General features: G+C 39.7%; 54 protein-coding genes (1 of these 54 only partly in view). 4 read left to right on the forward strand and 50 right to left on the reverse strand.

Annotation, left to right across the window (positions count from 1 at the left end; genetic code table 11):
• Positions 1-499: 499 nt before the first annotated feature.
• The 19 genes from tyrS to LMC10_RS09925 form a co-directional block, all read right to left on the reverse strand.
• Positions 500-1,750: a tyrosine--tRNA ligase gene (gene tyrS, locus LMC10_RS09835; protein ID WP_229269709.1), complete on the reverse strand. Its 1,251-nt coding sequence runs from the start codon at positions 1,748-1,750 to the stop codon at positions 500-502.
• 353 nt (positions 1,751-2,103) lie between these two features.
• Positions 2,104-3,165 carry an MFS transporter gene (locus LMC10_RS09840; RefSeq protein ID WP_229269710.1) on the reverse strand — a complete coding sequence of 354 codons (1,062 nt, stop codon included), beginning with the start codon at positions 3,163-3,165 and terminating at the stop codon, positions 2,104-2,106.
• Between the two features lie 166 nt (positions 3,166-3,331).
• Entirely contained in the window at positions 3,332-4,018 is a 687-nt protein-coding gene (locus tag LMC10_RS09845) for a 2,3-diphosphoglycerate-dependent phosphoglycerate mutase (RefSeq protein WP_122480831.1), read from the reverse strand.
• Between the two features lie 95 nt (positions 4,019-4,113).
• Positions 4,114-5,373, reverse strand: coding sequence for a phosphoribosylamine--glycine ligase (purD, locus tag LMC10_RS09850; protein ID WP_229269711.1), 1,260 nt, complete (start codon positions 5,371-5,373; stop codon positions 4,114-4,116).
• 15 nt (positions 5,374-5,388) lie between these two features.
• A complete protein-coding gene (gene purH, locus LMC10_RS09855; RefSeq protein ID WP_229269712.1) occupies positions 5,389-6,927 on the reverse strand; it encodes a bifunctional phosphoribosylaminoimidazolecarboxamide formyltransferase/IMP cyclohydrolase in 1,539 nt (512 codons plus the stop codon).
• Between the two features lie 3 nt (positions 6,928-6,930).
• Entirely contained in the window at positions 6,931-7,503 is a 573-nt protein-coding gene (gene purN, locus LMC10_RS09860; RefSeq protein ID WP_229269713.1) for a phosphoribosylglycinamide formyltransferase, read from the reverse strand.
• 9 nt (positions 7,504-7,512) lie between these two features.
• A complete protein-coding gene (purM, locus tag LMC10_RS09865) occupies positions 7,513-8,550 on the reverse strand; it encodes a phosphoribosylformylglycinamidine cyclo-ligase (RefSeq protein WP_229269714.1) in 1,038 nt (345 codons plus the stop codon).
• Between the two features lie 4 nt (positions 8,551-8,554).
• Complete coding sequence (purF, locus tag LMC10_RS09870; RefSeq protein WP_229269715.1) at positions 8,555-10,009, reverse strand: amidophosphoribosyltransferase; 1,455 nt, start codon at positions 10,007-10,009, stop codon at positions 8,555-8,557.
• A complete protein-coding gene (purL, locus tag LMC10_RS09875) occupies positions 9,985-12,213 on the reverse strand; it encodes a phosphoribosylformylglycinamidine synthase subunit PurL (protein WP_229269716.1) in 2,229 nt (742 codons plus the stop codon). The genes purF and purL overlap by 25 nt, the downstream gene beginning before the upstream one ends.
• Before the next feature lie 3 nt (positions 12,214-12,216).
• On the reverse strand, positions 12,217-12,897 hold the full coding sequence (gene purQ, locus LMC10_RS09880; RefSeq protein WP_003672279.1) for a phosphoribosylformylglycinamidine synthase subunit PurQ: 681 nt from the start codon (positions 12,895-12,897) through the stop codon (positions 12,217-12,219).
• Positions 12,898-13,146 carry a phosphoribosylformylglycinamidine synthase subunit PurS gene (gene purS / locus LMC10_RS09885; RefSeq protein WP_003669720.1) on the reverse strand — a complete coding sequence of 83 codons (249 nt, stop codon included), beginning with the start codon at positions 13,144-13,146 and terminating at the stop codon, positions 12,898-12,900.
• Positions 13,147-13,866, reverse strand: coding sequence for a phosphoribosylaminoimidazolesuccinocarboxamide synthase (gene purC / locus LMC10_RS09890; RefSeq protein ID WP_003672282.1), 720 nt, complete (start codon positions 13,864-13,866; stop codon positions 13,147-13,149).
• A 223-nt stretch (positions 13,867-14,089) separates the two neighbouring features.
• On the reverse strand, positions 14,090-15,385 hold the full coding sequence (purB, locus tag LMC10_RS09895) for an adenylosuccinate lyase (protein ID WP_065533559.1): 1,296 nt from the start codon (positions 15,383-15,385) through the stop codon (positions 14,090-14,092).
• 71 nt (positions 15,386-15,456) lie between these two features.
• Positions 15,457-16,611 (reverse strand): 5-(carboxyamino)imidazole ribonucleotide synthase, encoded by a 1,155-nt coding sequence (purK, locus tag LMC10_RS09900; protein WP_229269717.1) that lies wholly within the window; start codon positions 16,609-16,611, stop codon positions 15,457-15,459.
• The gene (gene purE / locus LMC10_RS09905) at positions 16,574-17,059 is read right to left on the reverse strand and encodes a 5-(carboxyamino)imidazole ribonucleotide mutase (protein WP_152697999.1); all 486 of its coding nucleotides are present in this window, start codon (positions 17,057-17,059) and stop codon (positions 16,574-16,576) included. The genes purK and purE overlap by 38 nt, the downstream gene beginning before the upstream one ends.
• 183 nt (positions 17,060-17,242) lie before the next feature.
• A complete protein-coding gene (budA, locus tag LMC10_RS09910) occupies positions 17,243-17,959 on the reverse strand; it encodes an acetolactate decarboxylase (protein WP_229269718.1) in 717 nt (238 codons plus the stop codon).
• 16 nt (positions 17,960-17,975) lie between these two features.
• On the reverse strand, positions 17,976-19,655 hold the full coding sequence (gene alsS / locus LMC10_RS09915) for an acetolactate synthase AlsS (RefSeq protein WP_229269719.1): 1,680 nt from the start codon (positions 19,653-19,655) through the stop codon (positions 17,976-17,978).
• Between the two features lie 193 nt (positions 19,656-19,848).
• Entirely contained in the window at positions 19,849-21,510 is a 1,662-nt protein-coding gene (locus LMC10_RS09920; RefSeq protein WP_019253963.1) for a formate--tetrahydrofolate ligase, read from the reverse strand.
• A gap of 239 nt (positions 21,511-21,749) precedes the next feature.
• A complete protein-coding gene (locus tag LMC10_RS09925) occupies positions 21,750-22,784 on the reverse strand; it encodes an AI-2E family transporter (RefSeq protein WP_229269720.1) in 1,035 nt (344 codons plus the stop codon).
• 170 nt (positions 22,785-22,954) lie between these two features.
• On the opposite strand from LMC10_RS09925, the gene LMC10_RS09930 reads away from it, so the two are divergent.
• From LMC10_RS09930 to LMC10_RS09940, 3 genes are all read left to right on the forward strand, one after another.
• Positions 22,955-24,130, forward strand: a complete 1,176-nt coding sequence (locus LMC10_RS09930) for an SAM-dependent methyltransferase (RefSeq protein WP_003675910.1) — start codon at positions 22,955-22,957, stop codon at positions 24,128-24,130.
• Positions 24,131-24,387: 257 nt separating this feature from the next.
• Positions 24,388-25,050 carry a 3,4-dihydroxy-2-butanone-4-phosphate synthase gene (gene ribB, locus LMC10_RS09935; RefSeq protein ID WP_229269721.1) on the forward strand — a complete coding sequence of 221 codons (663 nt, stop codon included), beginning with the start codon at positions 24,388-24,390 and terminating at the stop codon, positions 25,048-25,050.
• A 53-nt stretch (positions 25,051-25,103) separates the two neighbouring features.
• Positions 25,104-25,763: an HAD hydrolase-like protein gene (locus LMC10_RS09940; RefSeq protein WP_324294053.1), complete on the forward strand. Its 660-nt coding sequence runs from the start codon at positions 25,104-25,106 to the stop codon at positions 25,761-25,763.
• 115 nt (positions 25,764-25,878) lie between these two features.
• Here LMC10_RS09940 and LMC10_RS09945 read toward each other — a convergent pair whose 3' ends face one another.
• The gene (locus LMC10_RS09945) at positions 25,879-27,075 is read right to left on the reverse strand and encodes an oxidoreductase (protein WP_229269723.1); all 1,197 of its coding nucleotides are present in this window, start codon (positions 27,073-27,075) and stop codon (positions 25,879-25,881) included.
• Positions 27,076-27,221: 146 nt separating this feature from the next.
• Here LMC10_RS09945 and LMC10_RS09950 point away from each other — a divergent pair, with 146 nt between their 5' ends.
• Positions 27,222-27,611, forward strand: a complete 390-nt coding sequence (locus LMC10_RS09950; protein WP_229269724.1) for a winged helix-turn-helix transcriptional regulator — start codon at positions 27,222-27,224, stop codon at positions 27,609-27,611.
• A 47-nt stretch (positions 27,612-27,658) separates the two neighbouring features.
• Here LMC10_RS09950 and pyrE read toward each other — a convergent pair whose 3' ends face one another.
• The 30 genes from pyrE to serS all read right to left on the reverse strand — a co-directional run.
• A complete protein-coding gene (pyrE, locus tag LMC10_RS09955; RefSeq protein WP_229269725.1) occupies positions 27,659-28,300 on the reverse strand; it encodes an orotate phosphoribosyltransferase in 642 nt (213 codons plus the stop codon).
• Positions 28,297-29,043, reverse strand: a complete 747-nt coding sequence (pyrF, locus tag LMC10_RS09960; protein WP_229269726.1) for an orotidine-5'-phosphate decarboxylase — start codon at positions 29,041-29,043, stop codon at positions 28,297-28,299. The genes pyrE and pyrF overlap by 4 nt, the downstream gene beginning before the upstream one ends.
• On the reverse strand, positions 29,025-29,951 hold the full coding sequence (locus LMC10_RS09965; RefSeq protein WP_229269727.1) for a dihydroorotate dehydrogenase: 927 nt from the start codon (positions 29,949-29,951) through the stop codon (positions 29,025-29,027). The genes pyrF and LMC10_RS09965 overlap by 19 nt, the downstream gene beginning before the upstream one ends.
• Positions 29,951-31,243 carry a dihydroorotase gene (locus tag LMC10_RS09970; RefSeq protein ID WP_229269728.1) on the reverse strand — a complete coding sequence of 431 codons (1,293 nt, stop codon included), beginning with the start codon at positions 31,241-31,243 and terminating at the stop codon, positions 29,951-29,953. Before LMC10_RS09970 ends, LMC10_RS09965 begins: the two co-directional genes overlap by 1 nt.
• Positions 31,244-31,256: 13 nt before the next feature.
• Complete coding sequence (locus LMC10_RS09975; RefSeq protein ID WP_003669696.1) at positions 31,257-32,186, reverse strand: aspartate carbamoyltransferase catalytic subunit; 930 nt, start codon at positions 32,184-32,186, stop codon at positions 31,257-31,259.
• A gap of 344 nt (positions 32,187-32,530) precedes the next feature.
• Positions 32,531-33,415, reverse strand: a complete 885-nt coding sequence (locus LMC10_RS09980; RefSeq protein WP_229269729.1) for a LysR family transcriptional regulator — start codon at positions 33,413-33,415, stop codon at positions 32,531-32,533.
• A gap of 86 nt (positions 33,416-33,501) precedes the next feature.
• On the reverse strand, positions 33,502-33,846 hold the full coding sequence (locus LMC10_RS09985; protein WP_122480850.1) for an AzlD domain-containing protein: 345 nt from the start codon (positions 33,844-33,846) through the stop codon (positions 33,502-33,504).
• Positions 33,847-33,848: 2 nt separating this feature from the next.
• Positions 33,849-34,757, reverse strand: a complete 909-nt coding sequence (locus tag LMC10_RS09990; protein ID WP_229269730.1) for an AzlC family ABC transporter permease — start codon at positions 34,755-34,757, stop codon at positions 33,849-33,851.
• Positions 34,758-34,892: 135 nt separating this feature from the next.
• Positions 34,893-36,038: a sensor histidine kinase gene (locus tag LMC10_RS09995; RefSeq protein WP_122480852.1), complete on the reverse strand. Its 1,146-nt coding sequence runs from the start codon at positions 36,036-36,038 to the stop codon at positions 34,893-34,895.
• A gap of 31 nt (positions 36,039-36,069) precedes the next feature.
• The gene (gene croR / locus LMC10_RS10000) at positions 36,070-36,759 is read right to left on the reverse strand and encodes a response regulator transcription factor CroR (protein ID WP_003665397.1); all 690 of its coding nucleotides are present in this window, start codon (positions 36,757-36,759) and stop codon (positions 36,070-36,072) included.
• Between the two features lie 180 nt (positions 36,760-36,939).
• Positions 36,940-38,082, reverse strand: coding sequence for an IMP dehydrogenase (gene guaB, locus LMC10_RS10005; protein WP_229269731.1), 1,143 nt, complete (start codon positions 38,080-38,082; stop codon positions 36,940-36,942).
• Positions 38,083-38,160: 78 nt separating this feature from the next.
• On the reverse strand, positions 38,161-39,099 hold the full coding sequence (locus LMC10_RS10010; protein ID WP_229269732.1) for a DNA-binding transcriptional repressor DeoR: 939 nt from the start codon (positions 39,097-39,099) through the stop codon (positions 38,161-38,163).
• 110 nt (positions 39,100-39,209) lie between these two features.
• Positions 39,210-39,920, reverse strand: a complete 711-nt coding sequence (gene deoD, locus LMC10_RS10015; RefSeq protein ID WP_003665392.1) for a purine-nucleoside phosphorylase — start codon at positions 39,918-39,920, stop codon at positions 39,210-39,212.
• 20 nt (positions 39,921-39,940) lie between these two features.
• On the reverse strand, positions 39,941-41,239 hold the full coding sequence (locus LMC10_RS10020; protein ID WP_229269733.1) for a pyrimidine-nucleoside phosphorylase: 1,299 nt from the start codon (positions 41,237-41,239) through the stop codon (positions 39,941-39,943).
• Positions 41,240-41,267: 28 nt separating this feature from the next.
• Complete coding sequence (locus LMC10_RS10025; protein WP_003669679.1) at positions 41,268-42,461, reverse strand: phosphopentomutase; 1,194 nt, start codon at positions 42,459-42,461, stop codon at positions 41,268-41,270.
• A 52-nt stretch (positions 42,462-42,513) separates the two neighbouring features.
• A complete protein-coding gene (deoC, locus tag LMC10_RS10030) occupies positions 42,514-43,188 on the reverse strand; it encodes a deoxyribose-phosphate aldolase (protein WP_003665386.1) in 675 nt (224 codons plus the stop codon).
• A 165-nt stretch (positions 43,189-43,353) separates the two neighbouring features.
• Positions 43,354-44,124 carry a DUF1129 domain-containing protein gene (locus LMC10_RS10035; protein ID WP_229269734.1) on the reverse strand — a complete coding sequence of 257 codons (771 nt, stop codon included), beginning with the start codon at positions 44,122-44,124 and terminating at the stop codon, positions 43,354-43,356.
• Positions 44,125-44,156: 32 nt separating this feature from the next.
• Positions 44,157-45,254, reverse strand: coding sequence for a redox-regulated ATPase YchF (gene ychF / locus LMC10_RS10040; protein ID WP_003670336.1), 1,098 nt, complete (start codon positions 45,252-45,254; stop codon positions 44,157-44,159).
• 83 nt (positions 45,255-45,337) lie between these two features.
• Positions 45,338-45,535, reverse strand: coding sequence for a DUF951 domain-containing protein (locus LMC10_RS10045; protein ID WP_003665382.1), 198 nt, complete (start codon positions 45,533-45,535; stop codon positions 45,338-45,340).
• A gap of 13 nt (positions 45,536-45,548) precedes the next feature.
• Positions 45,549-46,433 carry a ParB/RepB/Spo0J family partition protein gene (locus tag LMC10_RS10050; RefSeq protein WP_229269735.1) on the reverse strand — a complete coding sequence of 295 codons (885 nt, stop codon included), beginning with the start codon at positions 46,431-46,433 and terminating at the stop codon, positions 45,549-45,551.
• On the reverse strand, positions 46,420-47,190 hold the full coding sequence (locus LMC10_RS10055; RefSeq protein WP_004562448.1) for a ParA family protein: 771 nt from the start codon (positions 47,188-47,190) through the stop codon (positions 46,420-46,422). Before LMC10_RS10055 ends, LMC10_RS10050 begins: the two co-directional genes overlap by 14 nt.
• A gap of 12 nt (positions 47,191-47,202) precedes the next feature.
• Positions 47,203-48,171, reverse strand: a complete 969-nt coding sequence (locus tag LMC10_RS10060; protein WP_122480858.1) for a ParB/RepB/Spo0J family partition protein — start codon at positions 48,169-48,171, stop codon at positions 47,203-47,205.
• Between the two features lie 17 nt (positions 48,172-48,188).
• Positions 48,189-48,914: a 16S rRNA (guanine(527)-N(7))-methyltransferase RsmG gene (gene rsmG, locus LMC10_RS10065; RefSeq protein ID WP_229269736.1), complete on the reverse strand. Its 726-nt coding sequence runs from the start codon at positions 48,912-48,914 to the stop codon at positions 48,189-48,191.
• A gap of 177 nt (positions 48,915-49,091) precedes the next feature.
• Positions 49,092-49,976: a 3-hydroxyacyl-CoA dehydrogenase gene (locus tag LMC10_RS10070; protein ID WP_229269737.1), complete on the reverse strand. Its 885-nt coding sequence runs from the start codon at positions 49,974-49,976 to the stop codon at positions 49,092-49,094.
• A 100-nt stretch (positions 49,977-50,076) separates the two neighbouring features.
• Entirely contained in the window at positions 50,077-50,985 is a 909-nt protein-coding gene (gene rihC / locus LMC10_RS10075) for a ribonucleoside hydrolase RihC (protein ID WP_003669659.1), read from the reverse strand.
• An 80-nt stretch (positions 50,986-51,065) separates the two neighbouring features.
• On the reverse strand, positions 51,066-52,271 hold the full coding sequence (locus LMC10_RS10080; RefSeq protein ID WP_035153464.1) for a NupC/NupG family nucleoside CNT transporter: 1,206 nt from the start codon (positions 52,269-52,271) through the stop codon (positions 51,066-51,068).
• A gap of 956 nt (positions 52,272-53,227) precedes the next feature.
• Complete coding sequence (locus LMC10_RS10085) at positions 53,228-54,577, reverse strand: amino acid permease (protein WP_003669656.1); 1,350 nt, start codon at positions 54,575-54,577, stop codon at positions 53,228-53,230.
• A gap of 303 nt (positions 54,578-54,880) precedes the next feature.
• Entirely contained in the window at positions 54,881-55,624 is a 744-nt protein-coding gene (locus LMC10_RS10090) for an amino acid ABC transporter ATP-binding protein (RefSeq protein ID WP_229269738.1), read from the reverse strand.
• Position 55,625: 1 nt separating this feature from the next.
• Positions 55,626-57,089, reverse strand: a complete 1,464-nt coding sequence (locus LMC10_RS10095) for an ABC transporter substrate-binding protein/permease (protein WP_228341312.1) — start codon at positions 57,087-57,089, stop codon at positions 55,626-55,628.
• 266 nt (positions 57,090-57,355) lie between these two features.
• A protein-coding gene (gene serS, locus LMC10_RS10100) for a serine--tRNA ligase (RefSeq protein WP_229269739.1) crosses the window boundary here: on the reverse strand, positions 57,356-57,671 show its 3' end. The gene runs 992 nt beyond the window's last position; only the last 316 of its 1,308 coding nucleotides appear in the window; the start codon falls outside the window, past its right edge; the stop codon is at positions 57,356-57,358.

Here is a 57,671-nt window from a genome sequence, read left to right on the forward strand (position 1 = left end):
TATTAAGCGAATTGACTTCGCAAATGTTTTGCTTCAAATCACATCGTGATTGAAGACCCTACACATTTGATTCGTCGAAACTTTGTTCAGTTTTCAAAGGTCTACCTGTTGGCTAATCGAGCAGCCAATCAACATGTCCATTATAACATGCATCGGATCGGCTTGTCAAGAAGAAATTTTAATTATTTTTGAATTTCTTTTGATCGATAACTCAATCAGCAACTTTATTAATATATCATGTTGCCAAGGCGATGTCAACAATTATTTTTAACTTTTTTGTTAAACCATCTCAACAGCACTTAGCTGTTTTGACAACGATAACTACTATACATGGATTTCATCCTTTCGTCAACACCTTTTTCCAACTTTTTTAATTTATTTTTTAAACCTGAACTTTTTTATTATTTGAAATAAAAAGATTTGTTTTTTTATATCTAAAAATAAAAAATACGCCCTTAAATTATCTTTTAAGAACGTATTTGCTAACAATTGGTCTAGTTTATTTTACGCGAGCTAAATAATAGTGCTTCTTACCCTTTCGAACAATCACAAACTTACCTTCAAAATGTGCTTGGGGATCAATCTCGGCGTCAACATCATCAACTTTTTCCCCATTAATTCTGATAGCCCCACTTGATACATCTTGCCGAGCTTGGCGACGTGAAGGTTCAATACCATTATCAGTTAGCCAAATAACAATATTTTCTTTCTTGTTTTCTACATCTACTGAAGGCATATTCTTAAAGCCTTGTTCAATTTCTGCAACAGAAAGGTCAGCAACATCCCCAGAGAACAATGCTTTACTAATCCGTTCTGCTTCTTCAACTGCTTCTTGGCCATGAACAAATTTAGTTACTTCTTGGGCTAAGCGACGTTGAGCTTCTCGCTTCCATGGTTCCTTCTCAACTTTTTCTGCCAAGTCATCAATTTCTTCCTTTGATAAGAAAGTGAAGTACTTCAAGTATTTAATAACGTCACGGTCATCTTGGTTAATCCAGAATTGATAAAATTCATATGGAGAGGTCTTTTCTGGGTCAAGCCAAATTGCACCACCCGCGGTCTTTCCAAATTTAGTTCCATCAGCTTTGAGCATTAATGGAATAGTAAGTCCGTAAACCTTAGTATCTGGTCCTTCAACCTTATGAATCAAATCAATTCCGGCAGTAATGTTTCCCCATTGATCGGAGCCACCAATCTGTAATTGCACATCATTGTGACGGTAAAGATGAAGGAAATCGACTGATTGAAGAATTTGGTAAGTGAACTCAGTAAATGAAATACCAGCATCTAACCGGCTTGCTACTACTTCCTTATTTAACATGGTGTTGATATTAAATAGTTTACCGTAGTCACGAAGAAAGTCTAACAAGCTGATCTTTGATAACCATTCATAGTTATTTACAATCGTGAAGTTTTCAGTGCCGAACAACTTCTTCATTTGAGCAGTTAATGCTTCTTCGTTGTGGTGAACTTGATCCATTGTTTGAAGCTGCCGTTCTGACTTTCGACCGGATGGATCACCAATTGCACCAGTTCCTCCCCCAATAATAATTACTGGGTGGTGGCCAGCTAATTGGAATCGTTTCAAAATCATAAATGGAATTAAGTGTCCAATATGAAGACTATCCCCGGTTGGATCAGTTCCACAGTAAAGAGCAATTTTATCTTCTGATGTTAATTTGCGTAGGCCTTCCTCGTCTGTAACTTGGTTAATAGCCCCACGCCATTCTAGTTCATTAAGAATATCCATGTTTACCTCCATAAATTTCTCGGATACAAAAAATCCCCAACTTCAAATAATGAAGTCAGGGACGATTTACCGCGTTACCACCTTGATTTGCAGCTAAATAGCTACCACTCTAGTCGATAACGAGACGATCCGTTCAAATACTGAAAGACTCCGTAAGTGTAATTCGTATAACGGCATTGGCAAAGTTTACAGTTACCACTTGCTTCCTAAATGTCCAACCGCTTACTACTAAAATTACTTCTTCATCTTTGGTTATTGCCGTCATTGTACATGGAACTAACGATTACTGTCAAGAAGTATTTAAAATACAAAAAAGCTGAAGAGTTTTCGTTACCCTTCAGCTTTTCGCTTCACTATTCATCTTTTTTTGCTTCGTGTTTCTTTTCATCATCACGCTTAACAGTTGGTGATGGTTGTTCTTTTGGTTGTTCTTTTGGTTGTTTTTCTACATATACTTCATGAACATAAGCTTCACCGGTTAATTCGGCTACTGGCTTAAAAGTATCCTTGAAAAGCACATCCATTTCCATTCCTGCCCGAGCCTTGTTGTAGTACAAAGCAAGAATTGCATATACCACTGGAAGGTAGCAGGAAATACCAACAATCACTAAGACGATTCCGATATAAGTAAGGACATAAGTTGCCGTATAAACGCCGTAAAATGCCAATCCACCAAAAATTAAGGTCCAGATAAACATTGGAAGGAATTCTAAGACAAACAGAATTGCAAAGTAGTTCCACTTTCGACCAGTCATGAACCGCCGACTAGCAGTTAAAGCATAACGCATTGATTGACCAAGGAATTGCGGCTGTTTTTCACGATAAAGGAAGTATGATTGAGAATATTCAATACTCTTCCACAATACAACAATATCGTTAAGGATGCGAATTGCCCACCCCGTATAAACAGCGGCTACTCCGGATAGATGTGGTAAGAGTAATGCGTTAACGATGTTGAGGGGCAAACTCCATAAGAAAGTAAATAAGCCAATGTAAAGAATAATCCGCCATACTTGGTTTTTTCGCAAGTGCTTATAGTGCATCCAGATTGAGCCAGCACTAACTGGTTGTTCTGGATGAGCCATCTTATCCTGATATGTATATTGGGTAGCAACTGCAAAGAAAGTATAGAAGAAAGCTAACGCAGCAATAATTGCGACAATCCCTACAATTTCTAATAATGAGAACAAGATTGCAACCGGGGAAGCCATCCCGTACATTACCATCATCATCGTCATACTCAATGAGGCAGCAATGTTTGAATTAAGGAGTGCTAAGATCGCTGCTAAAGCAATAAAAATAATTGATACCCCTGCAACTGGCCACATTGCCTTTAAATAGTTAGGCTTTACCAGTTCCTTCAATGAAGGGTAAAATTCCTTCATTGGGAGTGTTCGTTGTTTTTCCATTTTCATTTAAATTCTCTCCACCTTATTAGATTCTGATGTTAATCATACCACAACTCACTATAAGCTCAATTTATTCATCAATATCTTCAACATTTCTTCAAAAAAGCTACAAAAAAGAGGCGTTAGGAATCTAACTTTCCCGCCTCTTCAAATTTAATATCGTAAGTTTATTTTAGTACTTTTCCTTGCTTAATACGTTAAGCTTGTCATCGAAGTCGTAAACAACTGGTTGACCAGTAGCCATTTCAAGGTTCATGATGTCTTCATCAGAAATGTTTTCGATGTACTTGCTCAATGCACGAAGAGAGTTACCGTGGGCAGCGATGATAACGTTCTTGTTGTCCAAAAGCTTTGGTGCAATTTCATCTTGCCATAATGGAATAACACGTTCCAAAGTAACCTTTAAGTTTTCACCACCAGGAATAGCACGTGGGTCTAAGCTAGCGTAACGACGATCCTTTGCAGCAGAACCTTCATCGTCAGCACTTAGCAATGGAGGTAATACATCGTATGAACGACGCCAAATGTGAACTTGTTCGTCACCGTACTTTTCAGCGGCCTTTTGCTTGTTGTGGCCTTGAAGTGCACCATAGTGACGTTCGTTTAAACGCCAAGTCTTGTATTCAGGGATCCATAATTGGTCACATTCTTCAAGAGCATAGTGCAAAGTCTTGATAGCACGCTTCAAAACAGAAGTGTATGCGTAGTCAAATTCAATGCCGTGTTCCTTAAGGGCTTTACCAGCATTCTTTGCTTGTTCAACACCCTTTTCACTTAAATCAACATCAACCCAACCAGTAAATTGGTTAGATAAGTTCCATTCACTTTGACCGTGACGAATTAATACTAATTTAGCCATGTTCAATTGACCTCTTTCTTCTTAAAATCGCTATAAACAGCATTACCATATTATTTTAATCCATTCCCCTGCAAATGCCAATAGTGATGAAGAAATTATTGCAGTCCAGCTTTTGCACCAATATCATGACGATAAAAACATTCAGGTTCATCAAGCTGGCGCAAGTAGCCATAAACGTGATCGCGGGCTTTTTGAAGAGAATCATCTTTCCCGATCACTATTAGTAAACGTCCACCTGCACCTTTTAAGTCATTAATTGTTCCAGTAACATTTGCATAATCAATAGTGACATTAGGATCAACGGGAAATGTTCCCAGCTTTTGGCCGTGGATTGGCTTAGTTGGATACCCTTTCGATGCCAAAACAACACCAAAACAAGTATCTTCATTTTCTTCAACTTCTGGTAATGGTCGATCATTAATTGCTGCGTCTACAAGTTCGAACAAGTCGGTTTTCATGCGGGGCAAAATCACCTGGGTCTCTGGATCACCTAGACGAACATTATATTCAATTACTTTTGGACCATCGTCAGTCAAAATAAGGCCAATATATAAAATCCCATGGTAGTGATACTCGCCAGCCACCAAACCATCAACTGTTGGCTTAAGTACTTCCTCAATCATCTGTTGACGAACAGCTGAGGAAAGTTGTGGCAAGGGACTATAAGCCCCCATCCCCCCAGTATTAGGACCTTTATCGTCATCAAATGCTCGTTTATGGTCTTGAGCCATGGGCAAAATTCGGTAGTGGCCATTACTAATTAAAACAAACATTGAATATTCAGGACCTGATAAACATTCTTCAATCACAAGGCGCGCCTGACCATTGACAAACATTTCTTTGATTGTCTTAATTGCTTCTGCACGATCTTTTGCAATGACAACCCCTTTTCCTCCAGCTAAACCATTTTCTTTAATTACTACTGGAAAGCCAAATTGCCCAACGTTATTAATCGCTGCTGTTTGATCCCGATATGTCGCATGGCGGGCAGTGGGAACGTGATAATTATTCATAAAATTAAGGGCATAGTCTTTCGAACCTTCTAATTGGGCAGCCCGCGCATCAGGACCAAAAACCTTTAATCCAGCGGCCTTAAATTCATCAACAATCCCATCAACCAAACAATCCTCAGGGCCCACGAATGTCCACGCGACATTATGTTCTTTAGCAAATTGGATCAGCTTAGCAAAGTCAGTTTCCGCAATCGCAACGGGAACTACTCCTACAGTCGACATCCCCACATTGCCTGGCGCACAATAAACTTGCTTAACACGGGGACTTTCTTGTAATTTTTTCGCCACGGCAAATTCACGACCGCCTTCACCTACAACTAATACGTTGACCTGCTTTTCCATGATACCCTCCTAGCTTTAATGGCGGAAATGACGAATGCCTGTTGTGACCATTGCAATTCCGTACTTATTTGCCATCTCAATTGATTCCTGATCGCGAATTGATCCTCCTGGCTGAACAATCGCCTTAATGCCATTTTGACCCGCATATTCAACACAATCACCAAATGGGAAGAAAGCATCCGATGCCATCACTGTCCGATCATCAATCGCCTCGCCAGCATGTTTTACGGCAATTTTCAATGAATCAATTCGGTTAGGTTGACCTTCTCCGACCCCTAATGTCCGTTCATCATTTGCTAAGACAATCGCATTTGATTTGGCATGCTTAACTGCTTTCCAGGTAAACATTAATGTCTTAAGCTGTTCTTCTGTTGGTTGCTTTTCAGTAACACATTGCCAGTCGTGGTAATCTTCCTTAAGCGTGTCTTGTTCCTGCAACAACATCCCACCCATCACTGAAACAACTTCATGTTTAGTTGGTTCATCCTTCTTACTGAAGTCCAGACTCAACAAACGAATATTTTTCTTCTTTGCCAATAACTCAAATGCATCATCGTCAAAGCCGGGTGCAATGACAATTTCTAAAAAGATTTTATGCATTTTCTCGGCGGTAGCTAAATCAACTTGCCGATTAAGAGCAATCACTCCCCCAAAGATGGAAACAGGGTCAGCTTCATAGGCACGATCCCAAGCTTGAACCAAACTATCCCCTCGGCCAATGCCACATGGGTTCATATGTTTCATCGCTACAACGGTTGGTTCATCAAATTCACGAATGCACCGTAATGCTTCATCAGCATCTTTAATATTATTGTATGAAAGCTTCTTACCATGTAATTGTTTAGCCTGTAAAACTGAAAAAGCCTTAGGGAGCGCGTCTTCATATAACCAAGCCTTTTGGTGACTATTTTCACCATAACGCATCGTTTCTTTTAAATCCCAGCTTAAAGTTAATTTTTCTGGATCTTCAAGCCCTGTCTGTTTTGTAAGGTATTGAGAGATGAGGGAATCATAGGCTGCCGTATGACGAAAGGCTTTCGCTGCTAAGCGTGCTCGAGTTGCTAATGATGTTTCACCATCTTCTTTGATTTGAGCTAAGACTTCATCGTAATCGGCTTGGTCCACCACGATTGTTACATCATGATAGTTTTTAGCAGCTGAGCGGACCATACTAGGACCACCAATATCAATGTTTTCAATTGCATCGGCTAATTCCACTCCCGGCTTTTCGATCGTCTCTTTAAATGGATAAAGATTAACACAGACTAAATCGATTGGCGTAATATTAAGTTTTTCGAGGGTCGCCATGTGTTCTGGTAAGTCCCGGCGAGCCAATAGTCCCCCATGAACGTATGGGTTAAGAGTCTTTACGCGGCCATCAAGAATTTCCGGAAAATGAGTAACATCCTCAATACCAATTGTTTCAATTCCCGCTTCATCTAAAACCCGCTTCGTCCCACCAGTCGAGATAATTTCAAAACCATTTTCAACTAATCCTTTAACGAATGGGACCAGGTTTTGCTTATCAGAAACGCTTACTAATGCTCTTTTCATAATTTAATGTTGCTCCTTTTCTAATGCCTGCTTTAGTGCTTCAGGATATAATCGGTGCTCAGTTTCATGAACCCGTGCTTCTAAGGTTTCAATAGTATCAGTTGGTAAAATTGGGACGTGTTCCTGGGCGATAACGGGGCCGGAATCGAGTCCCGCATCAATATAGTGTACGGTGACGCCTGTCTGTGCTTGTTGATCAGCAAATGCCCGTTCAATCGAATGTAGTCCCGGATATTCTGGCAACCATGCTGGATGAAGGTTAATAATTCGGTGAGCATAATGATCCAAAATAGTGGGCCCAATTACTCGTAAATAACCAGCAAGGGCAATAAAGTCAATTTGATACTTTTTCAACACTCCCAATAATTTTTCCTCGTATTCCTGTTTTCCCCCACAAGATTTGACCGTAAAGCTTTCTGCCGGGATCCCCAGTCGGGCAGCTCTTTTCATTACCGGAGCATCTGGATGATTACAGAATAATAATGCTAATTCACCAGGAAGATCATTATTTTTGAAGTGCTGTGCTAAGACTTCAAAATTCGTTCCGTTTCCTGATGCTAAAATTGCGACTCTCATTTACAACCCTCACTTGATAACAATCTTTTTTGTATCTGGTAAACAATGACGAAGATAACCAATTTGATAACTTGTCATGTTTTTATTTGATAGTATCTCTTGAACTTGCGCTACTTGATCTGGTGCCACTGCTAAGACCATTCCTATTCCCATGTTAAATGCTTCGAAACAATCCTCCTTAGTAAGGCCACCTAGCACCCGCAAATAGTCAAAGACCGGAAGCTGTGGCCACCGACTAGAATCAATCACCGCTTGCAAGTTATCTCCTAACATCCGGGGAACATTTTCAATCAATCCTCCACCAGTAATATGGCTAATCCCATGAACCAATTTGCGATGGACTAATGGTAAGACCGCTTGAACATAAATCCTAGTAGGAGTCAGGATCGTTTCTCCTACCGTCTTTCCTCTCAATGCTTCTGGGCGATCAGTTAATTTGACGTGATTATCCTTAAACAAGATCTGCCGGACAAGGGAAAAGCCATTGGAATGCAAGCCGCTTGATGGGAGGCCAAGTAAAATATCACCTTTTTGCGGTCCAGCAGCGGTAAGAAGTTCTTCTTTTTCTGCTATCCCTGTTACTGTTCCTGCCAGGTCATACTCATTGGCTGCATACATATCTGGCATTTCTGCTGTTTCTCCACCAATTAAAGCGGCTCCAGCTTCTCGGCAACCAGTCGCTACTCCGCTAACAATCGCTGCCATCTTAGCAGGATCATTATGGCCGGTCGCAATGTAGTCGAGAAATGTTATTGGTTCCGCTCCCTGCGCCAGGACATCATTAACGCACATTGCGACAACATCGATCCCGATTGTATCGTGCTTATTCATTTGTTGAGCAATTAAGAGTTTCGTACCTACACCGTCAGTACCAGAGACAAGAATTGGATGCTGCACCTGTAATTTTTCTAAGTCAAACATCCCCCCAAAGCTGCCAATTCCTCCAATCACACCTGGGCGATCAGTTGATTTGACCGCATCTTTAATACGGTGAACAAGTTCGTACCCGGCATTTACATCTACCCCTGCATCTTGATAACGACTCATCCTCTTACCCCTTTCTTGCTAATCGCTCTTGTTCGCTTAACGACTTTAAGTACCCTTCTTCATAATCATAAAGTGGCGTTGGGTACTTCCCATCAAAATAAGCCACGGTAAGTCCACCATTAGGAGCATCCCCTGCATCTGGCACGTTAATTGCTTTGATTAAACTATCAATACTCAAAAAATTAAGAGAATCTGCACCAATTAACTGCCGCATTTCTTCAATGGAGTAATGGGCAGCCATCAGTTCTGAACGCGTTGATACGTCAATCCCATAGAAACACGGAAACTTAAATGGTGGTGAGGAGATAAGCATATGAACTTCTTTAGCCCCAGCTTTTTTTAGCATTTGGACGATCTGCTTAGAAGTTGTTCCACGCACAATCGAATCGTCGACTACTACCACTCTTTTTCCTTTTACAACTCCGCGGACAGCTGACAGTTTCATATGAACGCCTAACTCCCGTAACTCTTGAGTTGGTTGAATAAACGTTCGCGCAACGTATTGGCTCTTTATTAACCCCATTTCATATGGAAGGCCACTTTCTTCAGCATATCCACTAGCAGCAGACAACGATGAGTTAGGTACTCCAATCACCATATCAGCATCAACCGGATGTTCCTTTGCTAATAACTTTCCCATTCGTTTCCGCGCATTATGTACCGTTACCCCATGAATAATAGAATCAGGACGGGCAAAATAGATATACTCCATTGAGCAAATTGCCAGCTGGGTTTGGGTAGTGTAATGGTCAATATGTAACCCATTTTTATCAATAACTATTAATTCTCCTGGCAAAACATCACGCACAAATTGAGCATTAATAATATCTAAAGCACAAGTCTCACTAGCAACAACATAAGCACCATTTTCTAACCTTCCAATACATAAAGGACGAATCCCATTAGGATCTAAAGCCGCAATCAACCGATCTTTTTGCAGTAATAGGTAGGCAAATCCACCATGGACAAGGTTGAGGCTTTTCTTCAAAGCAGGAATAAAACCTTCATTAATATATTTCCGGATAAGGTGAATTAAAATTTCCGTATCAGAATCTGACTGGAAAACCGCCCCTTCATTTTCCAATTCACGACGAAGGGTAACAGCATTAGTTAAATTACCATTGTGGGCGAGTGCAACAGCACCATCATGAAAGTGAAAAAGGAAGGGTTGAACATTAGCAATCGAGTTATGTCCACTTGTCCCATAGCGCACATGGCCAATCGCAGCGTTTCCTTTTAATCGTTTAAGTTCAGCCGGATCAGCAAACACTTTCGCCAACAATCCTCGGTCACGGTGCTGATAAAGTTCCGTTCCATCAGTTGAGACAATGCCGGCTCCTTCTTGGCCGCGATGTTGAAGAGTATGCAGTCCGTAATAGGTTAATTGACTAGCGTTCGCCGCATCAAAAACCCCAAAGACCCCACATTCTTCATTTAATCCTTTGATTTCAGTTGGCACGGAATTGCCTCCTCCCATGTTTTTTGTAATTGTGCAACACTTTCATTGAGTTCACCATTTGCCAATTTAACCATTAACCAGTGGCTATTTGTAACTTCTCCAATTAGGTGTGCATCTTTTCCTAATGCCTGTTCGAATTCGATTGCCTTTTCAGGAGCAACCGTCACGATAAATCTTCCAGGAGTCTCACTAAATAGGCGAGCTGCTGGCTGATCAGCAAAGTCAACTTTCAACCCTAAATCAGTTTTGAAGACCGTTTCTGCTAAAGCTACTCCGAGGCCACCTTCACTCAAATCATGTGCACTGGAAACAAGGCCGTTCTCCATCGTCGTCAGTAACCGTTGCATATATTGATGAACATGGTGAAGGTCAAATGACTTAACAATTCCGCTAATATCGCCGGTCATCATTTTTTGCAACTCAGACCCCGCATAATCATCACGAGTTTGGCCCACTAGATAAACCTTATCTCCCGGGTGTTGGACAAACGAAGGAATTACGCGATCAATATTTTTAATTAGACCAATCATTCCAACCATCGGCGTCGGATGAATTGCTTGCCCATTGTTTTCGTTATATAAAGAAACATTCCCAGAAATAACCGGGGTATTAAATTCACGGCAAGCATCAGCCATCCCTTGGACAGATTGATGAAGTTCCCAAAAAATTTCTGGATCAGTTGGGTCACCATAATTTAAGCAGTCAGTAATTGCTAACGGTTCAGCTCCACTGGCAATTATGTTGGCAGCCGCTTCAACTAAGGCAATTTGTCCACCAACTTCTGGACTAAGATAAACAAACCGACCGTTCCCATCAGTTGTCATCGCTAACCCTTTATGTGTTCCACGAATCCGCAGAACCCCAGCATCACTCCCGGGACCAGCCACTGTGTTTGTCCGTACTTGAGAATCATATTGCTGATAAAGACTACTTTTATCCGCAATCGTTGACTGAGCAAGCAAGGCAGTTAAAACTTCAGCAACGTTATCAACATCTGGAATCCACGTTGGTTGCTGTTCGGCTAATTCAATCCGCGCAGGCTTTTTTTCGAGGCTTTCTTCTTCTAGTACGTCATCAGTTAAACTCGACACTGGGATATGACATACTTCTTCACCATCATGAAAGAGAACATAATCATGACCCGCAGTAATCCTGCCAATTGTGACCGCTTCAAGATCGTAAAAATCAAAAATCTTTTTGACATCTTCTTCATGGCCTTTTTTTACGCAAAGAAGCATTCGTTCTTGGGATTCACTAAGCATAATTTCATAAGCCGACATCCCGGTTTCACGTTGCGGAACAAGATCCAAATTTAGCTCCATTCCACTTTTACCCTCGGAAGCCATTTCCGCACTTGAAGAAACAATTCCCGCTGCCCCCATATCTTGAATTCCTACTAACCAGTCAGGATGATTTCTAATAAGATCAAGGCAAGCTTCTAATAAGAGTTTTTCCATAAAAGGATTACCAACTTGAACCGCCGAACGTTGCGTCATATTTTCATCATTAAAGTCTGCTGAAGCAAAGGTGGCGCCATGAATTCCATCACGGCCGGTTTTAGCGCCGACATACATCACTGCATTTCCAATTCCGGCAGCGCGACCCTGCTGGATATCTTTCTGATCCATTAAGCCGACACTCATTGCATTACACAGAATATTGCCCTGGTAGCATGGATCAAATGTTGTTTCACCCGCAATTGTAGGAATTCCCATACAATTACCGTAATCACCAATTCCCCGAACGGTATTAGTTACTTTCATTCGCGTTGTCGAATTATCTAATTCACCGAAATGGAGGGAATCAAGGGAAGCGATTGGTCGTGCCCCCATGCTGAAAATATCTCGCAGGATTCCACCGACACCGGTTGCCGCTCCTTGATAAGGTTCAACAGTTGTCGGATGATTGTGACTTTCAGCTTTGAATACCACTGCTTGTCCATCATCAATATCAACAACCCCTGCTCCTTCTCCGGGACCTTGCAATACTCGCTCATTTTTATTAGGGAAGAGACGCAGAACCGGTTTTGACTTTTTATATGAACAGTGCTCACTCCACATCGCAGAAAATAAGCCAGTTTCAGTATAATTTGGTAATCGTCCCAAGAGCTGAGTGCGAATGTAATCATATTCTGCTTCAGTCAAGCTCCAATCTAAGTATGGTTTCTTTTCTTTAATCTCTTCTGGGGTCATTGCTTGCTTCATTAACTATGCCTCCACTTTAATTCTGCCGTTTTCTAACAAGGACTCAAATAACCGTAAGCCATCCGTACTACCAAGAATAGTTTCTACTGCCCGTTCAGGATGGGGCATCATGCCTAAAACATTTCCGTGCTTATTAGTAATTCCAGCAATGTTGCGTAAACTACCATTTGGATTTTCAGTCGCGTAACGAAAAACAATTTGATTATTTGCTTCCAGTTCATCTAGTGTTTTTTCATCTGCATAGTAACTACCATCGGCATGCGCAATTGGTAATGCGATTCGTTCGTGATCCTGGTAATGACTAGTAAAAAGAGTTTGCGAGTTCACTACTTCTAAAGGAACAGTTTTACAAACAAAGCGTTGGCTATCATTGCGTTTAAGTCCACCTGGCAAAAGACCTGCTTCTGTCAAAATTTGAAATCCGTTACACGTTCCAAAGACTGGTTTCCCCTCATTTGCCATCTTGATTATTGCAGGCATGATATTGGTAAACCGAGCAATTGCGCCAGCACGTAGATAATCACCATAGGAAAATCCTCCTGGTAACATCACAGCATCAAAACCAGCTAAACTTTTTTGCCGGTGAGAAACATACTCGACATCTGCATGGCAAACGGAATGAAGGGCTTCATATAAATCCACATCGCAATTGGATCCTGGAAAAACAACCACCGCAATTTTCATCTAGGCTTCCTCCATAACTTGGTATGTATAAGTTTCCATATTGAAATTAACAAGGAGCTGATCAGCAATTTCTTTTACTGCCGTTGCTACCTCATCCTCATTTGTATCCAAGGTAACGTCAAAGAATTTTCCAACTTTAACGGCAGTTACTTCATCATGACCTAGAGAATGGATCGCATCCTTAATTGTTTCTCCCTGCGGATCAAAGACTGATTGCTTATATGTTACGAAAATCCGAACATTAACCATTTATGCTTCCTCCTTCATCACTGCTTCTAACCGTTCCAATACCTCATCATATGTTTGGGTTAAATCAGCAAGTTTGCGTCGATATACGTCTTTATCCATATGTTGCTTAGTTGTCAGATCCCATAACCGACAGTTATCTGGCGAAAATTCATCTGCAAGAATAATCTTGCCATCACTTAAACGGCCAAATTCGAGTTTGAAGTCAACCAACCGTAAATTAGCTTTGGCAAATAATGGTTTAAGTAAGTTATTGACCTTCCGACAGATCCCCCACATTTGCGCAAGCTCCTCTTTGCTGGCAATCTTAAGAGCAATCGTTGCGGATTCATTGATAAAGGGATCGTTAAGTTCATCGCTTTTATAGAACGTTTCCTCAACTGGTGAAGGAAGCTCTTCCCCTTCTGAAAGTCCATACCGACTCGCAAAATGACCAGCAATTACATTCCGTGTTACAAATTCAAGCGGAAACATCTCACATTTTTTTACAAGGTCTTCGTTAGTTGATAGTTTCTTAATAAAGTGGGTCTCAATTCCTTGCTTCATTAAGTAATCAAAAACGAGGGAAGAAATAGCATTAGCAGCCTTACCCTTACCAGTAAAGTGATCCTTCTTTTTTCCGTTGAGGGCGGTAGCTTGGTCCAGATAAACTACTCGTAAAACTGCTGGATCCTCAGTTTGCCACATCTGCTTTGCCTTGCCGGTATACAATAACTTCTCCATTTACGGAACTTCCTTTCAGTAAAACACGAACATTTATTTTGATATCCGAAAATTAATTCGATATTTCATGACAACAATATACTCTTTCCTCCTCCCGCTTGTCAATAAAAATTACGATATTTGTATGATTTTTCGTTTAAATTGTTCGTGTTTTGCTAAATAAAGCATAACAAAAAGGCTAGACAAACTTTTTTGTTCGTCTAGCCCTTTAAACTAGCTTAAATTAGTCTAATCCCAATCGCTTATAAATGTCATCAACATGGCGGAGGTGCCAGTGGTAATCAAAGGCATCATCAAGATCTTCTTTAGTTAATTGCTTTTGAATTGTTGGGTCATCTTCCAATAGTGGGCGGAATGGAATCTGTTCTGCCCAGCACTTAGCGGTATATGGTTGAATCAAATCATAAGCTGCTTCCCGAGTCATCCCACTGTTAACCAACTTCAAAAGAACTCGACCACTGTAAATTAAGCCCAATGTCTTATCCATATTCTTCTTCATTGTTTCAGGGAATACATCAAGATTCTTTAAGATTCGACCAAAACGCCGCAACATGTAATCAAGTAATGAAGTTGCATCTGGTAAAATCATTCGCTCTGCACTGGAATGAGAAATATCCCGTTCATGCCAAAGCGAAACATCTTCATAAGCAGGTACCATAAAGCCACGGAGCATCCGCGCACAACCAGTAATGTTTTCTGAGCCAATTGGATTACGCTTATGTGGCATAGCAGAAGATCCTTTTTGTCCCTTGGCAAAGTGTTCTTCGACTTCATGGATTTCCGTTCGTTGAAGAGAGCGAATTTCGGTTGCCATTTCTTCCATACTTGTTCCAATAAGCGCAATGGTAGCAATATATTCAGCATGCAAATCTCGCGGAAGAACTTGTGTGGAGATTTCTTGAGGACGTAAGCCAAGTTTTTTGCAGACATATTCCTCAACAAATGGGTCAATTTCAGCAAAAGTTCCTACTGCACCAGAAATTTTGCCCGCTTCGACACCCTTAGCAGCATGTTCAAAACGTTCTTTATTACGCTTCATTTCTGAATACCACCGAGCAGCTTTCAAGCCAAAAGTTGTTGGTTCAGCATGGATACCATGTGTTCGTCCCATACAAACTGTGTACTTATATTTTTCAGCTAATTCTTTAAGGACATCCATAAAGTTATCAATATCTTGACGAAGGATATCGTTCGCCTTTTTTAATCGCAAGCCTTGTGCAGTATCAACTACATCTGTACTCGTCATTCCGTAGTGAACCCACTTTCGTTCAGGGCCCAATGATTTAGAAACATCCCGGGTAAAAGCAATCACATCATGATGGGTCACTGCTTCAATCTCTGCAATTCCTTCCACAGAAAACTTGGCATTCTTTTTAATCTTTTCCACATCTTCTGCTGGAATATGCCCTAGCTTACTCCACGCTTCATCAGCAGCAATCTCAACATCTAACCAACATTGGTATTGTGTTTCTAAGCTCCAAATCTTTTTCATCTCTGGACTGGTATAACGATCAATCATCAGTTAAAAATCCTCTCTATTTTTTCTAAATGTATTATCGCACAGGAAAAGCGGTTACGTAAAGCCGAACTTTATGCACCCCAGATACCTGCATTGTCAATTTCTGCTAAAGTAGCTTCAATATCATCAGTCAAGATTGTAACGTGGCCCATTTTCCGGTTATGGCGAACTTCTGCTTTCCCATAATCATGAAAATGCCAATTTGCCTTTTTCTGAATCTGTTGTCGGACTCCATTAACATGCTGACCTAAAACATTTACCATTACCACCGGCTTTAATAACTCTACTTGCGGGAGTGGCCAGTTACAAATTGCTCGATTATGGATGGCGAACTGTGAGAAGTTACAAGCTTCAATTGAATAATGACCAGAATTGTGGGGACGAGGAGCAAGCTCATTAATATAGATCTCTCCATCATCCGTTACAAACATTTCAACCCCTAAAATTCCTCGCAAATTAATCGCTTGGGCAATCTGTACCGCTATTTTTTGTGCCTTTTGTTGTAATTCAGAAGGGATCCTTGCTGGGACAATGCTTAAATGTAGAATTTCATCATGGTGAATATTTTCTGAAACAGGAAAAGCCGTTATTTCCCCAGCTTCATTACGTCCGACCATTACTGAACATTCGCGGTTAAAAGGAACCCAGCCCTCTAAGATACAGTCGCCAGTGGCTAAAATAGGCGCACACTTATCGAGATCATCCTTATTACGTAACACTTCTTGACCGTGTCCGTCATATCCTCCTTCACTAGTTTTCAAAACTGCTGGGTAACCGATTTTCTTTATCGCATCCTTTAATTCAGCAGAAGTATGCACTGCCATGAAAGGAGCTGTTTTTACCCCTGCCTGACGTAAAAAATTCTTTTCCCGTAAACGATTTTTGGTCGTGTAAAGCAAATTAGTTCCCTGGGGAAGATAAACGCGATCCTGCACATCTTCTAAAGCGTTTAAATCAACATTTTCAAATTCGTAGGTTAATACATCCGCTTTATCAGCTAACTTTTCAATCGCTTTAGTATCGGCATAAGGAGCAACAATTTGTTCATCAGCAACCTGCCCAGCTGGACAATGAGGTGTCGGATCTAAAATAACAACCTTCATTCCCGTCTGTTTGGCATCCAATGCCATCATCTGTCCCAATTGGCCACCACCAATAATGCCAATAGTTGAGCCTTGTGGAATAAATTTATTCAAGATACTGCCCACTTTCTTTTGCTTGATCATGCATCGCCTGTCGATATTCGATGATTTGTTGTTGGATATGCTTATCTGTGATCCCAAGAATTTGCAATGCTAATAACGCTGCATTTTTAGCGCCTGCTTTTCCAATCGCAGTGGTTGCCACCGGAATTCCCGCTGGCATTTGAACAATTGATAAAAGTGAGTCCATGCCACCAAGAGCTTTTGTCTGTCCTGGGATCCCAATTACTGGCAGGGGGGTATTTGCCGCAATCATTCCGGGAAGATGGGCTGCTCCCCCGGCACATGCAATTATTACTTTGACCCCATTATCAACCGCATTTTGCGCAAACGCGAACATTTCATTTGGCATCCGATGAGCAGAAATCACATTCTTTTCATATAAAACACCAAATTCATCTAAAATATCACAAGTTTCTTTAACAGTTGGCCAGTCTGATTTACTGCCCATCACGACACTAATATCACTCATAACAATGCCTCCTCAAATCTGCTTTAAGGATAGCAAATCATTTTCCGTAATTCAACATAAATTCGAACTTTAAATAAAATAAACAATAAATAGTTCGTGTATGATAAACAAAAAAAAGAGAGTGAGGCTGAACTCACTTGCGAGTTTTCAGACTCACCTCCGAAGAATGGATGGTTAGGCGTTCTATTCAGCATTACCTTCCGATTTAGCAATTCCATCACGTAAAGTTGCCATATCAACTGTACTCTCCCGAAATTCTTGATTATGAATCGGCAGATGTTGTTCCAAGTTATCAAAAATTTCAAAGCTACCTGTTAATTCAGGGGCATCAAAGGCCAGGAGATGTCCAGCAAATTGCCGATCATCGCTAATAAAATGAAGATGCCAGCCCGCTGCCGTAATCGTGCCAAAAATTTCTGGGGCATAATAACCGATAATGGTTCCGGAAATTTTTTTAGCCGTAAACTCAGGTTGATGTTGCGCAACATCGAGCAACGTAGGATATGGCTTTTCTTGCTTCGGAGCAATCCGAATTTTAACGTGCTCAAACTCACCGCTTAATTGTAAGAATGCAAAAACATTAGCAAGCTTATGTTCTTTAACAAAATCATTATTAAGTTTAGCAAAGTTTACATTTCTTAATGTTATATCCTGTTGCTCAGTAGGAAAATGGACTGAGGCGAATGGCATTGTAGCATCCATATCTATAATATGGTTGACTTGGCCATTTGAAACTGCTTGGTACACTTCATTATTCAGGATAACAACCTCACCGTCTAAGCCAGTAAAAGTCCCAATTCCCATCGAACCATGTTTTAGCAAATCACCGACAGTAATTGTGCCATCAAAATTTCCTGCCATCAAAGCAGCTAACGTTCCGTGTTCATATAATGTTGTCATAATCTTTGTTCCCCTCTTAGCCAAGTTGTGAATCAATCAAGTTGGCAGCTAATTCTTTATTATTACTGTAATCAACTGGCACATCTACCACAACTGGGCCGTCAATATTAAACGCTTGATCGAGTACCTTAGTAAGGTCAGCCGGCTTATTTACTCGCAGTCCAGTTGCACCAAAACTCTCAGCATACTTAACGATATCAACATTTCCAAATTTAACACCAGCTGCTTGCGAATACTTCATCTCTTCCTGGAACTTAACCATGTCGTAATGACCGCCATCATTCCATACAATCGTTACAATATTAAGATGGTGTTGAACGGCTGTCGCTAATTCCGCCCCAGAGAAGAGGAAGCCTCCATCCCCGCAAACTGCCACGGATTTATGTTCGGGATAAAGCATCGCTGCAACCATCGCCCACGGCAAGCCAACGCCTAGTGTTTGCATCCCGTTACTGATTAACAAGTGTCGTGGTTGGTAGCAACGGAAATGTCGTGCCATCCAGATATAGTGGGAACCCACATCGAGCGCAACGTGCATATCATCAGTAACATTTTCTTGAATTGCATGCACAACCGCTAACGGATGACTGGCATCATTGCTTGTTGGTACTTGAATCTTCTTATCTTGGTCAAGTTCTTGCTTATACTTAGCGAGTTGCTCAGTGGCTGCACCAGGATATTCATACCCTTTTAGTAACTTATCAAGCTCAGTTAAGCTTGTAGCAATATTACCAACTAGTTGCATGATTGGCGTATAGTGGTTATCAATTTGCGCTGGCAAGGTATCAAGGTTTACAATTCGCAGATTCCCCTCCTTGTTCCAGTTCCGTGGTTCATATTCAATCGGATCATAACCAACAGCAATAACAAGGTCGCTTTGTTGAAGGAGCTGATCTCCTACTTGATTACGGAAAAGGCCAATCCGTCCAAAGTATGACTGTTGTTCTAAGTCACGTGATACCACTCCAGCCGCTTGATATGTTTCAACAACAGGCAATGAATAATCACTTAATAATTTGCGGAGAGCAGTCGTAATTTCTTCATCCGCGCCCCGTTGACCGACTAAGATAACCGGCATTTTACTATTTTTAATTAGTTCGACTAGTTTTTGTAAGTCATTTGGATCAGCAGGACCCATCTTAGGTGTTTCATAAATTGGCAATGGCTTTTCAGTTACCTCAGCATCATCAACGTCTTGTGGAAGACTAACGAAAGCTGCTCCCTTACGTGCATCCTGACTCGCTTCAAATGCATTGGCCATAATTTCTGAAATATTATTAGGATCTTGAATTTCAGCGCTATATTGCGTAATTGGTGCCATAATTTCAGTTGAAGGCGTGCTTTGGTGGGTTGCGCGGTGAAGGTCTTTCCGTTGTACTTGTCCCCCAATCGCTAACATTGGATCTCCTTCTGCGTTGGCTGTCATGATCCCAGTTGCTAAATTACCAACTCCTGGGCCAGATGTAGTGATCGCGACCCCTGTTTTTCCGGTTAAGCGGCCATAAGCTTGGGCCATAAACGCCGCATTTTGCTCATGCCGGGTAACAATTAATTTAGGTGCATCTTCACTGTCTTGACCATCTAGTCCTTCAAACAAACGATCAATCTTCGCTCCGGGAATACCAAAGACGAGATTAACCCCGTGTTTTCTTAAACTATCAATAACAATATCTGCACCATGTAGTTTCTTTTCCATTAGCCATTCACCTCTACCTAATTAAACTTATAAAACGATATACCTCTACTGTAGTCCTTATTTTATAATTTCACAAGAAAACGATTAAGTTCACATAGCAGTATATCAATGACTTCAACCCGCTAACCTTGAAAAGTTTGTGAAAAAAACATCGATGTACGTTATTGCACAATCGATGTTTTGTGTTGGTTATTTAGAATAATCCGGTAATTTTACCATTATCGTCAATCGTCATGTTTACAGCCGCTGGTTCTTTAGGGAGGCCTGGCATTGTCATCATATTACCAGCTAATGCCACGACAAAGCCGGCACCGATCTTTGGTACCAATTCCCGAATATGGAAAGTAAAGTCAGTTGGGGCACCGAGTTGTTTTTGGTCATCTGTAAATGAGTACTGGGTCTTAGCAATACATACTGGCAAATCATTCCATCCATACTTAGCAAATCGCTTCAATTGATTTTGTGCTTTACGGCTAAACGATACTTCTTTAGCGCCATAAATCTGCTTAGCAATCTTCTCTAACTTAGTTTGAAGGTCATCAACTTGAACGTCATAGATATGAGTAAATTCACTTGGACTATCAGCAAGTTCGACTACTTTATTAGCCAAATCATGGGTACCTTTACCACCCTTAGCCCAAGCATCAGTCAAAATTGCTTCAACATTTTGCTTAGCACAATCATCCTTAATCATTTGAATTTCTTTATCGGTATCACTGACAAAATGATTGATTGCAACTACGATTGGTAACCCATATAATTGCATATTCTTAATGTGACGATTAAGGTTTGCCATACCTTTTTTCAGCGCATCAAGATTTTCTTCATTTAAGTCTGCAAGCTTGGCACCGCCATTATATTCTAGCGCTCGGACAGTCGCTACGATGACAATTGCATCTGGATGCTTACCAAGAACACGTTGTTTAATATCAAGGAATTTTTCCCCACCAAGGTCAGCCCCAAAGCCAGCTTCCGTTACAGTATAGTCAGAAAGGTTAAGGGCAGTTTGCGTTGCTAAAACACTATTACACCCATGGGCAATGTTGGCAAATGGTCCCCCATGTACGATTGTTGGCGTATGGTCTAAAGTTTGGACAAGGTTAGGCTTTAATGCATCTTTCAAGATAATTGTAATTGCATCCTGAAAATTAAGCTGGCCAACTGTGACCGGTTCTTTATCGTATGTATATCCTACTACAATTCGACTAATCCGTTCTTTTAAGTCATGAAGACTAGTTGAAAGGCATAAAATTGCCATCAACTCGGAAGCAGCTGTAATGTCGAAGCCCGTTTCACGTGGAACACCAGCCATTGGACCGCCAAGACCGGTAACCACATTTCGGAGAGCACGATCGTTAACGTCTTCTACCCGTTTCCAGATAATTCGCCGCGGATCAAGGTTCATTGCATTATCACGCATAATATAGTTATCAATTAAAGCGGCCAAAGTATTATTAGCACTTGTAAGAGCATGCAAGTCACCGGTAAAGTTCAGGTTAATATCTTCCATTGGAACAACCTGACTATATCCACCACCAGTTGCACCACCTTTGATTCCAAAAACAGGCCCCATCGATGGTTCACGCATTGCAATCGTTGTCTGATAATTTAACTGATTTAATGCATCCCCTAAGCCAATGAGGACAGTCGACTTCCCTTCACCAGCAGGAGTAGGGTTGATGGACGTAACTAAAATTAGTTTATGTTTTTTATCAGGCAAAGGCTTTACATTTAAATCAATTTTAGCTTTATACTTACCATATTGTTCGATTTCGTCTTCTGAAAGTCCGAGTTTCTCGGCAATTTCTGTAATTGGTTCCAGTGTCGCTTGGTCTGCAATCTCGATGTCTGTCATGAATATCAGCTTCCTTTCTTTAGACCTATCTTAATTTCATTATACACTAACTCAAGACTTTTTCAGCAATTTTGCAAAATAAGTTCGATTTTTATTAACTTTATCCAACTAATTAACACAAATTGTTCGGATAACAAAAAGACTGGGAGAAAAATTTTTCTCCTAGTCTTAACTGTTTCCATGAATAGTAGCAAGATATTACGGAAATAGCTTCGCGTCGCCACAAGGCTAATTCTCACTCACACTTCTTTTTTTATTCTTTTTGCACCACGAATGGGCTTTACGCCTAATACATCAAGTAAGAAGGTAAAGATTGGTACCCCCACAATCAATCCCCATGTACCAAAAAGATGTTCACCAATCAGTAATACAATAAAAGTATAAAAAATTGGGAGATCTGTTCGGCTAGACATAAACTTAGGATTTAAGACGTAGGCCTCCAAAGTATGAATAATGATGATCATAATGATAATATAAACCACATCGCGAACCCCGCCAACAGAGTAACCAACCATCGCCAATGGAATTGTTGAAATAATTACCCCGGCAACTGGAACTAAACTAAAGATAAATACAATCAACGATAGGGCGAAAATCTGTGGCATCCGCATAAATAATAGGCCAATCGTGGTAATCACCGTATTGCAAATAGCAATAAAAAATTGGGCCTCTAATACTACCCCAAAAGTATTGACAAATTTTTTACCAAAATAATCAATATCCTGGAAAAACCAGCCAAAATCACTATCTAAAAAGCTATGAGAAAATTCATTCATTTGTTTTAATTCAAGCGTATAGAAAAAGCTCAAGATTAAAGACATTACAAATGAAACAGTAATTGCACCGATACTTGTCAAAGTACTAACCGCGATTGTTATCCCATGCCGAACCTGACTCATAATAGTGGCGGTACTTACGTAATGGCTGACATAACGATATATCATCGTCGCTTGATGAGTACTATAGAAATGAACTACTGAATTGACCATTTTAACAACTTGCCGAGATAAAACTGGTAAATAGCGGGTCACTCCTAAGTATAAGAGAACAATTAACAATACATAAGTAACAATTACGATTAAACTTGTTGACATTCGTGGTAACCAGCGTTGGACGAGTCTTACCCAACTAACAACAAGATAAGTAAGAATAAACGTAAATAAAATTAAATTCATCATTGATCTCATTAGCCAGAGTACGACAATGATTAATAATAAGACAGTGAAACGCCGTAGTTTTACATTCTCAATAAAATGCTTCCAGGCATTCGTCATTCAATCATCTCCCTATTTTTCCTACTAATTAGCATAGTAGCAAGCTTTCATTTTTTCAGCAATTAGTTTATCGCTTTCTTATGAAATGTTTTTTATTAATTGTCTTGAAACACTTTTATTTTAAGGGTGTTATAATGAATATTATTATTGCAGAAAGAAGGATGCGTTTCATGTTAGAAAAGACGTTCTATAAGTCACTACTAAAGCACTCATTTAACATTCCCGTAAAGATCGTATTTTGGGATGGATCAAGTGTTATCTATGGTGACGGAACTCCTGAGGTAACTATCACCTTTAATGAAAAGATTCCAATGCGTGATATTACCAAGAACGCCTCAATTGCACTTGGGGAAGCCTACATGGATAAGAAAATCGAGATCCAGGGTAGCATTCAAGAATTGATCGAATCAGCATATGAAAGTGCCGATAGTTTTATGCGGAGTTCTAAGTTCCGCAAATTTTTGCCTAAACAAGGCCACTCAGAAAAAGAGAGCGAAAATGATGTTCAAAGTCATTATGATGTTGGGAACGACTTCTACAAGTTATGGCTTGATGATACGCTAACTTACTCATGTGCTTATTTTACTGATGGCAACCATGATGATCTTACAAAAGCACAAGTTGATAAGGTTCATCACATCTTAAAGAAGCTTGATCCAAAACCTGGCAAAACATTGCTTGATATTGGATGTGGTTGGGGAACATTAATGTTAACTGCTGCAAAAGAATATGGCTTAAAAGTTACCGGGGTTACTTTAAGTGAAGAACAATATCGCTTTGTTAAGGAACGGATTGAAAAAGAAGGTTTGCAAGACGTTGCCGAAGTTAAACTTGTTGATTACCGTGAACTTGGTGACCAAAAGTGGGATTACATTACATCCGTTGGTATGTTTGAACACGTTGGAAAAGAAAATCTAGGTCTTTACTTTAAGGATATCCAAGGTTACCTTGCTGATGATGGCGTTGCCTTGATTCATGGTATTACTCGTCAACAAGGCGGTGCATATAATGGGTGGATTAACAAGTATATCTTCCCTGGCGGTTACGTACCTGGTCTCGAAGAAATGATCGGTCACATTGAAGAAAATCATATGCAAATCGCTGATATCGAAATGCTTCGCCGTCACTATCAACGCACCCTCGAAATTTGGGACATGAACTTTAATGAACATCGTGCCCAAATCCTTGATATGATGGGTGAACGTTTTACACGGATGTGGGATTTATATCTTCAAGCATGTGCTGCATCATTTGAATCTGGAAATATTGATGTTATTCAATACTTGATAACTAAGGGTCCTTCAGGTAAAAACTTACCAATGACTCGTGATTACATGACAAAATAGAACAACCTAAGATTAGTTCAGGACGAAAAATATCTCGTTCTGGACTTTTTTGTTACTCTAAAAATAGAGCGTAGAACTGGAGAGAAATCTTTATTTCTCTCCAGTTCTTTCACAAACTTATACTTTGAAACATTTTAATATAATTCGTGTTTTAGTTTAAAAATAGGTTGATTTAAATTAAAATGTTCGTTATTATAATGACACATTCGAATGTAACTGTTCTATCACTTTCAGAATTTCAAAGGAGTATATAAATTATGCAAAGTCAATTTTCAACTGTTGAAGAAGCATTAAACCAATTAGTAAATGGTGGTTATATCATCTTAGCCGATAATGAAGATCGTGAAAACGAAGGTGATTTAGTAGCTTTAGGTGAAAATGTCAACGCTGATACTATCTATGAAATGTTGAACGAGGCAAATGGTTTGATGTGTGTGCCAGTAAGTGAAGATATTGCTAAGCATTTAGCGTTTAAGCCCATGGTAGAACATAGCACTGACCCACACCAAACACCATTTATGGTTACTACTGATGGTACCTTAGAAGCTACCGGTGTTACTACTGGTGTTTCCGCTTTTGACCGCGCAGCAACGATTCGGCAAATTGCCAAGCCAACTGCCCAAGCATCTGACTTTAATCATCCCGGCCACATTCAACCTCTTTACGCCCAACCTCATGGATTAAGAGATCGAATCGGTCACACCGAAGCAGCTATTGATCTTGCCTATTTAGCAGGAAAGGCACCAGTTGCTGTTATTATCGAAGTGTTAAAGAGTGACGGCAAGATGGCTCGTCGTGATAGTCTGTCAGTCCTCGCTAACCGAGTTCATGTACCATTTATTACAATCAATCAAATTATTGAGTATTTAGATGTAAAGGGAATCGATTATGCCGCTGACCTCGCTAAAGTAAATGCTTAATTAATGTATTCCCTTTCATTTTCGATTACGTTAAAATATAGACATAATTACCTATGAAGGGATGTTTAATCATGGACGGTGCGATTTTTTCGTTTAATAATATCTTTGTTAATACAAATAAGTTATCCTTTACTGCATGGCAACGTTTTGCAATGTATGAATTTGGGATGGGATTACCTGGAAAATTAGCTTTCCAATTCGATAACCTTACTCCTTCGCAAGGGCTCTCCCTAGTCTTAGCACATTTTAATGCTAATCCTGCCCCAAGCGAAAAGGCTTCAATGATTGCAGAATGGCAAAAATTCCTTAACGAAGAAGCGGATAGCCTAAGTGAAAAGGATCAACTTCCAGGGATTAAGCGTCTTTTACTAAATCTCTATGATCATTACGTTAAAATTGCCGTGTTAGATGCTAATGGGGATGTACAAAATGTCCTTAAACAAATTGGCCTTGATACTTATGTCGATAGTATCGTTAAGACTAATGATAAAGAAAACCCATATCTAACTGCTGTTAATCAATTAAATCTTATCGGAGCTAATTGCATTGGAGTTGGAACGACAGCTCATGATATTGAAAATATTCACCATATAAATGCAATTGCAATTGGCGTTGGTGATGCTACAACATTAGCAAATGCAGATTATCAAGTAGTACAAGTTGGTGACTTGCGCTACCCAATGCTCCAAAAGATTTGGGAAGATAAACAATAAAGAGAAAAGAGAGAGGCTGAGAAAAAACAAAAGTTTTTTCTCAGCCTCTCTCCCTATTTCTGTGAATACATGAGACTAACTCTGAGTCATCACAACCACGCACTTTTTTTATCTATTATTCTTTTACTGATTCACCATTTGGTAGCGGAGTACCGGGAAAGTACCCGTGTTTTTCCTTGCCGTTCGTATCTTTATCAATATTTGACTTAAAAATTTCTTTTAAGGTTGTTGGCAATTTTAAGGAATCAAAGGTAGCAGGATCAACTGCTGTCACAATCTTATCCGCTTGGCCAGCATGAATTTTTTTAGCATAGTCAGGTTCTATCAACGCCTCACGCGCAATCCCTACTAAATCAGCTTGTTTAGCGGCTTCTTGCGCATCATCAACAGAAAAGACGCTTCCGCACGTAATTAGCTTAATTTCAGGCGCGAGAACTTCCTTATAAAGTTGCGTATATGTTTTATCTTGTCCAGCAGGATTATTACGAAAACTAAGACTATTAGCAGTCATCCCTGAAATATGAACATAGTCAATATCTTTAGCGTTAAGCTGCTTGATCAACTCTTGATTTTCCTGGTAATCAAAGCCAACTCGATCACCATGAATTTCATTAGGACTAATTCGAATGCCAATAATAAAATCTTTAGGTCCAAATTCATGAACAACTCTCACCACTTCATCGACAATCTCAAGATCAAGGCGCATCCGATTAGTTAAGTCTCCGCCATATTCATCAGTCCGGTGATTAGTTAGCTTTGAGAAGAATTGTTGCAATAGGTAATGATTTGCTCCATGAATTTCAACGCCATCGAATCCTGCTTCAATTGCTCGCTTTGTGGCAGCACCATATTCTTTAACTACATCATGAATTTGTTCAGTAGTCATCTCTTGGACTGGATAATCAATTGAAGAATGAAGACTGTGTTGATAATCAAGGTCGCTAGGAGCTAATGGAATACCACCATGATCATAATAAGTAGCAGCTTCACGCCCACCATGATGTAATTGTAAGATTGCTTTAGCACCATTAGCTTTAATAGCTGCAGCAAGTTTTGTCATTCCTGAAATATAATGATCATTAGACATCCCTAAGTGTCCTTTAAAGGTATGACCATTAGGATGGATATAGGTTGCTTCAACAACAATCATTCCTGCCACTTGTGACCGCCGCCCGTAATAATCAATTTGTTCTTGTGTTACTTCTCCATTGGCGGTGCCACTCAAAGTTACCATCGGCGCCATTACCATTCGATCATTTAGTACCGCCCCATGACGTAATGTTACTTTATCCGTTAAATCTCTTTTCATCATTTCTACCCTCTTATTAAATAATTCACAATCGTAGTTAGATATGTTAACTTATTATTTAGTATAGAAATTTGATTAACAAAAAGTAAGTACGCACTTAAAAGTTCGATAATTACCTTTAAGTAACTATCAATCGGAGGAATAGATTAATGACTGAAGAAGTAATTTATCCCATGGGAATTAACTTAACTCTTAAAATCATTAGCGGGAAGTGGAAACCATCCATCATCTGCTACCTTGGTGCACATAAACGGCGTAATGGAGAATTGATGCGGCATCTTTCTGGAATATCGCAGAAGGTCCTTACCCAGCAATTACGTGAGCTAGAAGAAGATGGAATTGTTAAGCGAACTAATTACGGAACTGTCCCTCCTAAAGTTGTTTATTCTTTAACTGAGAGTGGCTATTCCCTTCGACATATTCTCGTCGACTTATCTGTCTGGGGTGAGGAGAAGGCCAAAGAGTTTAATGCCAAGGGTAGTAATATCGTCATTAAAAATACGAGTGATCTGATAATGAAGGAAAACGAAAATGAGTGAGCATGGAAAAATTTCCAATCTCACTCATTTTTCTTTTCAATTAATTATTATGATGCTTGCTCTTTACTCCAGCTTAACGGATCTTTCCGCCATTCTTGAAGAGACTTGAGGTGGTCCGCACTAATTTGGTCATTTTCCTTGGCGACCTTAATCAAAGTCATATAATCCGTTACTGAATAGTATTTTAGTCCATTTGCCATAAAGTTTTGTTCAGCAGCTGGCAAATCATAAGTAAAGACAGAAACAACGCCAATTACTTTTCCGCCTGCATTGTTAACCGCCCGCACAGCGTTTAGTACACTACCTCCAGTTGAAATAAGGTCATCAATCACGACGACTTTTTGTCCTTCTTTAAGAACCCCTTCAATTTGCTTGCCTTGACCATGATCTTTTGGCTTAGTCCGAACATAAATCAGCGGTAATTCCATATTCTGAGCAACCCATGCCGCATGAGGAATTCCAGCAGTTGCTGTCCCGGCAATAACATCAGCCTCACTAAAATGAAGTTTAATTTGTTCAACCATCCCATTAAAAATTGCTTGCCGAACTTCTGGATAAGAAATCGTCAATCGATTATCGGTATAGATCGGGGATTTAAGACCACTTGCCCAGGTAAATGGTTGGTCTGGGCTAAGGGTAACAGCATGAATATCTAATAATGCTTTTGCAACGCGTTGTGAATATGTCATTTTTCTTCCTCCTCATTTAAGAATGCTTTTTGGACTTCTTGATAAGCAGCAACTGGGTCAAAGCTCTGGGTGATTGGCCGTCCCACTACGATCGCATTGCTCCCATCTATTCTTGCTTCTGCTGGTGTAACTACTCGTTTTTGATCATCTTTTATTGCATGAGTTGGGCGGATTCCTGGCGTCACACATAGGAAATCATCCCCAGTCACTTCACGAATCGCCTTGATTTCATGGGCTGAGCAAACCACGCCGGCCAATCCTACTTTTTCTGCTAAGCGCGCGTAACTTTGGACTGACTCAATCAACGACAAATCAACATGCTGTTGTTCATGGAGAATTTTTTCATCAATCGAAGTAAGTTGGGTAATTGCTAATAACTTTGCTGGTTCAACGCCTGCTTCCTTAGCTCCTTCTTCCAGACCGGCTAATCCGGCAATCAACATCTCACTGCCTCCAGCTGCGTGAATTGTCGTAAAATCAATTCCCAATCGACCAATAGCTGCCATTGCGCGATGAACAGTATTCGGAATATCGTATAATTTTAAATCAAGGAATACCTTAAATCCCCGCTTTTTTGCCTCTTTAACAATTACTTGTCCCAGGCCATAATATAGTTCCATTCCAATTTTTACGATCGGCTGCGGTTTTACCATTAATTTATCAAATAGGTCAATTGCTTCCTGCTTAGTTGCAACATCGATCGCCACCATCGGTACGAAGCGTTTCAAAATCTTACCTCCCATAAATCCGTAAGTTTCTTAATCCCGTATCTATCCATTACGATTGGTAAATCAGCTGCAATTTTCGGGCAAGCCAATGGATCATGAAAACTAGCTGCCCCGATTTGAACAGCATTAGCACCCGCCATCATAAATTCAAGAACATCTTCAGCTGATTCAATTCCACCCACACCGATGATCGGTAAAGAAGAAACCTGGCGGACCTGGTGAATCATTCTTAATGCTAAAGGTTTAATTGCGGGACCTGATAAACCGCCCGTTACATTAGCTAAAGCCGGGCGTCGAGTTTTTAAGTCGATGCTTAATCCCGTTAACGTATTAATCATCGTCAGGCCATTCGCGCCCCCTTGCTCAGCTGCTTGCGCGAGGGGAACAATATTAGTTACATTTGGGGTTAGCTTTACATAGATGGGAATTCCTAGGGCAGCTTTAACTACTTGTTTTACTAATCGTTGAAGTACTTCTGGATCAGTTCCCATTGCCATCCCGCCGTGTTTTACATTCGGACATGATACGTTTAATTCAATTGCTTTCACCCCAGCCGTATTAGCAAAATCACTAACAACTTTAACGTATTCGTCTTCAGAAAAACCAGCAGCACTTGCAATAATCGGTAGTTGCGGATAATTTTTTCGTAACCACGGAATTTTTTCATTAGTTGCTGCGGTAATGCCCACATTCTGGAGACCATTAGCATTAAGCCAACCGGCACTGGTTTCACAAACTCGCGGACGTGGATTACCTTGGCGGGGATGGAGGGTAGTAGATTTTAACACAAGGGAGCCTAAATGATTAAGGTTATACTTTTTAGCTGCTTCTTGCCCATATCCACAAGTCCCGCTTGCTGCAATAATCGGATTTTTTAGTGATAATCCCGGCAATTCAACTGCTAATCGTTGTGTTTCTTGCATTATCCTTCGCCCTCCAGATATACGAGTTTTCCATCGACATAAGTTCGCTTAGTCATTCCGTATACTTGTTCACCAACAAATGGAGTGTTGTGACCCTTAGAGAAAAACTGGTCTGGTTGAATTGCATCTTGATGATCGATATCAAATACAGCAACATCTGCCGGATCCCCTACCTTTAATAATCCAGCGTTATCAAGGTTAAAAATCGCTTGCGGCTTAACGGCCATCCAGTCAATCAATTGGGCAAGCGTAAAGATGCCCGTTTTAACAAAGTGGGTATAGAGTAAGGCAAAAGCTGTTTCTGAGCCAACAATACCATTTGGTGATTTAAGAAATCCTTGTTGTTTCTCCGCATCGGTATGTGGCGCATGGTCGGTAGCAATACAATCAATCGTGCCATCTAACAGCCCAATTAAACAAGCCTGTTGGTCAAGACGCTGCCGAAGAGGTGGATTCATCTTAAATTCAGCATCATCCTCTTTAATATCAGCATCAGCTAAAAGTAAATGATGAGGAGTTACTTCACATGTAACGTTAATTCCTTGTTGTTTGGCATGACGAATCAGGTCAATACTTTCTTTAGTTGAAACATGGCAAACATGATAATGAACCCCAGTTGCCTGCGCAATCACCAAATTCCGAGCAATTTGCGCTGTTTCACTAATCGCTGGCATTCCTGGTAGTGTTAGTTTTTTAGCAATAGTGGCCCCAGCATTAATTACCCCATTTTGTGCAAGTTGATTATCTTGCGCATGATCACATAACGGAGCGTTAACTTTAGCTAGTTGTTGCATTGCTTGGTATACAACTCCAGCATCTTGAATTCCCGCACCATCATCGCTAAAAAGGCGGGCACCTGCAGCATACTGCTCAGCAATATTAACCGCTTGTTTCCCAGCCCGACCAACTGTAACTGGTGAATATTGGAGGATTTTTACCAGTCCAGCTTTCTCGTTCCGATCAACCTGTTCTTTAAATTTTTCTTCTGTATCACATGTCGGATTAAGGTTGGCCATTGCAGCAATTGTCGTAAAGCCACCATGGGCAGCGGCTTTGCTTCCTGTAGCAATCGTTTCTTTATTGGTATAGCCTGGTTCGCGAAGATGGACATGAATATCAATTAGTCCTGGGGTAATCAAGCCATTATCCAGGTCGATTTTTTCTGCATCACTTGGTACCTGGATATGCTCGCCAATTGCCTTAATCTTGCCATCCACAACCAAAACTTCACTCTTAACCAATTCATCATTATAAATTCGCCGACCATTCGTTAGTAAAACTGCCTTACTCATCGTAATCACCTTTTTACATCAATCCTTGGTAACGAAGAACTCGACTAAGAATTGCCATCCGGGTATATACGCCGTTTGTCATTTGTTGGAAAATGCGGGAATTAGGCGCTTCTACAAGGGAACTATCGATTTCAACACCCCGGTTAACAGGTGCCGGATGCATAATGATTGCACCCTGCTTCATCTTTGCGGCCCGCTCTAAAGTTAAACCATAAGCTTGGTGATATTGATTAGCATCAAAAGCCTGACCGTCAGCAGTCGTTAACCGTTCATTTTGAACTCGTAGTAAATTAACTACATCCATTTGAGGAAGCAATTCGTCAAAGTCACCAAAAGTTCCATATTGTTCCAGTGTAGGATCATACCATTTTTCCGGACCAGCAAAGTAAACCTCTGCTCCTAGGCGATTAAGCATCATTGCATTTGAGTGCGCTACTCGGGAGTGACTAAGATCACCAATAATTAGTACTTTTAAGCCCTTGAAATCGCCAAATTCTTCATTAATTGTCATCATATCAAGTAAACATTGGGATGGGTGTTGGCCGCTACCATCACCACCATTTACAATTCCAATCTTAAGGTCTGAATGATTAATCAATTGGTTGTAATATTCATTTTCAGGATGACGGATTACCGCAACATTTACACCGATTGATTCCATTGTCTTAACAGTGTCATAAAGACTTTCCCCTTTTTTCACTGAACTCGTGCCCGCTTCGAATTCTAGTACATTCATCCCCAACTTCATTTGTGCCATTTGGAAACTAGTCTTTGTTCGGGTTGAGTTTTCAAAGAAGAGGTTAACCGCGTATGCAGGTGCAGTGAGAACCGCTTGCTTTCCAGCTTTATATGCTTGAGCTTCATGAATTAAATCAATTGCATCTGCTGCATCCATGTCGGCAACTGTTACTAAATTTGGTTGAATTCTTTCTGTACTAATCATCAATAGCGCTCCTTTTGCAGTCTAATTACAACAAAACAGTGATAACTTTCCATTTAAATTTCGAGAGTCATCACTGTTTGCTTTTAGGATATAAGTAGGCTAAAAACAACATACCGTTCTGCTCTCTCTGGAAACAATTAAATGGTCGGTCGTTTCAAAATACCTATTGATTTTACTGGCGTATTCTTGGTGCTACTGCTTAAAAGAAAAACCTCCTCAGCAATAGCTAAGAAGGTGTACTTAAACGCTCAATTAAATCCTTCCTAGCCTCACGGGACTAAGTTAAAGGTATTTTTGTTATTTATGATAATAAGCGTAGTTTACGAAATTGTCAAACCTTTTTTCTATTTTTCAAAAGATTCTTTTAGAGCTTGCCATAGCTTTTCCTGCCTTGGCGTCTGTTCGACATTATTTTTGCGCCGAACAAAAGCAAGCTTTTGGGTAACTTGGGGAACAATTGGCACTTTAACCACTTTGCTATCTAAGTTCTCACTTATTGATTGTTCCATCAACAAGGTTATCCCCATTCCCAAGGCAACCATATTTACTAATGTTCTTCCCTTTTCTCCTTCAAAAACGGAATATGGTTCAAATCCCGCAGCAGCACAAACCTGTTGAACAAAGACTGCAAACGGATTTTGATGATTTAATGTTAAGAACTTTTCTGCTTTTAGATCCGTAAGCGTTAATTCCTTTTGTTTAGAAAGTGGATTCCGCGCTGGAATATAAGCTACTAAATCATCAGTTCCCACTGAAAGCACCTCAAAATCATCAGGAAGTTTACCAGCATAACTAATAAATGCCAGCTCACTTTCCCCTTGTTGTAGCTGTGCCATTGGATCAATATCTTCAACAATATTCATTTTATGCTGCTGAGCTAATTTTTTAACAACCGGAGCTGCTTGATAATTAGCAAAGCCTGGGACGACAGCAACTTTGATCGCTTCTTCTGCTTCCTTTTTTCGATAATCCGTAACCACCGATAATAATTTAGCATGTTTTTGAGCAATTTCAGTGATCAACGGTAAAAGTTTTGCTCCGATTTCAGTTAATTCAACTACGCCGCCTTCAGGTCTAATAAGCTTGATGTTAAGCTCTTCTTCAAGTGCCTTAATTGTGCGAACCAATTCATCAACCGTTATCCCTGATTTTTTTGCTGCATATTGATAATCTAAAGTGTTAGCAAGATTAACAAATGCAATTGTTTGCTTAAAATCCAACGTACTCACTTCCTAAAATAAAAGGGATTGGCTCCTTCGCAAGTTAGAAACCAATCCACTGTTTAAAGCTTAATTTAATTATAACAAAACTACTCTTATAACGCTAAACTCAGAAGCCAAACAGCAACTAATCCAGCAATTACTGAAATCGACATTGACCGTGTAAAGTATGCAATCACAATCACGATCACTGCAGCAATAATTCGTTCTGGATAACCAAATAAAGTAAAATGATAAGAGCTAGTTAAGAAGATCCCTTTTACAACCAGGGTCGCAAATAAACTAACTGGGACATATTTCATCCATTCATTAAACCATTCTGGGATTTTTCGCGTTGAGAAGAATAATACTGGTAGATAACGGGGAATAAATGCCGCTAAAGCTGCCAAGATAATCACTATAATATGGTAAACGATTTTATTACTTAATAGTTGTTCCATGTCTAGCCCTCATCAGGATGTTGATCATCATGTTTTTTCTCTTCATGTTTCTCATCATGGTGTTCAACAACATCTTCAATCTTAGTTTCCAGTTTTTCAACTTCCTTAACTTCTTTTTGTTGCGCTTGTTTATCCTCGATCGTAGTCTTTGTGATCTTCGGCCTAAACATTTTTGTCAAGAACCAGTTCGAGTTTGGATGCTTACTATGGTGACGAACTGTATTTTCAATCAAGAATCCAACAAAGGAAGCAATTAAGGTCGCAATAATAATCCCCAGTGTACCTTTAGTCAATGCCTGGAAATATACACCAAGAACAGCTGCCAAAAGTCCAATAACTAGGGTCAAGTGATTTTGAACTTGCATTACGATCATATATAAGAATAAGGCAGTTAATGCAAAATCAACCACTTCAAGGTCAATCGAAATTGCACCACCAATCAAACCACCAACCATGTTTGAAATCGACCATGCTGCAAGTGAATAATACTCCACTAACAACGCATCATCGGGGTTCCATTTCTTATCAGTTGCAAATTTCATATAGTTAACAGCATAGTTTTCATCGTTCATTGATGCAGAAAAGATAAAGATGAAACGTGCTGATTTATCCTTAATATATTTAGATAAACTCGATCCTAACAATGCATATCGTAACTCCAAGAAGAAAAGTGAGATAAAGATAGTCCCTAATGGAGCGTTACTTGCTAATAACGATGCCAGAATAAATTGTGCCCCACCAGAGAACACTAATACCGACACCAATAAAATCATTATAAAGTTTAAACCTGCTGCGTGTAGTAAGATTCCACAGGCCAATCCAATCGGAATATAACTAAGACACAATGGCATTGAGACACCAAGCACCTCAAGCCAGCGTGTCCTTTCTGGATTTATTTGTGCTTTAGCCACAGAATTTCCTCCAATAATTTGTATCTTTTATAATATCAAGTGACACAATGCTCTTTTAGTCTACCACATATAAAATTAGTTGAATATAATTGAAAAAGAAAAAAGTCTAAAATCAAATGATTTTAGACTTTTTTCTCATTTTTGGTTGTTTTCTTTAATCTCTTGTTTTAAAGGTAATGTGACAATAAATGCTGTTTCGTCTTCATTTGAAGTAACTTTGACACTCCCATGATGAAGATCAACAATGCTTTTGACAATCGCTAAACCTAATCCCGTTCCACCAGTAGCTCGTGAACGGGAAGCTTCCGCGCGGTAGAAACGCTCAAATAGGTGGTCAAGTGCTTTTTCAGGAATTGGTGTACCATCATTAGCAACTTTGACGACCACCATATCTTTTTCTTGCCGGGCATCGATCCGAATATAACTTGCACCATTGCCATATTTAAAGGCATTTGAAACTAAATTATTAAAAACTCGACCAAGCTTCTCCGGATCCGCCTCAATCATTAAAGGATTAGGAATAACTGAGGAAGTAATTTCAATTCCGCGGTGCTGGGCTTCTAATTCAAAACTTGCCGTTAACTGTTCAATTAACTGGTTAAGATCGATTTTCATAATATTTACTGGTGCCCCATGTTGCTGAACTTTTGTATATTCAAACAAATCGTCGACCAAGGTCTTCATTTGTTTAGCCTTCTCATAAGCAGTATGGGTGTATTTTAGAATGTCTTCCTCACTACGATACTGCTTATCTTCAATCAATCCCAAGTAGCCAATAATACTAGTCAATGGCGTCCGTAAATCATGGCTCACATTAGTAATCAGCTCATCTTTTGACTTTTCAATCTTGCGTTCATCATCCATTGAACGCACCGCACTATCAACTAATGCATTTACACTAGTAATAACATGCTGTTGATTTCCTTTTAGCCGAAATGGAATCCGATGATCCAAATGTCCCTGCGCAATATAGTGTAATTCCGCGATAATATGATCCATTTGATAAAGGTGGTACCGGCGACGCAATCGCCACCATACCACCCACACATCAATAATTACTAAAAAGGCAATTAAGATCCGCTGATAGCTCCATATTTGTGCTTGAAGCGGGCCAATCTTCAATGATTGCTTAATCATAAAGATTCCATTGGTTACTCCCGGATTTGACTGAATGGCATCTTGAATAATTACGATAATCGCCATATTCAGCAATAACAATAGAATAACCGTTACTACCCCTTCTAAAATAAGCGAACTCTTTTCACGCCCCGTTAACTTCACAATTTTTCCTCCACATCATTAAGGCTAGGCTTTAGTGGTCTTCCACCTTATAACCAACACCCCAAACAGTTTGAATAACCTTTTCACCGTTAGTTGCTTCTTCAATTTTATCCCGCAAATGACTCACGTGAACCATGACTGTTTTGGCTGATACGACACTTTCTTGTTGCCATACCCGCTCAAAAATATCATCTGCTGAGAAAACACGGTTAGGGTGACTGGCAAGTAAGTATAAGATACCAAATTCAAGAGCTGTTAACTGAATTACATCCCCTTTAATCGTCTTAACCTCGTGGGAATCTTTATTGATTAATAATGGCCCAACATTAAGAATATCCGGTTGATCATTCGTCACTTCTCCTTGGCTCCGACGAAGTAATGACTTAACTCGTGCCATTACTTCGAGCGGATTAAATGGTTTAGTAACATAATCGTCCGCCCCAGTGATTAGGCCTTGGATCTTGTCCATATCTGCCGTCTTAGCTGAAAGCACTAAAATTGGAATATCAGAATCTTTCCGCACCCGCTTAATTACATCCATTCCATCGATTTCTGGCATCATTAAGTCAAGAATAATCAGACCGATATCAGGATTAGTATTTAGCTTTGTTAATGCTTCTTTTCCGTCATAAGCAGAAATTGGCTCATATCCTTCATTTCGGATGTAAATTTCAAGTAATTGAACAATTTCTTTATCATCATCAACAACTAGAATTTTCATAAGAGGTACTCCTTTTTACAGCATAATATCCTATTAAATATTATAACTAACTATGCGAAAAAAGCGATCATTCTAAGATAGCCTTAACAAAAAGTTTACCCTCCATTATTTCTCGGGAAATAAAAACTGCTGTGACTATCTCTTCACGAATAAAGCCATAGCAGTTTCTTATTGAATTAATTATTTATAGTTAGGTGCACTACGAGTAATTTGGACATCATGAGGGTGTGACTCGATAAGTCCTGCATTGGTAATTTGGACAAATTGAGCTTTTTCAATTAGTGTTGGAATATCACCAGCACCAACATAACCCATTCCTGAGCGAAGACCACCATCAATTTGGAAAATAATATCAGAAACATCGCCCTTGTATTCTACCCGAGCTTCAATACCTTCTGGAACAAGCTTGTTGGCTTCATTTACCCCACCTTGGAAGTAACGATCGGAGGAACCATGTGCTTGAGCCATTGCGCCAACCGAACCCATTCCACGATAAGCCTTGTACTTCTTGCCATTGTCTTCAAAAACTTCGCCAGGTGCTTCGGTCGTACCAGAAAGCATACTACCAAGCATTACTGCATTACCACCAGCAGCAAGAGCTTTTACAACGTCACCAGAGTACTTAATACCTCCATCGGCGATAATTGGCTTGTTATATTCACGAGCAACACTAGCAGCGTCATAAATAGCAGTAATTTGTGGAACACCAACTCCAGCGACCACCCGAGTAGTACAAATTGAACCAGGACCGATACCAACTTTTACAACGTCAACACCAGCATCAAACAAGGCGCGAGTAGCTTCACCAGTAGCAACATTACCAGCAATTAAGGTTGCGTCTGGGAAGTGTTCGCGAATCTCCGCGATCTTACGAAGAACACCTGCTGAATGTCCATGGGCTGTATCGATAACGATTGCATCTGCGCCTGCCTTCAAAAGGGCCTCAGCACGTTCAAAAGTATCACTAGTAACCCCAACTGCTGCGGCAACTAATAATCGATTACTATCATCAACAGCAGCCTTAGTTGCGCCTGCAGGTACGACTACGCTCTTTACATTAGCTACTTCTCCTGCTTGGGCTTGGATTGACATGTTTTTGTGAACAACCCCTAAGCCACCTTGTAAGGCCATTGCAATCGCCATTGGTCCTTCAGTAACAGTATCCATTCCGGCACTAATCAACGGAATATGAAGCTTCAAATTATCAGCTAACTGTGTACTCAAGTCAACTTCATTTGGTAATACATGACTTTCGGCTGGAATAAGTAATACATCATCGAAGGTTAAGCCCTTCTTGGCAAATTTCGTGTCCCAATTTGACATCTGTAGTGCAACTCCTTTGATTTTTAATTAGGTATACTCTACTAGGATTTCGCACTGAGGTCAATCTAAATATTTAAATTAATTTAAAAAATTAACTAGGCTATTCGCACTCTCCTGATCAATAACCAATGTATTGGCATAACCAGCAGTTAAAACACCATGCACTGCTGGTACCTTAGCAACATTGGCTGCCACTAAAATACTGTGTTTTTTCTTTCGCAGCTCTGGGAGCGCAATCCCAATTGTTCGTTGATTAATATCTTCATTTACTATCTGACCCTTGCTATCAATGAAACGAGAGAAAATATCCCCTACCGCCTCATGTTGTAACGTTAATTGCTCCTGCTTAGTGAAGTAACCTAATTTAAATAACAACGCTGAGTCACGTACTGTCCCCACTGTGAAAACAGCAATATTAGATTGCTCCCCTAACTTCATAATATGTTTGATATGGGTATCGTTAGCGACTAATTCACGTGTCTTTGCGTGATCAAAGATAACTGGTAACGGCAAATACTGTGGAACGGTATTAAAAGCATTCGCAAAGATATTAACCGTTTCAAACGCATAATTTCGCGTATTAGTATTTGCCATACTGCCTTTCATTTGAACAACAGTAATATCAGTAACGTCTTTAGGTTTCAAATGCAATCCTACTTGATAGACGGTTTTTCCCCAGCCTAACCCAATAATGTCTTTATCTTCTACGACTTGTTCGATATATTTAGCACCCGCTGCGCCAACTTCTTCAAGTGGATCATCCGTGCCTGGAACAATAATAATTTTATGCAAAGATGGATATTTAGCAAGCAAGTCCACTTCCAACTGGTGAAGCGGAGCAACTGGATTATGAATTTTAATGGTTACTAATCCTCGATCCCGACCAAATTGTAATAATCGTGATACTGTTGCCCGGGAAATATTCAGTTCAGTTGCAATATCACTTTGGTTCCATCCATCACGATAATACAAGGTTGCTACTTTTAGTGCTAATTCAATCTTATTTTTATCATCCATCTAATTTCCCTCCTTTCTCCATATTAAAAGAGACTGGGCATTACCTCAGTCTCTTTCATTATCTAAACCACATTTTATTATAAAATGCACTCTCTAACCTATGCAAGAAGCTACTTTCCAGCAATCGCCGTTTCAAGCGAAATATTAATCATATCATTAAATGTTCGTTCACGTTCTTCAGCAGTTGCTTTTTCGTCGCCAAAGATTAAGTCACTAACAGTCAAAACTGAAAGTGCCCGGAAATGAAGCTTGGCAGCTAATAAGTAAAGTCCAGCCGATTCCATTTCTGTTCCTAAAATTCCATAGTCACGAAGCTTTTCCATATCAAGTTCATCATTGTAGAAACGATCGGCAGCAAAGATATCTCCAACTTTTGTTTCAATACCTAATTTACCAGCTACATGATAGGCAGTATCTAACAACTTGAAATCAGCTAATGGTGCGTAATGGAATCCTGGTCCAAATGTATTTACCGTCACTGCTGAATCGGTTGAAGAACCTTGGGCAAGAAGAACATCGCGAACATGAACATCTGGAGCAATTCCGCCACAAGAACCAACCCGGATAATTGTTTTAACACCAAATTCGCGTACCAATTCATTAATATAAATTGACATCGAAGGAATTCCCATCCCAGATCCTTGTACTGAAATACGGTGACCCTTATATTCACCAGTATAACCAAAGGCATTCCGGACTGAATTTACTTGTTTAACATTTTCCAGGAAGTTTTCTGCAATATATTTTGCACGTAGCGGATCCCCTGGAAGTAATACAGTGTCTGCGTAGTCACCCATTTTTGCATTAATATGTGTACTCATTGAAATATCCTCCTGTCTCTTTATTCAATAATTTCATGAATTAACGTTGGTACTTTACCATCATCGCTAATTTTAATACTTTCTCTTAATAACTGTTCTACGTCTGGAATTTCTTGGCGGTTACTATAGATTGTTAAAATCGGTTCGCCATCTTTAACATAATCACCCAGTTTATGGTGTAATTCAATTCCTACACTATAGTCAAGGGTGTCATCTGCCTTTTGACGACCTCCACCTAATAACATGCTAGCAGTTCCAACTTCATCTGCTGAAAGTTTTGTCAATACGCCATTCCGATCAGCTTTGAAGGGAATCTTGTATTTAGCTTGCGGCATTAATTGGTAATTATCAACAACAGTAGGATCTCCACCTTGTGCTTCTATCATTGCCGCAAACCGTTCCAGAGCAGATCCATCCTGAATAGTTTGTTCTAACATCTTTCGTGCTTCAGTAGTATTTTGTGCTTTTTCACCCATTACAACCATATAACTACCAAGTGTTAAGACTAATTCAGTAAGATCTTTGGGTCCCTTTCCTTTTAAGACATCAATTGATTCTTCAATTTCAAGGGCATTACCAATTTTATTTCCAAGCGGTTGATTCATATCTGAAATTACTGCCATGCACTTTAGGCCTGCTTGTTTACCAATCTCAACCAAGGCTTTAGCTAGTAGTCTTGATTGATCAAGGGTCTTCATAAAGGCACCAGTACCAGTTTTAACATCAATTACAAGCGCATCTGTTCCAGAAGCAATCTTCTTACTCATAATTGAACTAGCAATTAACGGAATTGAGTCAACAGTGTCAGTAACATCCCGTAATCCATAAATCTTCTTATCTGCTGGCGCAACCTCACCAGTCGCACCTACAATTGCTAATTTTTCTTTGGCAACTTGATTAATGAACTCATCTTCGGAAAGTTCTACCCGAAATCCCGGAATCGCTTCTAACTTGTCAAGCGTGCCTCCTGTATGACCAAGGCCACGACCTGAAATCATTGGAACCGGAATTCCTGTAGCGGCGACCATTGCTGCAAGTGGCAGACTCACTTTATCACCAACACCACCCGTTGAATGTTTATCAACCTTAATTCCAGGGATTCGGCTCAAATCTAATCGTTCACCAGACTCCATCATCTTCATTGTTAGGCTCGTCTGTTCTTCTTTGGTCATATCCTGGAAGTAGATTGCCATAAGGAGAGCACTGATTTGATAGTCAGGAATCGTTCCATTAACGACGCCATCAACAAAGAATTGTAATTGCTCATCATTCAGAACTCCGCCATTTCTCTTGGTGTCAATGATATCAACCATTCGCATCGTGTTTCGCCCCTTTCCTTAATTAATCTTAATCGTTACTAATTTCCTTGTAGAAGCTGGTACCTTTTACTGGTTCAACGTTAAAGTTCTCTAAGATAGTTGCACCAAGGTCTGAGAATGTCTTCCGCACCCCAAGGGATTGATTTGGCTTGTTCATTGAAGGAGAGTAAACCAACAATGGAACATTTTCACGTGTATGATCAGTTCCCTTAAAGCCAGGGTCATTACCGTGATCAGCAGTTATCATCAAAAGATCATCTGGCTTCATTTCATCAAGAACATTGCCTAAACGCTTATCAAAGTCCATTAATGCTTGACCAAAGCCCTTTGGATTACGACGGTGACCATACATTGCGTCAAAATCGACCAAGTTTGTGAAACAGAAACCAGTAAAGTCTTGCTTCATTACTTCATCAACATGATCCATTCCGTCCATGTTGCTTTCGTTATGGTATCCTTTATCGATCCCTTCACCAGAGAAGATATCATTAATCTTACCAACACCAATTACATCGTACCCTGCTGCACGAAGACGATCCATATCAGTCTCACCAATTGGCTTCAAACTAAAGTCATGTCGATTAGCGGTCCGGGTAAAGTGGTCTTTATCTGGGCCAACATATGGACGAGCAATAATCCGACCAACAGTATATTCTGGACCATTAACAAGTGTCCGGGCATATTCACAAATCTTGTAGAGTTCCTCAACAGGAATAACATCTTCATGAGCAGCAATCTGCATTACTGAATCACCAGACGTGTAGAGAATTAATTCTCCGGTCTCCATTTGACGTTCACCATAGTCATGAATTACTTCTGTTCCTGAGTATGGCTTGTTAACAATAACTTTTCGTCCTGAGAATTTTTCAAGCTTATCAACGATTTCTTGTGGAAAACCATTTGGGAACGTTGATAATGGCTTCATTACTGGCAAGCCCATCATTTCCCAGTGACCGTCCATGCTATCTTTTCCGGCAGAAATTTCTTCCATCTTACCGTAATCACCAATAGCTGGATCAGCAACTGGAACCCCCTCAATCGGAGTATCACGCAAATTACTAATCCCTAATTTACCAAGGTTTGGTAGCTTCAAGGCACCTTTGTAATACTCACCAACGTGGCCAAGCGTATCTGATCCAACATCATCAAACTTTGCGGCGTCATGAGCAGCACCTGTACCAACTGAGTCCATTACAATAACAAAAACACGTTTATATGACATTTTCTGACTCCTCCTATTTCTGTAAATTAAGATTAGTAATTAAACTTTATTCTTATTGTTTTGCGGCTTCTTCTAAGATTTGAACAGAAGCGGAAACACCTAAACGGTTAGCACCAGCTTCAATCATATCGTAAGCTTCTTGAAGGCTGTGAATTCCACCAGCTGCCTTAATCTTAAAGTCTGGTCCAACTGCTTCACGCATAATCTTAACGTCGTCTACCTTAGCTCCTGAAGTTGAAAAACCAGTTGAAGTCTTAACAAAGTCAGCATCACCTTTTACAGTAAGCTTACTTGCACGTGCTTTTTCTTCGTCAGTAAGAAGAGCATTTTCAATAATAACTTTAAGAAGTTTACCCTTTTCGTGAGTAGCATCAGCAACCGCTTTGATATCAGCAACAACTGCATCATCATTTCCCGCTTTTAATTCACCGATATTAATAACCATATCAATTTCATCGGCGCCATCTTCAATTGCTTGCTTAGTTTCAAAAACTTTGCTCTCTGTTGAAGTTGCACCGAGAGGGAAACCGATAACTGTACAAGTGTTAATGTCAGTACCTTCTAATCCTTCATGAACTCGCTTAACCCAGTAAGGATTGATACAAACTGAAGCTGTATTGTATTTACGAGCTTCTTCAACGGTCTTATCAATCATTTCAGGGGTAGCTTCTGGTTTAAGCATTGTGTGATCCATGTATTTTGCTAATTGCGCTTGCGTTAACTTCATAATAATATGATCTCCTCTCAGTTTTGAATGCGTTTTCATAAGTTTACGTATATATCTTAACAATCTATTGAACATTTGTCCATAGATTTATAGAAATTTATTTCAAAAAGAGAGAAAAAGAAAAGAGTGAGAAAAATTTTTACCGTTTTCTCACCCTCATTTATTTTAACGCCGCGGCGCACGATTACCATAAAGGGAACCTGTAACATGGAATTTAGACCGGAAGTACATATCCCCAATGAAAGTAATAACTCCGATGCCAATGTAGACCCATGGATTAAGCCGTGGATTAATTACATTTGGCAACATACTTACAAGCATGTAAATAATTAACCAAGCTGCTAACCCGGCAACGATTAAAAGAATCCGTTGCCATAATGGCTTCTTGCTTACCCGTTTACCATTCTTATCAATTTGCGGTTGAACCTGGGTAGCCACATAACCAAAAATCAACCCTCCAGTGATAGCTACGATTAAGATTGCGGTAATACCACTGCTTCCAGCATTCTTTGTTTGCATTGCAGCTGGTGATAACCAGAACATTAAACCAAACATAAACGTAAAGATACTTAAGAAAATCAGCATATTATCAATTGCCAATAACTTAATTGATTGCTTACTTGTTTCAGCAGGAGTTGGCTTAGGATTCTTCAATTCTTTAGCATATTCGGTTGGCGTACCAAATAATGCCCGCGCAGTTTGCCCCTTCTTTTGTCCTGCTAGCAATTTATCAATGGTTTCCTTTAGCATTGGGCCTTTCTTATCGGAAGGAACACCGAGACGATCCAACTGTTTATTTAATTGATACATAAAATCTTCATTTTTTCGCGTTAGATCATAGTTGCTAAAAGCATTCCCGTTTGCTTGCCGCCGTTCCTTTTCTAATTGTTTTTGACGTTGGCCGGCTTGTGCATTCCGTGGTTGTTCTTCACTCACTATAAAACTACTCCTCTCTTATCCTCAGAGGTTTAAACATTGAACCGGAATTCAACAATATCCCCATCTTGCATTACATAATCTTTTCCTTCAAGACGGAGCTTTCCAGCTTCCTTTACCGCTGATTCAGAACCTAATTCATCAAGATCTTCAAAGCTCATTACTTCGGCTCGGATAAACCCACGTTCAAAATCAGAGTGAATAATTCCCGCTGCTTGTGGAGCCTTTGTGCCCTTCTTGTAAGTCCAAGCCCGCGTTTCAGGGCCACCAGCAGTAAAGAAGGTTTCCAGCCCTAAGAGCTTGTAAGCTGCCCGAATCAACCGGTTCAACCCTGGTTCAGTAACGCCTTCCATTTCAAGGAAATCAGCCTTATCTGCTTCATCCATTTCGGCAATTTGTTCTTCAGCAGCTGCTGCAACACCGATAACTTCTCCGTCATCTTTCACGTGTTCTTTAATTGCATCCATGTATTTGTTGCTATCTGGATCTGCCATATCTTCTTCGGCAATGTTAGCAACGTATAAGACTGGTTTACTTGTTAACAAGAAAAGACCTTTGACAATCTTTTGTTCATCATCACTAAAGTCAATTGAGCGAACACCCTTGCCATCTTCAAGAACTGGCTTAATCTTATTGAGCACTTCTAATTCTGCTAAAGCATCCTTATCACGACCCTTAGCAGCCCGCTGTACTTTTGCCAAGCGCTTATTAACAGCATCTAAGTCAGCCATTACTAATTCCAAGTTGATAGTATCGATATCTTCAATTGGGTCCACTTTACCAGAAACACTAGTAATATCATTATCATCAAATGCCCGCACAACATGAACAATTGCATCAGTTTGACGAATATTTTCCAAGAACTTGTTCCCAAGCCCTTCACCTTTACTAGCACCCTTAACAATTCCGGCAATATCGGTAAATTCAAAGGTAGTTGGGACGATCTTCTTCGCTGGAATTAATTCCTGGATCCGGTCAAGTCGACTATCTGGAACTTCAACCATCCCCACATTGGGATCGATTGTTGCAAATGGGTAGTTAGCCATTTCGGCACCAGCTTTAGTAATTGCGTTAAAAAGTGTTGATTTACCAACGTTTGGCAAGCCAACGATTCCTGCAGTTAATGACATAAATTGTTCACTTTCCTTTTCAATTAATCATTTATTATTTTAATCTACAATTAGTTATTTGTGATCATCAATCATTAAAAATATTAATCATCTTGATCCGCTTTTTCGATAACCTTTTTTAATCCCTTATCAAATTTTTGACGGGTCATCATGACAATATGACCACAGCCTTGGCATTCAATTTTAATATCTGCACCCACTCGTGTAATCTTCCAGCGGTTAGTTCCACACGGGTGAGCCTTTTTCATCATTACAATGTCACCTTTATCATATGCTGCCATGAGTTATTCCTCCTTAATCTAAGGTTATATTTAATAATTCAAGAATTCGAGTAAAGTCTTCATTTGACGTATAAGGTATTTCGATCTTTCCTGCGCCTTTTTTCCGACTTTGCGCGACAGCAACTTTTGTACCAAATTTACTCTGCAACTGTGATTCAGCTTCTCGAATATAGATTGGTTTTCGTTGCGTCCGCCGTTCTTCTTTCTTTTTGGCCGTTCCATTAGTCTGCGTTACAATCTCTTCTAATTGTCGCACTGTAAGATTTTGTTCGACAGCTCGTTGGGCAAGCGGAACAAGTTTTGTCTTATCTTTTAAGCCAAGGATTGTCCGTGCTTGACCCATCGATAGTTTGCCAGTATTAAGAAACTCTTTGATCACTTTTGGTAACCCTAGTAATCGCAAGTAATTAGCAATATAAGGTCGACTTTTCCCTAGTCTGCTTGCCACCTGTGCCTGTGTTAATGATAATTTATCCATTAACATCTGGTAGGCTTGAGCTTCTTCAAGTGGTGTAAGGTCTTCACGTTGAAGATTTTCGAGAACCGCGATTTCCATCATCTGGTCATCACTCATCTTACGCACAATTGCTGGGATAGTCTTTTGTTTGGCGATCTTAGAAGCTCTAAACCGTCGCTCCCCAGCAATTAGCTCATAACGGTTAATTTTTGGATTCGTTTGCCGCAGAATAATCGGTTGAAACACTCCTGATTTTTCAATCGATGAAGCTAACTCTGCCAACGCCTCTTTATCAAACGTTCGCCGTGGTTGATAGGGATTAGGATGAATTAACGATAACTTGATATCTTGAACCGTTTCATCCGCAAGTTCAGTTACTTCATTTTCTGCAAAAAGGGCTTCAATACCTCGGCCAAGCCCACCTTTTTTATTCTTTGCCATGGTTAGCCAACACTTCCTTTGCTAATTGTTGGTAGACGTGCGCCCCCGTTGAATTTTTATCATAATCAATAATTGCTAAGCCGTGACTTGGTGCCTCCGATAAACGAACATTACGAGGAATAATCGTATCATAAACCTGGTCACCAAAAAACTTTTTGACCTCAGAATTTACCTGTTGTCCAAGATTTGTGCGCCGATCAAACATTGTCAAAAGGACCCCTTCAATCTTAAGTTGCGGATTGAAATGTTTACGAACAAGCTTGATGGTATTTAAAAGCTGGCTTAATCCTTCCAAAGCATAATATTCACTTTGGACAGGAATCAGAATTGAGTCACAAGCAGTAAATGCATTAATCGTCAGGAGCCCCAGGGATGGTGGGCAATCGATTAAAATAAAATCATATTTTTGACGAATTTCACCAAACGAATCTTTAAGCCGTGTTTCCCGGGCCATTAAATTAGTTAATTCTACTTCGGCACCGGATAAAGCGATTGTTGTGGGAGCAATATCAACTCCTACATGACTTGTCTTTTGAATGACATCCTCTAATGGCACTTCATTAATTAAAACGTCATAAATACTTTGCTTAATATTCTGTTTTTCAACGCCTAAACCACTAGTTGCATTCCCTTGAGGATCAAGATCAATTAATAAGACGCGCTGACCAGTCTCAGCTAAACATGCGCCCAAATTAACACTCGTTGTTGTCTTACCAACACCGCCTTTTTGATTTGCAAGGGCAATTACAGAACCCATTTTTTGGCCTCCCTACTGTTTCTTCGGAATCTCAATTGTTAATTGATAAGTATCGCCGTTTTCTTCCTCATGTAATTTAATCTCAAAACCTTCATTTGTCGCCAGCTTAATTGATTTTTTAATCGTATTTAAAGCTAACCGTGCATCATTAACCTGCTGAGTTTTTTTGCTTCGAGCCTTCTTAGCTGTCTTTCGTTTAGGGGCGCGCTTCTTTTCCGTTGGCTTTTCTACTGGTACTTCTTCAACGTCTACTGTTTCTTCAGTATGATCCTCAATAGAAGCTAATTCTTTCCGTTTAGCAGCTGCTTTTAATTCTGCAATTTCTGAAGGTAACGGACGCCCTAATAAGCGAGCAACTTCATCTTCCGTCTGTCGAACTGTTAACCGTTCATTAACAATCCGCATTAACATATCACGTTGTTGCTTTTCATCTAAATCTAATAATGCTCGACCATGACGTTCCGTAATCCGGTGATCTAAAATAGCTGTTTGAACTGGGGTGATCAGACGCAGCAACCGTAATTTATTAGCAACAAAGGACTGACTCTTCCCCATTCCCTTTGCTAATTGTGATTGGGTAAGATGGTTCAGATCCATTAATTGTCGGTAGGCCTGCGCTTCTTCGACTGAACTCAATTGCGACCGTTGCAGATTTTCAATGAGGGCAAGCGAAGCCGTCTCTTGATCACTCATCTTTTCAATTATCGCTGGCGCTTTTTCCCACTTCAAGAGCTTCATCGCCCGGTATCGGCGTTCCCCAGCAATAATTTCATATTTTGCTGGTTCGTATTCACGTAAAACGATTGGTTGTAACAACCCGTGTTCGTCAATTGTTTGTGCTAATTCACGGATACCGTCTTGATCAAATACCTTCCGTGGCTGGTAACGATTAGGAATAATTTGATCAATTTTTACTTCTACGACCTTATTTTTTGTATTATCGGAATTATTTTTTCCAATACCAAATAATGAAAAAGCCATATTTTCAACTCCTTATCTTATTGAATTGGTTTTTTGCTTGGTAAGCCTGGACGACGTGGGTATTTCTTAGGAGTCGCCTTTATCTTATCAATCACAATAATATTACGTTCTTCATCAGTTCCTGGTAAAGTCAATGTCACCGTTTTTTGAACTTTTCCACCAAGCTGTTTAATTGCTGTCCCGCCCTGTTGAAGTTCTTCAGGAGCCGCACTTGCCTTATAAGCAATAAATTCGCCACCAACTTTAGCAGCTGGCAAGCATAATTCGCTTAAAACTGATAGGCGAGCAACTGCACGGGCGGTAACGATATCAAATTTCTCACGATATGGACTGTTCTTGGCACTAAAAGTTTCTGCCCGATCGTGGATTAATGTAACATCGGTTAACCCGAGCTTGGTAACTAAGTCTTCAAGAAAAGCAATCCGCTTATTTAACGAATCGACAATCGTTACCTTTAACTGTGGAAAAGCGATCTTCAACGGTAAGGAAGGAAAGCCGGCCCCAGCACCGATATCACACAATGTCAGGTCTTCACTCTCTAAGCGTGGTTCAGCAAACGCTCCTGTAATTGAGTCATAAAAATGTTTTAAATACACTTCATTCTTTTCAGTAATCCGTGTCAAATTTACATGTTCATTAGTTTCAACTAATAATTGGTAATAGTCAGCAAATTGTTGCATTTGTTCTGCTGATAAGGTAATACCATGATCAGCTAATGCTTGTTGAAATTGTTCAGGATTCATTTATTAGGTCTCCTTTCGTGAAACATTTTTTGTTTCACGTTCTCTACTACTGTACCGTAATTTTGCCATTGTTGCAACCGGATTACGTGAAAATTGGAGCGCAAAATAAGGGAGTGAGATAACAGTCACGAGCGACTCTTATCTTGCTCCCTTTCCTAACGTTTTCAATACTTAATCTTAATGCTTCAGAAAATCTGGATCCATGAAGGCCGGATTAGGATAATTATAAAATCCTTGTCCCGATTCTTTTCCTTCGTGCCCTTCTTGAATCATCTGTTCCATCTTATCGGCAATTTCCTTATGACTTTCATCCTTAGTCTGGGCATAGGCATTCCGTTCGATTTGCGCTGCTGTCCGTAAACCAACCATATCTAAAATACCAAATGGTCCCATTGGTGCACCTGTCGAAATCATCCAATCCTTATCAATCATCGCTGGATCAGCAACTCCTTTAGCCCATAAACTAAGACCAGATGCAAGTAACGGAATCAAAAGGGAATTCAGAATATAGCCGTGTTGTTCTTTATTAAGAATAACAGGAACCATCTTTATTTCCCGGGCAAACTTTGTAGCTTCTTCAATTACCTCTGGACTTGTTTGGGTGGTGCCCATAATTTCGACCACATTAAATTTCCAAATTTGGTTAGCAAAGTGCATATTAAGAAATTTTTCTGGCCGATCAGTATAAGGAGCTAGTTGGCTAGGGATAAATGTAGAGGAGTTGCTAGCAAAGATTGTTTTTTCAGGGGCTAATTCTGAAACCTCTTCGTAAAACTGCTCCTTTAACTCTAACGATTCTGGTAATGCTTCAATCATTAAATCAGCATCTTTAACCGCGGTCGCAACATCATCAGTAATCACTTTAATATTATCAAGGCCCTGTTGAAATTCCTTATCAGTCAAATGCAAGTCACGTTCATAATCACTTTTCAGCGCCTTAATCCGTCGCTCAGCGGTATCAATATGGTGATTATATACGCTGACATTAAAGCCGGATAAAGCCGTTTGATATGCAATCTGACTACCTAATACGCCAGCGCCGGCAATCATTATATTCTTCATTTGGTATTTCCTCCTTACTTTAACTATTACTATTATATCGTGAAGCGCTTACACTAGAAAGTAATAAAAAGAGCCGAAAGCAATCTCAGCTCTTAGTATCTTATTTCATTTTGCTTACTTCTTCTAAGAACCACTTATTGAAGTATTCAGCATCAATATCTAAACAAACTTTTGCGTTGGTCTTGCCATCATGGTAAGCAGCGCGAATGTCACCAACAGTAGCACCGATTGCTGGACCGTCTGTTTGAACATCAACCCACATGTCCTTCGTAGTAAATGCTTCTGGATGAAGAAGGTAGAAGATAGTATTAACATCGTGCATTGGACGCCCTTGATCACTACCATCATTATAGTGCGTGATTAATCCATGTAGCATTTCACCAGTCTTATTAAGACTACCAAGTTTTTCAATCGTATCCGCAGTTAAGAGCGCCTTTAAGGTAACATCCAATCCAACAGTTACAATTGGAACACCCGCATTGTACATAATCTTAGCAGCATCTGGATCAGTGAAGACGTTAAATTCAGCTACACTGGTCATGTTACCGCCAGAGAATGAACCACCCATCGCAACGATTTGCTTAATGTGACTCTTTACTTCTGGGTATTCGCTAAAGAGTAATGCAATGTTAGTGTATGAACCAGTTGGAACCAAGATGACTTCATCTTCAGCCATGATTGCGTCATGAAGTGCTTCAACAGCAGTCTTATCAAGAGGCTTACCATAATCGTCACCAAAGTCATAACCAGGCATTCCTGATTCACCATGAATTCGGGCAGCATCTTCAAAAGGCTTAATCAATGGTTGCTTGGCACCTGCTGCAACTGGAATATCCTTACCGAAGAAGTGAATAATCTTCAAAGCGTTGGCAGTGGTTTTATCAACCGTAACATTACCAGCAACTGTTGTAACCAATTTCAAATCTAATGATGGGTCATTAATAGCCATCGTTAAAGCAGCTGCGTCATCAATACCTGGGTCAGTATCCATAATAATCTTTGTAGTCATAATTTTATCTCCTTTTTATCATGCAAGCGTTTTCGGATTTAATGTTGAAAAAAGCAGCCTTGCCAGCTGCTTTTCCATTTCTACCAAACAAAGAGACCAACAAATGCGGCTGATAATAATGAAACCAAAATACCAGAAAGCATTAAGTAACCAATGTTTGAAGCAATGTAATCGTTGTTTTCTTTGTCAACTAATCCTTTGAAGGCACCAATAATCATACCTAAAGTACCGAAGTTGGCAAATGAAGTTACGAAGACAGTCAAGACAGCCCGCAAGTGAGGTGCGTAACTGTTGATTTCACCAGTAACCTTACCCATAACAACGAATTCGTTAGTAATCAACTTCATACCCATATCTTGGGAAAGCATCCATGCTTGGTGAACAGGTAAACCAAGTAACCATGAGAATGGGAACATGATAACACCTAAGATACTTTCAAGTGAAAGGTCCTTCCAGAACAATGCTAAGATAGCATCGATCAAGGCTGCCAAAGCAACGAAGGCAACAACGTTAGCAATGATGATAAGGATTAACTTACCAGCACCTAAAATTGAGTCTCCCAAGAAACTGAAGAATGGTTCGCGCTTATCAGAGTCAACTTCCGCACCAACCTTTTCGATGGTGTCATCTTCAGCCGGAACCTTAACAGGGTTTAACATACTTACAGCAATCAATGAATTAATAATGTTAATTGGAACAGCAGTCAGAATATATTGTCCTGGCATCATTTCAATATATGCACCAAGAATTGAAGCAGTAACACAAGACATTGACATCATAGCAATCGTCAAATTACGTTCCTTGTTCATGGCACGTAATTGCATACCAGAAACAGCCAAAACTTCGGTGTTACCTAAGAACATCATTTCTACAGCAAAGAATGATTCAAACTTAGGTTCACCAGTAATGAATGAAAGTCCACGTCCGATCCACTTAATAATCCATGGTAATACACCAATGTAGTTTAAGATATCGAACAATGGAACAATCATAAGGATTGGCATCAATGCAGAACAAATGAAGTTAAGGTTCTTTGGTGTGTACCAATCACCTAATGCAAACACAGTTCCTTTTGCAGAGACGTTAACAATCCAAGCAAAACCATCAGCGGCCGCTTTAACCCCAGCACGACCAGCTGCTGAACTTACAAGGAACCATGCTAAAAGTAAGTTCAATACTACCATGATTCCTACAGTCTTCCAGTTGATTTCCTTTCGATTCTTGGAGAAAAGCCATCCAATTCCAAGAAAGACAATCAACCCAATAATGTTGATAATAAGATACATAGACATGGCTGTGTACCCTCCTTAAATAGAATATTCGTTAACAGCCGTTCCAAATTAAGATACTATAATTGCAATTGTGGCGAGTTAACTATTTAAGAATATCTTTAAATTTGCTTCCTGTAAAGCGCTGTTTTGTAGACAATTTGTGAATTTTTATCATTTTTTAAATTATAATTTTACAATTCGCTCATTTTATTAACTTTTCAACTTCCGGAAATTTCACAAAGTTTTTTTAGAACTTATGAAAACGCTGTCATATGTTAACAAAAAGAAACGGAAAGTTACACGTGGCAAATCGTCTTTGCTATGTGTCTTTCCGTCGCCCCTGCCAAGGTTTTCTATTATACTCAATTAAAATCAATTGAGCAAATGTTCAAATATTTAGAGAAGTAATTTACAGTTTCACTAACTTTCGTATTTCCCAGGAAATAACATAAAATCTTTAGGGTTTAAACTGGCAGAAGCCCGGGACGTTTATCGAAATAACATTCCGGGCTTCTCAACCATGAAGAAGTGGGAAGAAAGGCCGAGTATTATTATTTTTAATTTTTGGTAACTTATCTATCTGCTTAATACGAGGAACTTAAGCTTATCATTATAGGTTCGTTGTAGATATGGCCACTAATTACTTTTAGCTAACATACTTTTTACGGAAACTAAAGCGTTTCATGTGGAGTGGGGTGTTGGTATTTTCATGCAAAAAGTCTAATTAACGTACTTCAAAGTAGTTTTATTATGAGAAGATGTTTGTTAAATTCGGCCTTCTATCTTTCCACACTTTCAGTATAATCCCTCCCCAACAAAAAGACAATTAAACCGCGTCACAACGGGATTTAGATCCCCTCCAACTATTAAACAAAACCAACTTTTCTATTACTTTTTAGCTCTCTCTTAAACTATTCATTATCAAATGCAAAAGAAAAGAGACTCAAAATTTTCGAGCCTCTGCCAAGTTTTTAATTTTTCTTCTTCAAAAATCCATAACCATAAGCAAGCAATGCAAAAATAACGATTGAAAGGATTAATGGAACTCGTGTTGAATCAATAAAGAGTAAAATTACTAGAACTGCCAAGAAGAAAATAATTGTTAACCAACTAGTGATCGGATATCCTGGCATTCTGAAATTCGTAACTCCCTTTGGATTCTGCCGCCGGAACTTAATATGTGCAACCAAAATAATGATCCACGTAAAAATAAAGGTAATTGTTGAAATCCCAGCAATTACATCAAATATTCCCGCTGGCATAATATAATTCAAGATAACTGTGATAAAAAGAATCAATGAAGAGAAAGTTAATGCATGATTAGGAACTGCCTTCGCGCTTAATTCACCAAAACGTTTTGGTGCGTTCCCGCTTCGAGCTAATGAGTAGAGGGAACGACTAGTACTAAAGATCGCACTGTTAGTCGCAGACATTGCAGCCGTCAAAACCACAAAGTTTAAAATCGCAGCTGCTCCTGGAACACCGATTGCTGCAAACACTTGAACAAACGGGCTAGAAGTAGTCTTAATATGGAACCATGGGTAAATTGACATCATCGCAATCATTGATCCGATATAGAACAAACCAATGCGGACTGGTAAGGTATTAATCGCTTTTGGAATATCTTTATCTGGATTCTTAGTTTCTCCAGCTGTCAAACCGACCATTTCAATTCCCACAAAGGCAAAGACTACCATTTGGAAAGACATTAAGAAGCCCATCGGACCAGTAGGGAAAAAGCCACCCTGGTTAACTAAGTTTGAAAGGGTTACCGGCCGCCCTTCAACATGACCATGCATCACAAGTAAGACCGCGCCAACTGCTATTAAGGCTAAAATTGCAATCACCTTAATCATGGAGAACCAACTTTCTAGTTCACCAAACAGCCCAACGTTTACCATGTTTACTAACATCAATAAAATAACAATAATTAATGGACCAACCCATTGTGGTAAATTAGGGAACCAATATTTCAAGTAAATACCAGTTGCAGTAAGATCAGCCATTGCTAATGTTAGCCAACATGCCCAGTACATCCAGCCGGCAACAAATTCCATTCGGTCACCAAGGTATTCCTTAACCGAATCAATGAATGAATGTTTTGAAGTATCAGCTAAAATAAGTTCCCCTAACGCCCGCATCATAAAGAAGCAAAAGATACCGACGATCAGGTATGAAAGAATGATTGATGGACCTGCTTGGTGAATAGCTGTTCCTGATCCAAGAAAAAGACCGGTCCCAATAGCTCCACCAATAGCAATCATCGTCACATGACGACTTTTAAGCGATCGTTCTAACTTCTGTTGTTGTTTTTCGTCCATAATATGCCTCCTTAAAAATTTAGTTAATAACAAAAACGTTTTCTTAAACAAATAAAAACGTCCCTGGTAATCATCTACCAGGGACGTTTTTTAACGCGGTTCCACCCATCTTTATAGCTCACATTTGCGAACTACCTCTCGGTTGATAAGGAAACCACTCCATTTCAAACGCTCATGCCATTTAATTGGATCCAGCTTTCAGCAAATGCTAGATTCTCTGTCAACCAATTATTAAAAGTTACTCATTATTATAATGATTATCCTAACTTTGTCAAATTTAAATTACTAAAAGTCAGGCGATAATTAAATATTTAGCACTTTATCCAAGAAATTCTTCGTATCTGGATGTTGTGGATTATCAAAAATCTCTTCTGGAGTGCCTTGTTCCCGAATATCACCATTATGGAAGAAGACCACCCGATCGGCAACCTGCTTAGCAAATCCCATTTCGTGAGTTACCACGATCATGGTCATTCCCTCTTGCGCTAACCGTTTCATTACTTCCAAAACATCCCCTACCATTTCAGGGTCAAGGGCACTCGTTGGTTCATCAAAGAGCATTACATCCGGTTTCATTGCAAGGGCACGGGCGATGGCTACCCGTTGCTTTTGCCCTCCAGACAGCTTAGTTGGATCTGCCCCTGCTTTATCAGCTAGCCCAACTAAGTCAAGATAGTGCATCGCGTCCTTTTCTGCCTCTTCCTTGGTCATCTTGCCAAGTTGAACAGGTGCCAAAGTGATATTCTTCAAAACATTCATATTTGGAAAGAGATTAAAGTGCTGAAAAACCATCCCGATATTTTCCCGAACCTTATTAATATTTACTTGCGGATCAGCAATATCGTAGCCATCAATATAAATATGGCCGCTATTTGGTTCTTCAAGCTTATTAATGCAACGAAGAAAGGTACTTTTACCCGATCCTGATGGTCCAATCATGCAAACCACCTCATTGGGTTTTACGTCCAAGCTAATACCCTTCAGCACCTCATTACTTCCATAACTTTTGTGCAGATTCTTTACTTGTACTTTATAGTTTTTATCCATATTAACCCATCCTCTTTTGTACGTAGTTTGATAACCAAGTCAACAGGGTAATGATGATGATATACATCGTCCCAATGATTAACCACATCTTAAATCCTTCCATGTTCTGGGAAATGATGACAGTTCCTGTTTGTGTAAGTTCCATTACACCGATTGCGGAAAGAATTGAAGTATCTTTCAAGGTAATAATAAACTGGTTAACTAACGAAGGAATCATTAACTTAAATCCTTGGGGAGCGATAACCTTAATCAGGGCTTTGCTATATGGCAACCCTAAGCTCCGCGCTGCTTCCCACTGTCCAATATTAACGGATTCAAATCCACCTTTAACAATGGCTCCAATATAGGCCCCTTCGTTAAAAGTCAGCGTTAAGATTCCTGCTAAGAATAATGGAACTTTATGGCCAATAACATTTGGAATCCCCATGTAAATAAAGAAGGCTAAAACAATCATTGGAATACCACGGAAGATATAAATCAGGGTGCTAGAAACAGCATTGGCGAATTTGTTTTGTGCAATACCTAATACACCTAGAATTACTCCAAAAATCATCGCAAAAATAATGCCGACAACAGTTAATTCAATTGTCATCCATAATCCACGAAGCAAGGCTGGATAATTGGCGCGAATTAATCCCAAAATTGTCCGATCAGTCGCACTGCCCTTCGTTGTTTTGTCACTCTTAGTATATTTATCAATGATTTGATCCATTTGACCAGTATCTTTTAGCCATTTGATTCCATCATTCATCTTTTTCTGTAATTCTAAGTTCTTGCCCTTTTGGTATCCAACGGCAACTGGTTGTGCATCAATTGGCTTCTTTGTCACAACCTTAAGTGGAACACCTTCTTTAATTCCATATTCAAGAACAGGGCCATCATCAAAAGTAGCGGCTGTGTTTCCAGTCTTCACATCATTCCACATCGTATTTGAGGAATCAAAGTAGCGAATTTTATAACCATATTTCTTTTGGTTGTTCTTCAAAAATAATGCCGCACTCGTTCCTGACTTAGCCGAAACTGTTTTGCCTTTTAATTGGCTCATCGACTTAATATTGCTATCTTTTGCAACAGCCATAACAACCCCACTAGTATAGTAAGGTGTTGAAAAATCATACTTTTCTTTTCGTTCATCAGTAACGCTCATTCCGGCAATTACTGCATCAACTTGTCCTGCTTCAAGAGCTTGTAAGTCACCATTAAAGCTCATTGGCTTCAGTTCATACTTAAAATGCTCATGCTTAGCAATTTTCTTAAGCATTTCAATTTCAATTCCAGGATTCTTTCCTGAGTAACCACCTTTACTATCTTGAATTTCAAAGGGTTCAAAGGTGTTATTAGTTGCAAACGTATAAGTCGGTTCGGCAGCAGACACCTGCTGAGGTTCGACCATTTGCCACCCCACTACAATTCCAAGAACTGCAACAATGGTGATGATCATATTTTTTATCTTGCTGCTATGCATCTGCACCGACTCCTTTTTAATCAAATTTTAACGTTGATACTACTTTATCATCGCCAGAAAATAAAATAAATATTCTTCATTAAAGTTTGTGTTTATCTAAGATGTCAGCGTTTTAAACAATGATTTTTAAAGATAACAACCAACAAAAAGTTAATTTTATTAAGTCTATTTTATTCGTTTTCGATCTTTTCTTAGACTTTTTTAATCAAAAAAGAAGCTCAGATTTAGCACTCCGAACTTCTTTATCGAAAAATATTCTTCTATTCTTATTTATTAACTTTATTACGGAAAGGAACCGCATTTTCCTTAGTAATCTTAGTAACACCATGCATATATGGTACTAATACTTCTGGAATTGTTACGGAGCCATCAGCGTTTTGATAGTTTTCCAAGATAGCTGCCACTGTCCGCCCAACGGCTAAACCAGAACCGTTAAGCGTGTGAACATATTGTAATTTACCATTCTCATCCCGGTATTGGGTGTGCATCCGCCGTGCCTGGAAGTCCAAGCAGTTTGAACAACTCGAAACTTCACGATACTTATTTTGTGCTGGCATCCACAATTCAAGGTCATGTGTTTCA

The organism is Limosilactobacillus reuteri subsp. simiae (assembly GCF_020784875.1).
In the GTDB taxonomy this organism is placed as follows: domain Bacteria; phylum Bacillota; class Bacilli; order Lactobacillales; family Lactobacillaceae; genus Limosilactobacillus; species Limosilactobacillus reuteri_H.

What these genes read in the sequence shown, in the direction of transcription:
- LMC10_RS09845 (WP_122480831.1), bottom strand. Translation starts at nt 4,018, where the DNA reads ATGGCTAAATTAGTATTAATTCGTCACGGTCAAAGTGAATGGAACTTA.
- LMC10_RS09965 (WP_229269727.1), bottom strand. Translation starts at nt 29,951, where the DNA reads ATGCAAGAAACACAACGATTAGCAGTTGAATTGCCGGGATTATCACTA.
- LMC10_RS10060 (WP_122480858.1), bottom strand. Translation starts at nt 48,171, where the DNA reads ATGGCTTTTTCATTATTTGGTATTGGAAAAAATAATTCCGATAATACA.
- purE (WP_152697999.1), bottom strand. Translation starts at nt 17,059, where the DNA reads ATGAGTGATATTAGTGTCGTGATGGGCAGTAAATCAGACTGGCCAACT.
- purS (WP_003669720.1), bottom strand. Translation starts at nt 13,146, where the DNA reads ATGGTTAATGTTCGGATTTTCGTAACATATAAGCAATCAGTCTTTGAT.
- LMC10_RS09920 (WP_019253963.1), bottom strand. Translation starts at nt 21,510, where the DNA reads ATGACAGACATCGAGATTGCAGACCAAGCGACACTGGAACCAATTACA.
- rsmG (WP_229269736.1), bottom strand. Translation starts at nt 48,914, where the DNA reads ATGAATCCTGAACAATTTCAACAAGCATTAGCTGATCATGGTATTACC.
- LMC10_RS09930 (WP_003675910.1), top strand. Translation starts at nt 22,955, where the DNA reads ATGTTAGAAAAGACGTTCTATAAGTCACTACTAAAGCACTCATTTAAC.
- purN (WP_229269713.1), bottom strand. Translation starts at nt 7,503, where the DNA reads ATGAGAGTCGCAATTTTAGCATCAGGAAACGGAACGAATTTTGAAGTC.
- LMC10_RS10045 (WP_003665382.1), bottom strand. Translation starts at nt 45,535, where the DNA reads ATGGCAGCATATGATAAAGGTGACATTGTAATGATGAAAAAGGCTCAC.
- tyrS (WP_229269709.1), bottom strand. Translation starts at nt 1,750, where the DNA reads ATGGATATTCTTAATGAACTAGAATGGCGTGGGGCTATTAACCAAGTT.
- LMC10_RS10020 (WP_229269733.1), bottom strand. Translation starts at nt 41,239, where the DNA reads ATGCGAATGGTTGATATCATTGACACCAAGAGAAATGGCGGAGTTCTG.
- LMC10_RS09950 (WP_229269724.1), top strand. Translation starts at nt 27,222, where the DNA reads ATGACTGAAGAAGTAATTTATCCCATGGGAATTAACTTAACTCTTAAA.
- deoC (WP_003665386.1), bottom strand. Translation starts at nt 43,188, where the DNA reads ATGAAGTTAACGCAAGCGCAATTAGCAAAATACATGGATCACACAATG.
- LMC10_RS09925 (WP_229269720.1), bottom strand. Translation starts at nt 22,784, where the DNA reads ATGACGAATGCCTGGAAGCATTTTATTGAGAATGTAAAACTACGGCGT.
- pyrE (WP_229269725.1), bottom strand. Translation starts at nt 28,300, where the DNA reads ATGACATATTCACAACGCGTTGCAAAAGCATTATTAGATATTCATGCT.
- pyrF (WP_229269726.1), bottom strand. Translation starts at nt 29,043, where the DNA reads ATGGGAGGTAAGATTTTGAAACGCTTCGTACCGATGGTGGCGATCGAT.
- purM (WP_229269714.1), bottom strand. Translation starts at nt 8,550, where the DNA reads ATGAGTCGTTATCAAGATGCAGGGGTAGATGTAAATGCCGGGTACGAA.
- LMC10_RS10050 (WP_229269735.1), bottom strand. Translation starts at nt 46,433, where the DNA reads ATGGCAAAGAATAAAAAAGGTGGGCTTGGCCGAGGTATTGAAGCCCTT.
- LMC10_RS10095 (WP_228341312.1), bottom strand. Translation starts at nt 57,089, where the DNA reads ATGCATAGCAGCAAGATAAAAAATATGATCATCACCATTGTTGCAGTT.
- LMC10_RS09970 (WP_229269728.1), bottom strand. Translation starts at nt 31,243, where the DNA reads ATGAGTAAGGCAGTTTTACTAACGAATGGTCGGCGAATTTATAATGAT.
- budA (WP_229269718.1), bottom strand. Translation starts at nt 17,959, where the DNA reads ATGACAACATTATATGAACACGGAACGTTAGCTGCTTTGATGGCAGGA.
- guaB (WP_229269731.1), bottom strand. Translation starts at nt 38,082, where the DNA reads ATGTCAAATTGGGACACGAAATTTGCCAAGAAGGGCTTAACCTTCGAT.
- LMC10_RS09985 (WP_122480850.1), bottom strand. Translation starts at nt 33,846, where the DNA reads ATGGAACAACTATTAAGTAATAAAATCGTTTACCATATTATAGTGATT.
- LMC10_RS09940 (WP_324294053.1), top strand. Translation starts at nt 25,104, where the DNA reads ATGAAGGGATGTTTAATCATGGACGGTGCGATTTTTTCGTTTAATAAT.
- LMC10_RS10080 (WP_035153464.1), bottom strand. Translation starts at nt 52,271, where the DNA reads ATGTATCTTATTATCAACATTATTGGGTTGATTGTCTTTCTTGGAATT.
- LMC10_RS10070 (WP_229269737.1), bottom strand. Translation starts at nt 49,976, where the DNA reads ATGAAGAATATAATGATTGCCGGCGCTGGCGTATTAGGTAGTCAGATT.
- purD (WP_229269711.1), bottom strand. Translation starts at nt 5,373, where the DNA reads ATGGAAAAGCAGGTCAACGTATTAGTTGTAGGTGAAGGCGGTCGTGAA.
- purL (WP_229269716.1), bottom strand. Translation starts at nt 12,213, where the DNA reads ATGAAGCAAGCAATGACCCCAGAAGAGATTAAAGAAAAGAAACCATAC.
- LMC10_RS10085 (WP_003669656.1), bottom strand. Translation starts at nt 54,577, where the DNA reads ATGGACGAAAAACAACAACAGAAGTTAGAACGATCGCTTAAAAGTCGT.
- LMC10_RS10055 (WP_004562448.1), bottom strand. Translation starts at nt 47,190, where the DNA reads ATGGGTTCTGTAATTGCCCTTGCAAATCAAAAAGGCGGTGTTGGTAAG.
- LMC10_RS10090 (WP_229269738.1), bottom strand. Translation starts at nt 55,624, where the DNA reads ATGGATAAAAACTATAAAGTACAAGTAAAGAATCTGCACAAAAGTTAT.
- LMC10_RS09840 (WP_229269710.1), bottom strand. Translation starts at nt 3,165, where the DNA reads ATGAAAATGGAAAAACAACGAACACTCCCAATGAAGGAATTTTACCCT.
- purB (WP_065533559.1), bottom strand. Translation starts at nt 15,385, where the DNA reads ATGATTGATCGTTATACCAGTCCAGAGATGAAAAAGATTTGGAGCTTA.
- LMC10_RS09975 (WP_003669696.1), bottom strand. Translation starts at nt 32,186, where the DNA reads ATGATTAGTACAGAAAGAATTCAACCAAATTTAGTAACAGTTGCCGAC.
- ychF (WP_003670336.1), bottom strand. Translation starts at nt 45,254, where the DNA reads ATGTCATTAACTGCAGGAATCGTTGGCTTGCCAAACGTTGGTAAATCA.
- croR (WP_003665397.1), bottom strand. Translation starts at nt 36,759, where the DNA reads ATGAAAATTCTAGTTGTTGATGATGATAAAGAAATTGTTCAATTACTT.
- alsS (WP_229269719.1), bottom strand. Translation starts at nt 19,655, where the DNA reads ATGGAAAAGAAACTACATGGTGCAGATATTGTTATTGATAGTTTAAGA.
- LMC10_RS09945 (WP_229269723.1), bottom strand. Translation starts at nt 27,075, where the DNA reads ATGATGAAAAGAGATTTAACGGATAAAGTAACATTACGTCATGGGGCG.
- purH (WP_229269712.1), bottom strand. Translation starts at nt 6,927, where the DNA reads ATGAAAAGAGCATTAGTAAGCGTTTCTGATAAGCAAAACCTGGTCCCA.
- purQ (WP_003672279.1), bottom strand. Translation starts at nt 12,897, where the DNA reads ATGAAAATTGCGGTGGTTGTTTTTCCAGGATCCAATTGCGATGTGGAT.
- rihC (WP_003669659.1), bottom strand. Translation starts at nt 50,985, where the DNA reads ATGACTACAAAGATTATTATGGATACTGACCCAGGTATTGATGACGCA.
- purC (WP_003672282.1), bottom strand. Translation starts at nt 13,866, where the DNA reads ATGGAGAAGTTATTGTATACCGGCAAGGCAAAGCAGATGTGGCAAACT.
- LMC10_RS10025 (WP_003669679.1), bottom strand. Translation starts at nt 42,461, where the DNA reads ATGTCATATAAACGTGTTTTTGTTATTGTAATGGACTCAGTTGGTACA.
- LMC10_RS10010 (WP_229269732.1), bottom strand. Translation starts at nt 39,099, where the DNA reads ATGGATGATAAAAATAAGATTGAATTAGCACTAAAAGTAGCAACCTTG.
- ribB (WP_229269721.1), top strand. Translation starts at nt 24,388, where the DNA reads ATGCAAAGTCAATTTTCAACTGTTGAAGAAGCATTAAACCAATTAGTA.
- purK (WP_229269717.1), bottom strand. Translation starts at nt 16,611, where the DNA reads ATGATCAAGCAAAAGAAAGTGGGCAGTATCTTGAATAAATTTATTCCA.
- deoD (WP_003665392.1), bottom strand. Translation starts at nt 39,920, where the DNA reads ATGAGTACACATATTAATGCAAAAATGGGTGACTACGCAGACACTGTA.